44 protein-coding genes, 1 tRNA gene, 3 pseudogenes and 1 riboswitch (2 of these 49 cut by a window edge) are annotated in these 57671 nt (G+C 62.5%); of the genes and pseudogenes, 32 read left to right on the forward strand and 16 right to left on the reverse strand.

The genetic code is table 11. The features are described 5' to 3' along the window. From BMIN_RS02970 to BMIN_RS03000, 8 genes are all read left to right on the forward strand, one after another. Window positions 1-1148, forward strand: the 3' portion of a protein-coding gene (locus tag BMIN_RS02970; RefSeq protein WP_022861167.1) for an ABC transporter substrate-binding protein. It extends 22 nt beyond the left edge of the window; the window shows 1148 of its 1170 coding nt (coding positions 23-1170); its start codon lies off the left edge, out of view; it ends in the stop codon at window positions 1146-1148. A gap of 72 nt (window positions 1149-1220) precedes the next feature. Beyond that, window positions 1221-1937 (forward strand): branched-chain amino acid ABC transporter permease, encoded by a 717-nt coding sequence (locus BMIN_RS08890; protein ID WP_238565595.1) that lies wholly within the window; start codon window positions 1221-1223, stop codon window positions 1935-1937. Then, entirely contained in the window at window positions 1886-2710 is an 825-nt protein-coding gene (locus tag BMIN_RS08895; RefSeq protein ID WP_238565596.1) for a branched-chain amino acid ABC transporter permease, read from the forward strand. The genes BMIN_RS08890 and BMIN_RS08895 overlap by 52 nt, the downstream gene beginning before the upstream one ends. Before the next feature lie 125 nt (window positions 2711-2835). Further along, the gene (locus BMIN_RS02980; RefSeq protein ID WP_238565597.1) at window positions 2836-4533 is read left to right on the forward strand and encodes an ATP-binding cassette domain-containing protein; all 1698 of its coding nucleotides are present in this window, start codon (window positions 2836-2838) and stop codon (window positions 4531-4533) included. 45 nt (window positions 4534-4578) lie between these two features. After that, complete coding sequence (locus tag BMIN_RS02985) at window positions 4579-5319, forward strand: SDR family oxidoreductase (protein ID WP_022861165.1); 741 nt, start codon at window positions 4579-4581, stop codon at window positions 5317-5319. Between the two features lie 61 nt (window positions 5320-5380). Continuing rightward, entirely contained in the window at window positions 5381-6688 is a 1308-nt protein-coding gene (locus BMIN_RS02990) for an O-acetylhomoserine aminocarboxypropyltransferase/cysteine synthase family protein (RefSeq protein ID WP_022861164.1), read from the forward strand. A 3-nt stretch (window positions 6689-6691) separates the two neighbouring features. Next, a complete protein-coding gene (locus tag BMIN_RS02995; RefSeq protein WP_022861163.1) occupies window positions 6692-8095 on the forward strand; it encodes an amidohydrolase in 1404 nt (467 codons plus the stop codon). A gap of 94 nt (window positions 8096-8189) precedes the next feature. Beyond that, entirely contained in the window at window positions 8190-9092 is a 903-nt protein-coding gene (locus tag BMIN_RS03000) for an SPFH domain-containing protein (RefSeq protein ID WP_022861162.1), read from the forward strand. Window positions 9093-9306: 214 nt separating this feature from the next. Here BMIN_RS03000 and BMIN_RS03005 read toward each other — a convergent pair whose 3' ends face one another. After that, entirely contained in the window at window positions 9307-10152 is an 846-nt protein-coding gene (locus tag BMIN_RS03005; RefSeq protein WP_022861161.1) for a patatin-like phospholipase family protein, read from the reverse strand. A gap of 328 nt (window positions 10153-10480) precedes the next feature. Then, window positions 10481-11296 carry a glutamate racemase gene (gene murI, locus BMIN_RS03010; protein ID WP_022861159.1) on the reverse strand — a complete coding sequence of 272 codons (816 nt, stop codon included), beginning with the start codon at window positions 11294-11296 and terminating at the stop codon, window positions 10481-10483. Window positions 11297-11395: 99 nt separating this feature from the next. Here murI and dapF point away from each other — a divergent pair, with 99 nt between their 5' ends. Continuing rightward, window positions 11396-12316, forward strand: a complete 921-nt coding sequence (gene dapF, locus BMIN_RS03015; protein ID WP_022861158.1) for a diaminopimelate epimerase — start codon at window positions 11396-11398, stop codon at window positions 12314-12316. 165 nt (window positions 12317-12481) lie between these two features. On the opposite strand, the gene BMIN_RS03020 is transcribed toward dapF, so the two are convergent. Next, window positions 12482-13261, reverse strand: a complete 780-nt coding sequence (locus BMIN_RS03020) for a vitamin K epoxide reductase family protein (RefSeq protein WP_081648003.1) — start codon at window positions 13259-13261, stop codon at window positions 12482-12484. A gap of 215 nt (window positions 13262-13476) precedes the next feature. On the opposite strand from BMIN_RS03020, the gene BMIN_RS03025 reads away from it, so the two are divergent. Further along, window positions 13477-14418, forward strand: a complete 942-nt coding sequence (locus tag BMIN_RS03025) for a PHP domain-containing protein (RefSeq protein ID WP_022861156.1) — start codon at window positions 13477-13479, stop codon at window positions 14416-14418. Here BMIN_RS03025 and BMIN_RS03030 read toward each other — a convergent pair. Together BMIN_RS03030 and BMIN_RS03035 are read right to left on the reverse strand one after the other, a co-directional pair. Further along, the gene (locus tag BMIN_RS03030) at window positions 14372-14596 is read right to left on the reverse strand and encodes a DUF3107 domain-containing protein (protein ID WP_022861155.1); all 225 of its coding nucleotides are present in this window, start codon (window positions 14594-14596) and stop codon (window positions 14372-14374) included. The genes BMIN_RS03025 and BMIN_RS03030 overlap by 47 nt on opposite strands. Before the next feature lie 12 nt (window positions 14597-14608). Continuing rightward, a complete protein-coding gene (locus BMIN_RS03035; RefSeq protein WP_022861154.1) occupies window positions 14609-16177 on the reverse strand; it encodes a phosphotransferase in 1569 nt (522 codons plus the stop codon). 191 nt (window positions 16178-16368) lie between these two features. Here BMIN_RS03035 and BMIN_RS03040 point away from each other — a divergent pair, with 191 nt between their 5' ends. Next, window positions 16369-17859: an ATP-dependent helicase gene (locus BMIN_RS03040; RefSeq protein ID WP_152595173.1), complete on the forward strand. Its 1491-nt coding sequence runs from the start codon at window positions 16369-16371 to the stop codon at window positions 17857-17859. Window positions 17860-18038: 179 nt separating this feature from the next. Here BMIN_RS03040 and BMIN_RS03045 read toward each other — a convergent pair whose 3' ends face one another. Further along, complete coding sequence (locus tag BMIN_RS03045; RefSeq protein WP_033507848.1) at window positions 18039-19820, reverse strand: zinc-dependent metalloprotease; 1782 nt, start codon at window positions 19818-19820, stop codon at window positions 18039-18041. A gap of 121 nt (window positions 19821-19941) precedes the next feature. Here BMIN_RS03045 and BMIN_RS03050 point away from each other — a divergent pair, with 121 nt between their 5' ends. Further along, window positions 19942-20922 (forward strand): YlbL family protein, encoded by a 981-nt coding sequence (locus tag BMIN_RS03050; RefSeq protein ID WP_022861151.1) that lies wholly within the window; start codon window positions 19942-19944, stop codon window positions 20920-20922. 160 nt (window positions 20923-21082) lie between these two features. Further along, window positions 21083-21520: a DUF3052 domain-containing protein gene (locus BMIN_RS03055; RefSeq protein ID WP_026647461.1), complete on the forward strand. Its 438-nt coding sequence runs from the start codon at window positions 21083-21085 to the stop codon at window positions 21518-21520. A 170-nt stretch (window positions 21521-21690) separates the two neighbouring features. On the opposite strand, the gene glyA is transcribed toward BMIN_RS03055, so the two are convergent. Both glyA and BMIN_RS03065 read right to left on the reverse strand, forming a co-directional pair. Next, a complete protein-coding gene (glyA, locus tag BMIN_RS03060; RefSeq protein ID WP_420796711.1) occupies window positions 21691-23055 on the reverse strand; it encodes a serine hydroxymethyltransferase in 1365 nt (454 codons plus the stop codon). 168 nt (window positions 23056-23223) lie between these two features. Then, window positions 23224-24507 (reverse strand): OFA family MFS transporter, encoded by a 1284-nt coding sequence (locus tag BMIN_RS03065; RefSeq protein ID WP_022861148.1) that lies wholly within the window; start codon window positions 24505-24507, stop codon window positions 23224-23226. 247 nt (window positions 24508-24754) lie between these two features. Between BMIN_RS03065 and BMIN_RS03070 the strand changes: the two genes are divergently transcribed. Continuing rightward, the gene (locus BMIN_RS03070) at window positions 24755-24988 is read left to right on the forward strand and encodes a hypothetical protein (protein ID WP_152595174.1); all 234 of its coding nucleotides are present in this window, start codon (window positions 24755-24757) and stop codon (window positions 24986-24988) included. A gap of 395 nt (window positions 24989-25383) precedes the next feature. On the opposite strand, the pseudogene BMIN_RS09165 reads toward BMIN_RS03070, so the two are convergent. Then, window positions 25384-26303 (reverse strand): annotated as a pseudogene (locus tag BMIN_RS09165) (Abi family protein). A gap of 285 nt (window positions 26304-26588) precedes the next feature. Beyond that, window positions 26589-26662 (reverse strand) — tRNA-Val (locus BMIN_RS03075). A gap of 293 nt (window positions 26663-26955) precedes the next feature. Here BMIN_RS03075 and BMIN_RS08025 point away from each other — a divergent pair. The 12 genes and pseudogenes from BMIN_RS08025 (at window position 26956) to BMIN_RS03130 (ending at window position 43405) form a co-directional block, all read left to right on the forward strand. After that, window positions 26956-28635 carry a DivIVA domain-containing protein gene (locus BMIN_RS08025; protein WP_022861145.1) on the forward strand — a complete coding sequence of 560 codons (1680 nt, stop codon included), beginning with the start codon at window positions 26956-26958 and terminating at the stop codon, window positions 28633-28635. Window positions 28636-28658: 23 nt separating this feature from the next. Beyond that, window positions 28659-29864 (forward strand): 1-deoxy-D-xylulose-5-phosphate reductoisomerase, encoded by a 1206-nt coding sequence (gene dxr, locus BMIN_RS03085; protein ID WP_026647459.1) that lies wholly within the window; start codon window positions 28659-28661, stop codon window positions 29862-29864. A 29-nt stretch (window positions 29865-29893) separates the two neighbouring features. Next, window positions 29894-31111: pseudogene (gene ispG, locus BMIN_RS03090) on the forward strand (flavodoxin-dependent (E)-4-hydroxy-3-methylbut-2-enyl-diphosphate synthase); the annotation flags it as partial. A gap of 357 nt (window positions 31112-31468) precedes the next feature. Beyond that, window positions 31469-33082 (forward strand): alpha/beta hydrolase family protein, encoded by a 1614-nt coding sequence (locus BMIN_RS03095; RefSeq protein WP_238565608.1) that lies wholly within the window; start codon window positions 31469-31471, stop codon window positions 33080-33082. A gap of 23 nt (window positions 33083-33105) precedes the next feature. After that, window positions 33106-33849, forward strand: a complete 744-nt coding sequence (recO, locus tag BMIN_RS03100) for a DNA repair protein RecO (RefSeq protein WP_022861141.1) — start codon at window positions 33106-33108, stop codon at window positions 33847-33849. Between the two features lie 2 nt (window positions 33850-33851). After that, window positions 33852-34661, forward strand: a complete 810-nt coding sequence (locus BMIN_RS03105; protein WP_022861140.1) for an isoprenyl transferase — start codon at window positions 33852-33854, stop codon at window positions 34659-34661. Window positions 34662-35167: 506 nt separating this feature from the next. Then, entirely contained in the window at window positions 35168-35260 is a 93-nt protein-coding gene (locus BMIN_RS09170) for a potassium-transporting ATPase subunit F (RefSeq protein WP_022861139.1), read from the forward strand. A 31-nt stretch (window positions 35261-35291) separates the two neighbouring features. Then, the gene (gene kdpA / locus BMIN_RS03110; RefSeq protein WP_034886261.1) at window positions 35292-36968 is read left to right on the forward strand and encodes a potassium-transporting ATPase subunit KdpA; all 1677 of its coding nucleotides are present in this window, start codon (window positions 35292-35294) and stop codon (window positions 36966-36968) included. A gap of 1 nt (window position 36969) precedes the next feature. Beyond that, the gene (kdpB, locus tag BMIN_RS03115) at window positions 36970-39111 is read left to right on the forward strand and encodes a potassium-transporting ATPase subunit KdpB (protein WP_022861137.1); all 2142 of its coding nucleotides are present in this window, start codon (window positions 36970-36972) and stop codon (window positions 39109-39111) included. A gap of 14 nt (window positions 39112-39125) precedes the next feature. Beyond that, the gene (gene kdpC / locus BMIN_RS03120; protein WP_022861136.1) at window positions 39126-39755 is read left to right on the forward strand and encodes a K(+)-transporting ATPase subunit C; all 630 of its coding nucleotides are present in this window, start codon (window positions 39126-39128) and stop codon (window positions 39753-39755) included. Window positions 39756-39911: 156 nt separating this feature from the next. After that, window positions 39912-42701 (forward strand): ATP-binding protein, encoded by a 2790-nt coding sequence (locus BMIN_RS03125; protein WP_022861135.1) that lies wholly within the window; start codon window positions 39912-39914, stop codon window positions 42699-42701. After that, the gene (locus BMIN_RS03130) at window positions 42698-43405 is read left to right on the forward strand and encodes a response regulator (protein WP_022861134.1); all 708 of its coding nucleotides are present in this window, start codon (window positions 42698-42700) and stop codon (window positions 43403-43405) included. Before BMIN_RS03125 ends, BMIN_RS03130 begins: the two co-directional genes overlap by 4 nt. A 9-nt stretch (window positions 43406-43414) precedes the next feature. On the opposite strand, the gene BMIN_RS03135 is transcribed toward BMIN_RS03130, so the two are convergent. The 6 genes and pseudogenes from BMIN_RS03135 to BMIN_RS09260 all read right to left on the reverse strand — a co-directional run bounded on the left by BMIN_RS03135 (window position 43415) and on the right by BMIN_RS09260 (window position 52531). Continuing rightward, on the reverse strand, window positions 43415-43810 hold the full coding sequence (locus tag BMIN_RS03135) for a thiamine-binding protein (protein WP_022861133.1): 396 nt from the start codon (window positions 43808-43810) through the stop codon (window positions 43415-43417). Window positions 43811-43829: 19 nt separating this feature from the next. Next, window positions 43830-44717, reverse strand: coding sequence for a bifunctional hydroxymethylpyrimidine kinase/phosphomethylpyrimidine kinase (gene thiD, locus BMIN_RS03140; protein WP_022861132.1), 888 nt, complete (start codon window positions 44715-44717; stop codon window positions 43830-43832). Then, a complete protein-coding gene (gene thiC, locus BMIN_RS03145) occupies window positions 44714-47356 on the reverse strand; it encodes a phosphomethylpyrimidine synthase ThiC (protein WP_022861131.1) in 2643 nt (880 codons plus the stop codon). Before thiC ends, thiD begins: the two co-directional genes overlap by 4 nt. 224 nt (window positions 47357-47580) lie before the next feature. Continuing rightward, entirely contained in the window at window positions 47581-48561 is a 981-nt protein-coding gene (locus tag BMIN_RS03150; RefSeq protein WP_022861130.1) for a hydroxyethylthiazole kinase, read from the reverse strand. Then, a riboswitch (TPP riboswitch) is annotated at window positions 48553-48667 on the reverse strand. Its footprint overlaps the gene before it by 9 nt. A 108-nt stretch (window positions 48668-48775) precedes the next feature. Next, window positions 48776-50890 carry a type IV pilus twitching motility protein PilT gene (locus BMIN_RS09060; protein WP_022861129.1) on the reverse strand — a complete coding sequence of 705 codons (2115 nt, stop codon included), beginning with the start codon at window positions 50888-50890 and terminating at the stop codon, window positions 48776-48778. 124 nt (window positions 50891-51014) lie between these two features. Then, window positions 51015-52531, reverse strand: a pseudogene (locus tag BMIN_RS09260) (GspE/PulE family protein). Between BMIN_RS09260 and BMIN_RS03165 the strand changes: the two are divergent. The 6 genes from BMIN_RS03165 to BMIN_RS03185 form a co-directional block, all read left to right on the forward strand. After that, entirely contained in the window at window positions 52431-53240 is an 810-nt protein-coding gene (locus BMIN_RS03165) for a hypothetical protein (protein WP_162138751.1), read from the forward strand. The pseudogene BMIN_RS09260 and the gene BMIN_RS03165 overlap by 101 nt on opposite strands. Before the next feature lie 291 nt (window positions 53241-53531). Beyond that, window positions 53532-55313 (forward strand): hypothetical protein, encoded by a 1782-nt coding sequence (locus BMIN_RS03170; RefSeq protein ID WP_026647452.1) that lies wholly within the window; start codon window positions 53532-53534, stop codon window positions 55311-55313. A 76-nt stretch (window positions 55314-55389) separates the two neighbouring features. After that, entirely contained in the window at window positions 55390-56208 is an 819-nt protein-coding gene (locus BMIN_RS03175; RefSeq protein WP_022861126.1) for a prepilin peptidase, read from the forward strand. Window positions 56209-56336: 128 nt separating this feature from the next. Further along, window positions 56337-56642: a type IV pilus biogenesis protein PilM gene (locus BMIN_RS08910; RefSeq protein WP_238565601.1), complete on the forward strand. Its 306-nt coding sequence runs from the start codon at window positions 56337-56339 to the stop codon at window positions 56640-56642. Between the two features lie 12 nt (window positions 56643-56654). Then, the gene (gene pilM / locus BMIN_RS03180) at window positions 56655-57383 is read left to right on the forward strand and encodes a pilus assembly protein PilM (protein WP_338010522.1); all 729 of its coding nucleotides are present in this window, start codon (window positions 56655-56657) and stop codon (window positions 57381-57383) included. Further along, a protein-coding gene (locus BMIN_RS03185; RefSeq protein ID WP_022861125.1) for a hypothetical protein crosses the window boundary here: on the forward strand, window positions 57380-57671 show its 5' end (the start). 653 nt of this gene lie beyond the right edge of the window; 292 of the gene's 945 nt are visible here — the first part of the coding sequence; it begins with the start codon at window positions 57380-57382; its stop codon lies off the right edge, out of view. Before pilM ends, BMIN_RS03185 begins: the two co-directional genes overlap by 4 nt.

A 57671-nucleotide genomic window follows, 5' to 3' on the forward strand; every position in this document is an offset into this window, starting at 1 on the left:
GGGCGATTGCTGCGGTTGCAGCCGTCGGTATTCTTGCCGGAGCCTCAGCATGTGGACTTGGAGGTGACTCCACTGGTTCAGCGTCATACGCTGGCGGGACGGTGAACATTGGCGTCATCTATCCCAAGACCGGGCAGTACGCAGAATATGGGGCCATGTTCCAGAAAGGTTTTGAACTGGCCAAGGAGCAGGTGAATAAGGAGGGCGGCATCAACGGCAAGACCCTTGGCCTGAAATACTTCGACACTCAATCCGACGCCAAGCAGGACGCCGCGGTGGCGCCCAAGATCGTTGCCGACGATTCGATCATCGCCGTGGTGGGCGACTACTCTTCCCCGGCGTCGTCCGCTGCTTCGCCGACCTTCCAGCAGGCGGGTCTCGTGCACTACGGTTTCAACAACTCGGCACCGACGTTCACCGACACGGGAGACCATGTCTGGACGCCGCAGATCGGTCAGGACAAATACCAGAAGGCCAATGCGGACATCGTTTCCAAGAAGGCCAAGAAAATCGCGGTCGTCTACATCGAGAACGACTGGGGCAAACAGGCCTATGAATATTTCAAGGACGAAGCAGAGAAGAACGGGACTGAAATCACATATACGTCCTCATATCTGGCGGATTCCACGGATTTGTCTCCGATCCTTATCAAGGCTCGGGATACCAAGCCTGATGCCGTCGTCAACATCGGCTATGGGCCTGACAGCGCTCTTGTCGTAAACACGCTCCGAGACAAGCTCGGTTATACGGGACTGTTCTTCGGCGGACAGGAGACCAGCGAATTCCTGAGCAATGCCGGAGACAACGCAGAGGGTACGATCATCACCGGCAGCTTCTCAGCCACCGGAACGAAGGATTCAAAAGCGAAGAAGTTCGTCAAGGCCTTCAACAAGAAATACGGGTACAACCCCGGGAACTTCGAGGTCACGGCATATCAGGCGATCATTGATCTGGCCTATGGAGCAGGCAAGACCGAACCGACACGGGCGGGAATACAGAAGGCGCTGCAGACCGTCACTGACTTCCCTCTCTACCAAGGCAACGGTGGGACCTTCAAGTTCAACCAGAAGACACGTCGTGCCGATAACATCGAGCCGATTCTCCTCAAGGTCAAGGACGGAAAGTTCGTCCAGTATGACGTCGACTGACTTCTGATCATCGGGATGGAGAGCCATCCCGACCGGAGGAATCATCCGTAACGCATCGTAAAGGGGTATCCAGTGCTTGACACGTTGTTTGCTGGACTGATACATGGAAGCGCCTATGCATTAGTCGCCGTAGGCATGTCGCTGATCTTCGGCGTCACGAATGTCGCCAATTTCGCGCAAGGTTCCATCGTCGCGGTCGGGATGATGCTGGCATGGTGGACGGGAAGCGTCCTCGGATGGGGAATCATCCCCACCCTCGCGGTCGTCATCGTGGTCACGGCTCTGCTCGGCCTCGTGATGAACGTGCTTGTCATATCTCCTTTGGAGGGCAGAAAGCCGATTGCGGCTCTTCTGGCGACGATTGGCCTTGGGCAGATTCTTGACAATGCCCTGCAGATGATCTTCGGGCCGCAGACCCGGCAGTTCCCGAAGCTTCTTCCGACGTATAACCTTCAATACGCGGGAATCAGATATGGGACATCCGATCTGGTCATGATTGGTCTTGCGATCGTTTCGATGGTCGGACTCTGGATCTTTCTTAAGTACGGGAAGTCCGGTCAGGCCATTCGCGCCACATCGCAGGATTCCGAGGCGGCGCGTCAGATGGGGATACCGGTTAAGGCGATCAGAAACCTGTCCTTCGTCATCGGCTCGGTTCTTGCCGGCGTCTCGGGAATCTTCTGGCTGGCGTCGTGGTTCTCTCGACTCCGTTCTTCTTCAATGATTATCTTTCCGGAGTGGGAACGCAGGTGGCCATTTACGCGATTGCCGCTGTGGGCCTCACGTTGATTTCAGGATCGTGCGGCCAGACCATTCTGGGGATGGCGGGACCGTTCGCCGTGGGATCGTATGCCTCAGCCATTCTGACGCTGCAGCTTCACTGGCCTTTTCTCGCATCGCTGCTCGCGGCTGGTGTGATTGCCGCTGTTCTCGCGGGCATTCTCACCTTCCCCGTGTGGAAGCTGGCGGGACATTATGTGGCCATCGCGACAATCGGCGTCGGCTCCGTCATGGTCGCGATCATTCGTCTAGCCACACCATTGACCAAGGGGTCGCTGGGAATTCAGGGCATTCCCTTCCCCAAAGTCTTCGGATGGTCCCTCTACACGCAGCAGATGCAGTATCTTCTTGACGTCGTGGTTCTTGCCGTCGCGGTGGCGATCGTGCTGCGCATAAGATCCACCCATCTCGGCAGGGTTTTCGAGGCGGTGGGTTCCGATCAGGACGCTTCTGAGGCCATCGGAATCCGAACGGGTGCGTACAAGGCTCTTGCTTATGCCATCGCTTCCTTCTTCGCGGGTCTTGCGGGAGTGCTGCTGGCGCATCAGTACACGTACATTGATCCGACCATCTTCACATCCAATATGTCTCTGCTGATTCTCACGATCATCGTCATGGGCGGCATGAATTCACCGTTGGGTGCGGTACTTGGCTCCGTTGTGCTGATCGGGGGACCTGAGCTTCTCAGATTCGCGGCGGACACCAGAGTGCTTCTTTACGGTCTTCTTCTCGTGCTTGTCATTCTTTTCCGGCCGCAGGGCCTGTTCTCCAGGAAGGTGTGATCATTATGGCGATGTCAACATCAGATTCGAATACTGCTGACGGCAGCGAGACGATTCCGGTTGTGGCAGATGACCTTCATGGGGATTCGGACGTAATGAACTTGTCTGAGGATCATCGGCGAAGCGTGCTTGAACACCCGATCGTTCTGCGGGTTCGGGAACTCAGCAAATCCTTCGAAGGTCTCAAGGCGGTCGACGGAGTGTCCTTCGACCTTCATGAGGGCGAAGTCATCTCAATCATCGGCCCCAATGGTTCTGGTAAATCCACGACGATCAACCTCATCTCGGGATTTATCAAGCCTGATTCGGGGATTATCGACATCGATGGCGAATCCATCGCCGGGCTCGCCGTCCCCGATGTATCCGAGCGTGGAGTCTCCAGAACCTTCCAGAATGGTCGTGTCTTCGGCGGACTGACCGTGGATGAGAACATCTCCCTTGGCTTCCACCGCCGTCTGCGTGCGCAGAGACCGCTGTATGGTCTGCAGAAGTATCCCGTGGTCCGATGGCTGTCCCTTCTTGGTGAGGTGGCATGCTCTCTTGTGACCGGTCCTCATACGCGAGAAGAGAATCAGGAGCTCCATAAACGCGTCGATCGTGAGGTGGACAGGTTCCGTGAGCGTCTTGGTAGCAGACGCGCCGACTATGCCTACACCCTTTCTTACGCCAATCGCCGTCGTACCGAAATCGCCAGGGCTCACATCAGTGAGCCGCGCCTTCTTCTTCTCGACGAACCGACGGCGGGAATGAACCAGTCGGAAACCGCGGAGATCCTCCAGCAGCTGCAGCATCTTAAGGCACAAGGGCACACGATTCTACTGGTCGAGCACAAGATCGATCTGGTCACCGCTCTGTCTGATCATGTCATCGCCATGGACGGTGGACGTATCATCGCGTTCGGCGACCCGGATAATGTCCGGAGCAATCCTGAGGTCGTTGCGGCCTACCTTGGAAAGAGCAGAGGAACAAGGAAGCCCGCGTCTGCCGGACAGTCAGACGTTCTGGCCAAGCAGAACGCCATCGAGGACGGTGATAACGCATTAGTTACCGTCCGGAACGGCGACGATCGGAACGGCGACGACGCTGCCTCGTCTCCGCTGCTGTCGCTCCGTGACGTGAACGTCTTTTATGGTCAGGTTCACGCCTTGCAGAACGTGTCCATAGATGTCCCGGAAGGGGCTATCGTCTCGTTGCTCGGCGGAAACGCATCCGGGAAGTCCACGACGATGAAGACCATTCTGGGACTCAAACGGCCGAAGGATGGGAAGGTCTTTTACGGGGACGACGATATCACGGGGCATTCGACACGTGACCGTGTGAGATCAGGAATCGCGGCCGTGCCGGAGGCGCGTCGTATGTTTCCCGCGATGACGGTTGAGGAGAACCTGTTGTCGGGTGCCTACACGCGCTCGGACGCCCGCGCCGTCTCTGCGGATGTGCAGAGGATGTACGAACGCTTCCCCCGTCTCGGGGAACGTCGCCGTCAACAGGCTGGAACGATGTCCGGCGGGGAACAGCAGATGCTTGCGTTCGCGCGGGCTCTGATGAGTCATCCCCGGATCATCTGCATGGACGAGCCGACGATGGGGCTTTCCCCGCGTCTCGTCGAGGATGTCTTGGAGCAGATAGCCCGATTGCGCGATGAATTGGGAATCTCTGTCCTCATAGTCGAACAGCAGGCCGAGCTTGCATTGTCCATCGCCGATTACGGATACGTCCTGCAGAACGGAAGAATACGTCTCCATGGACATGCCGGCGACCTGCTGCACAATCCCGCGGTACAGGAGGCGTATCTGGGAGGCCAGAAGACTCAGAGCAAGTGACTCTCTATCAGAGTGATCGTGAAAAGCTATGGAAAAGGAGAAGAGATGGCAGAAAAGGACCATGATGGTGTGCGAAGGACGGCAGTGGTCACTGGAGCAGCGGGTGGCGTAGGCTCTCATCTGGTTCGCAGCCTTATCGATCAGGACTGGCAGGTCACGGCAATCGTGAGGCCTGGAACCGATTCCTCGAGGCTGCGGGGCCTTCAGGGCGCGCAGATCAGTGAGCTTGATCTGGGTGATTCTGAGGCTGTGGACTCATGGGGACGCGACTATGTCGACGCGAACCGGTCGTTAGGGCTTCTTGTGAACACCGCCGCGATCGCGGTGGTGGGCCCTGTCGCGGAATCGACTCCGCAGCAATGGCATGATGTTTTCTCCACGAACGTCATCGCCCCTGCCGCGCTCACCGATTCCTTGCTCCCTGGACTTCGCGAGGCGCATGGAACCGTGGTCTTCATCAATTCGGGGGCAGGTGAACGTGCGGTGCAGAATCATGCGATCTATGCTGCATCCAAGCATGCCCTGAGAGGATATGCCAACACCCTTCGCATTGAGGAGTCGGGCAACGGCATCCGTGTGGCGAGCGTGTATCCGGGGCAGATTAGCACGCCCATGCTCAAGGGCATCGACGACAGACTCGGAGTGGTGTATGAGCCCGGGCTGTACATCAATCCGCAGACGGTCGCGAATACCGTGATATGGATTGCCGATGCACCGGCGGACGTCCATATCAGTAATGTGGATTTGCGACCGCGTCAGGAGGTTTCCGCACGATTCAACGTCTGAACCGACTGCAATGTGGATGGATCGACATAGGACGGGCCGCGATGTCGGCAGGAAGCGAGTGATGGTGGTACAGAACGGATTCGAGACCAGACTGGTCCACGCGGGATACGACGGTAGGGAAGCCGCCGACGCCGCCACCCCGCCGATCTACGCTTCGGCGGCATTCGACATGGAGTCCGCGGAACGAGGCGACGCCGTGGCGGGGGGCAATGTCGTCGGCTTCTCCTACTCCCGTGTCGCCAATCCGACCGTCGCCGTCCTCGAGCAGCGACTCGCCTCGCTCGAGGGAGGAGTCGGCGCGGTCGCGGTGGCGTCCGGCATGGCGGCCGTCTCCTTCGCGCTGCTGTGCGCGGCCGAGGGGGGCGGGCGCATCATCTCACCGGGCAACCTCTATGGGGCGTCGGTCGACGCCATGTCGTCCTTCTTCCCGCATTTCGGGGTTCACACCGACTTCGTCCACGACATCAACGACCTCCATGCGGTGGAGTCGCTGATCGGTGACGACACCCGGGCGATCTTCGCCGAATCAGTTGCCAACCCCTCCACGGACGTGACCGACATCGAGCCTCTCGCCCGTCTGGCGCACTCCCATGGCATTCCGCTCATCATCGACAACACCGTGCCCACGCCGTATCTGCTCCGTCCCATCGAGTTCGGCGCCGACGTCGTCGTGCATTCCACCACCAAGGGCATCACGGGACATGGCAACGCCATTGGCGGGGTCATCATCGATGCGGGTCGGTTCGACTGGGCGAACGGCCGCTTCCCCCAGTTCACCGCAAGGGAGCAGGTCATCAGCGATGACCGCGGCAACGAATGGCACAGCTTCGCCGACCGGTTCGGCGCCGAGGCCTTCATCCGCCGGATCCGCATCAAGTACCTCAGGACCTTCGGCGCCGTGGAGAGCCCGTTCAACGCCTATCTCCATCTCGTCGGGTTGGAGACGCTCACCCAGAGGGTGCGGCAGGAGGTGGAGAGCGCGACCGTCATCGCCCGGCATCTGCGGACGCTTCCGCATGTCGTCCGGGTCAACTACTCCGGCCTGTCCGACGACGATCAGAAGAACCTCGTCGCGAAGTATCTTCCCGAGGGCGTCGGCACCATCCTCTCCTTCCTCGTGGACGGTGACTACGCCAACGTCCGTCGCATCATCGATGCGACGAGGCTGTTCACCTATATTCCCAACATCGGTGACGCTCGGTCGCTTATCGTCGATCCCGCCCGCATCACGCACCGCGAGGTGCCGGCCCGGTTCCGCAGGGATGCCGGCGTCTCCGACAACCTCATCCGTCTGTCCATCGGTCTGGAGGATCCGGTCGATCTGATCGCCGATCTCGATCAGGCGATCGCCGCGGGATACGAGGGCTGATTCATGGGTGCAGGGAGCGTTCCGGACGCACGGGAGACCGGTGAGGCGATGGAGGGGAAAACGCCTGCGGGGGAGACGACCGGACGGGATCCGCGTGCAGACACCACCGTGGATATCGCGACATCGGCGGCATCGGACGAGGCTGCCGATCTGCAGGATCTGTCGGACTATCTCGTTGGCAACTACCGCTGGTTCCACAGGCATCCCGAGCTCTCATACGAGGAGGTCGGAACCACCGCGCGAATACGGACGCTGCTGGAGGCCCACGGCATCGAGGTTCTCGATTCCGGCCTGCGCACGGGGCTCGTCGCCATCATTCGGACGGATGCCCCGGCTCCTGGGGGTCGCCGCGATAACCGCGATAACCGTAATAACCGTGATGGCCGTGACACGCATGTTGATCGTCCCGTAATCGCCATTCGCGGAGACATCGACGCGCTTCCATTGGATGAGCGAACGGGTTTGGCGTACTCATCCGAGAATCCCGGAGTCATGCACGCCTGCGGCCATGATGTGAACCTTATGGTCGCGCTGGGTGCCGCCGTTCTTCTTAGCTCACGCTCCGACGAACTGGCCGGGGACGTCAAGGTCGTGTTCCAGCCCGCCGAGGAGGTCAGGGCGGACGAGGAGCATCCCACTGGCGCCGTGGCGGTCCGTCGCACCGGCGTCCTTGACGATGTTCGCGTCTTTCTTGGAACTCATGACACCGACGAACTGGGCGTCGGCCAGATCGGCATCAGCTCGGGCGCGGTGTCGGGCGCCGTTGACAAGTTCCGCATCGACATTACCGGTCATGGAACGCATGCCGCCCATCCGGACAAAGGCGTGAATCCCGTGTCGGTGGCCGCCGCAATCGTGACCGCGTTGCAGAATCTCGCATCCCAGGAGGTCGATCCCGTCCACCCGCATGTTCTCACGGTCACTCATCTGGAGGCGGGCGACACGTGGAACGTCGTCCCCTCGACGGCCTTTCTCGAAGGAACCGTCCGGACTGCGGATGTGGATGACCGCGATCGGATTCGTCAGGGGATTCTGCGTGTGTCGGAACTCACCGCGCAGGCGTTCGGGGCCCATGCCGATGTTGCGTGGACGCCGAGCTCGCCCTCGGTGATCAACGATTCCGGACTGGCCGCAGCCGCCCGTGAAGTGGCCGAGACGTCGGGACTGCTGTCCGTGGCTTCTCCCGCGACGCTGGGAGGGGAGGACTTCTCGTACTACCTCCGTCATGATGACGAATGGACGGGGGCGGCCGGTCTGTTCGTCCATCTGGGTGCGGCCAGCGCGGAGTTCCCCCCGCATGTGATTCATTCGCCTTTTTTCGCGCCGGACCCCCGGGCCATACCATCGGGAGCGCGCTTTCTGGCCGATCTGTCCATAAGAGTTCTGCACGATCTCGTCGGAGAGTGATGACGGATGACCGCCGGCTGATAGAATTGACAACGGTCCGCGCGGTCATTCATTCGCGCGTCAAGGAACCACAGCACAGCCAAAGGAGACCGTCATGCCTGTTCTTATCGCCATTCTTGTTGTTCTCGTCGTGGTCGTTGCGGCCGGCATGTACATCGTGCCCCAGCAGCAGGCGTACATCATCGAGCGTTTCGGGAAGTTCCACAAGGTCCAGTACGCGGGCTTCCATGTGAAGATCCCGGTCGTCGACCGCATCGCGACGAAGACGAACATGCGGGTCAGCCAGCTCAACGTCCAGCTGGAGACCAAGACGCTCGACAACGTCTTCGTCACCGTCGTCGCCTCCACCCAGTTCCGCGTGAATCCGGAGAACGTCGCCACGGCCTTCTACGAGCTGCGTGATCCGGCCGGGCAGCTGCGCTCCTACATGGAGGACGCCCTCCGCTCCGCGATCCCGGGGCTGAATCTCGATGACGCCTTCGCCCGCAAGGACGACGTGGCCGCGGATGTGCAGCGGACCGTCGGCAACGAGATGTCGCGCTTCGGCTTCACCGTCGTCAAGACGCTGATCACCTCCATCGATCCCAGTCAGCAGGTCAAGAACGCCATGGACTCCATCAACGCCGCCCAGCGTGAGAAGGAGGCCACCCGTCAGCGTGCGGAGGCGCAGCGCATCCAGATCGAGACGCAGGCCGCGGCCGACGCCGAGAAGAACCGGCTGCAGGGCGAGGGGCAGGCCAATTACCGGCGTGAGATCGCCAACGGCATCGTCGATCAGATCAAGAGCCTTCAGGCCGTGGGGATGAGCATCTCCGACGTCAACAACGTCGTGCTGTTCAACCAGTATCTCGACGTGATCCGGTCCCTGAGCGAGTCGCCGAACGCGAAGACCGTGGTTCTTCCCTCCTCGACTCCCGGCGGATACCAGGACTTCTACAATCAGATCACGCAGGCCCTGCTCACCGGCAACGACGCGGCCAAGCACAGCCAGGACTGAGAACCCGGCAGGACCGAGAACCCGGCCAATACCGAAAACCGCCTCCACCCCCGACATCTCACGGGTGTGGGGGCGGTCGCGCTTCATGGGGCGGAGGACTCATAGCCGCTCATGGTCGCTCAGAGCCGTGCGGAGGATCGCATCCGACGGAAAACCGGCGTGCCCGGGACCCGGCATGCCCAGGAACCAGCGTGCCTAAAAACGTGCCTAAAAATCAGTGCGTCAGGAAATCCGCGATTCTCGAGGCGTCCGCATAGCCCTGGCGGTACATGCGTTCCAGACCCTCGTAGCTTTTGGTGAGCGTGGAAAGCCCATACAGGTCCTCGGGGGCGAGAATCAGGACGTTGCCCTCCTTCTCGTAGCGTTTGGCCAATGCGACCTCATCGTTGTACAGACGGTAGCGGTTGAGCAGTTTTTCGGCCGCGGCTGGCCATGTGCGGGCAAGGACCTTGGAGGGGCCGATGTCCTTGCGCTGCTCGCGCAGGACATCCTTCGGCCTGGTGAGGACGAGCACGATGCGATCGTATCCCTCGGCGGCTGCGCGGTGAACGGGAACCGGATCCGCAATTCCGCCGTCGAAGTAGGGCACGCCGCCGATGTAGTACGGCTCGCATGCCACAGGCACGGCGGATGAGGCCTTCATGATGTCGTAGTTGTCGTACCCGACGTCGCTTTTCGTGAAGTAGTGGGGTGCTCCATCGCGCGCATCGCAGGCGATTACCGTGAATTCGGCGGGATTCGCCTCGAACGCCTCATAGTCCAGCGGATATTCGCCATCGTGGTTTGACAGCGTTCCATACACGTAGTCGAGATCGACGAAATTATGGTCCTTGAAGAAATTGCTGGGGCTGGCGTATTCCTTCCGGAAGGAATACTCGGTGTAGAAGCGGTGTGAGCGTCCGTTCTGGCCGGCGATGAACGAGGTCATGTTGGCGCTCCCGGCGGATACGCCGTAGCAGTGGTCGAATGAGATCTTCTCGTCCAGACAGCGGTCCATGACGCCCGCGCCATAGATGGCCCGATATCCTCCGCCCACGTCGATCAGTGCGGTTCCTGTCATGTCAGTGCCTTTCCTGTCCCATCGGGATCCGACCCCGATGCGTTCCGTTTCGTCCCATACCGTCTTATCCGCTATGTCGTATTATGCGTTCGCGAGTCACGCCTTGCTGGTCCACGTCTCGCTTTCCGCGCGTCGCGCCCGCTCTCGACCCCCGTTGGGTTAAGTCCCGTTCCCGTTCAGTCCGTTCCCGTTCAGTCCGTTCCCGTCTCGTTCCGATCGCATTCAATCCCGATCCCGCTGCGTCCGGATCCGCGACGATGCGGACTCGCCATATTGAAACGGAATGGAGTCGCGCAGGGAGAACGGTAGGGGAAGCCATAGGCGTACGTCATTCCCGGGTGCCGGCGTGGCCGCTTTCGGATCGCCACGGACGGTTGAGGAGTTCCTGCGAGAGTTGCGCGATTTCCGGCGAGGGATCGGAATTATTGATCCGCACGCCGCCTTTCTGGGTCTCCGGCGCCAGAAGTCCCAGCGATTCGAGTACGACCGATAGATGATGGGCGGTTCCCGCGTTGCCGTCGATGATAGCCGTCGTGCGGGGAAGCATCTCGCGCAGGGACTCGCGGAAGAAGACGAAATGCGTGCATCCCAGAACCACCGAATCCACGGTGTCGAGATCATATGAGTCGAAATAGCGGTGCAGTGCGTCCATCACGATGGCGTGGTCGTCCAGCTGCCTGTCCTCCACTATCCTCACCAGATCGGGGCAGGGCTGTCGCAGGATCATGTTGGATTTGGCGAAGCGCTGCATCAGCGCGGCGAACTTGCGTTCCTTGAGCGTCAGCGGCGTGGCCGCGACGATGACCTTCTGCGACGAGCCGTGGCCGCGGTCGCATGCCACTTTCAGCGCCGGCTCCATGCCGATGATGGGGATGTCGAAAACGTCCCGGAGATTGGTGATGGCGACCGACGTTGCGGTGTTGCAGGCGACGACCAGAGCCTTGGCGCCCTGGTCGACGAGCCGACGTGCTATGGAGAGTGCCATCGCGCGGACCTCGCCGGGTGGACGCGTTCCATAGGGGGCGTTGGCCGAGTCGCCGTAGTACAGGATACGTTCGTGGGGAAGATCGTGACGGATCTGTCTGGCCACCGACAATCCGCCCAGACCGGAATCGAAAACGCCGATTGGTGCCGTCGATGACATAACGATCCCCTCTCCACGAGCCGTCCATCCAGACTACTCCTTGGGATGATATACGGGCAGTGCGCGGGCGTGATGGTGGTCGGGCGCTATTGTCGGAGTATGAGCATTCCCGGAACCGTGTACAAGGCCCATGCCACGGGCAACGACTTCGTCATATATGAGGACGATGAAGGACGGTACGCCCCCACCGTGGGCGAGGTGCGTCTCCTGTGCGACAGGCATCGGGGCATCGGGGCGGATGGCCTGCTGCGGCTGACGCATCCCGGCCATGTGGCCGACGTCTCGGATCGTGTGCGCGCCGACTGCGCGGCGGCGGGAGCCGAATGGTTCATGGACTACCGCAACGCGGATGGTTCCCTCGCCGAGATGTGCGGCAACGGGACGCGCGCGATCGCGTTGTTCGCCCGTCGCGGAGGTCTGATGGGATCATCGGTGGGTTCGTCGCTGGCTTTGGGGACGAGGGCCGGGGTCAAGACGCTGACGTATCTGGGCGACGTCAGCCCGTACGGCCATGACGTCTTCCGCGTGGACATGGGGCCGTGGCGCATGGGGGAGACTGAAGGGTATGCCGTCGGCATTCCCGGGGTTGATGGTTCCGCGCGGGGGACGTTCGTCGACATGGGCAATCCGCATGTTGTGGCCGTCGTGGAGGACGGGCATGCCGATCTTCCCGCTGTGGAGGATCTCGATCTCGTCCACAAGCCGATCGTCGAGCCGCGAATCGACTCCGATCAGAACGTCGAGTTCGTCCGCGTGGACGCGGTGCCGTCGTCGTCGCCGGATCATGGGGAACGATCAGGTCCGGGACGCGCGACCATGCGCGTCAACGAGAGGGGCTGCGGCGAGACGCTGTCGTGCGGAACCGGTCTGTGCGCGACCGGCGTCGTTCTTCGGTCGCGCACGGGCGTCGGCTCATGGGACATCACCGTCCGTGGTGGCACGTTGAGGGTGGATGTGCGTGATGATGCCGTTTCCCTGACTGGCTCGGCGACGATGGTGGCGAAGGTGGAGCTTCTCTGACTCTCTGACTCTCTGACTCTTTAGGTCTCTGAGCCGGTTTTCGCCACGCCCGCCGTTCCCGCGTCGCGGCGGGCATTCACGGCGTCGTGCGGTTGTCGGAATGCACGGCGCCACGGCGGGCACCGCCTCGCAAGAACCGTTCCACGTCGGGCGAACAGCATGACTTCAGGCGAACAGCATGGCTCCGTCCTTGACGATGATGAGGCTGATGAGCGCCACGATCCATATGATGTCCACCATCAGGTCATAGCGCAGTCGGTAGTATCCGCGCAGCCCGGGGCTGTCGGGGATCCCCTGCACCGCCACCGTGGCGTGCGAGAGAGACATGAACTGGATGGTCGTGGCGAACATGAGTCCCAGGCACCATGGGCATAGAGCGCCTATGACGAACATCGACTGGGTGAAAAGCCAATAGGAGTAGGCGAGAGCCGCGAATCCGCCGAACCATGTGCAGATGGCGAACCATCGGGGAACCGCGATTCGGGCGAGTCCCAGAACCGCAATCGTGATGAAGACGCTTTCCGCCGCGATGCCGAAGAAGGCGTTCGGATAGCTCAGACCGCCGAAGTGGATGAGCTCAGCCTGCCACGACTCGGCCACGGTGGAGCATGACAGGACCTTGTTGACGTCACAGCCGAGAAGCTTCTGCGGATGCCGGGCGAGCTGGAGCGTCTCGGCAGAGAGCACGAAGGAGACGACAAGGGCAGCGACCGATGCGAGGAGCACGACCAGGTAGGTCCACGTCGGTCCATGGCGCCATCCCGTCAATGGGCGGGGCGGGACATCGGCCGCTTCGATTCCGCTGGAGTCCGAATATGTCGTGCCATCCCCGCTGTCTCCTGGGTCGTCTTCGTCGCTGGCGTCCTCATCGACGGCGTCCTTGCCGCCGGGCTCGTTGTCGTCGATTGCGGTGATGCCATCGGGGGTGATGTCGGATGTCGTCATGATCATCGTGGTCCTTGCGTATCGCTGTTGAGACTGGTGTTGGGGGACCGTCGGTTCGCCGATGCGGCTGGCTCTCTCCGTCGCTGGTCTGGTGGGGCCGCTGGCCCCTGCCATATGGTGTTCGCCATATGACGCGGGTGCTGTCCCCCATAGCCCATTGTCGGTGATGGATACGCCGATGGACCCCTTCTTCCCGCTTAGCTTACGATGGTTCCATGACTCACAGGAGTGTTACGGCACCGTGGACCGTTGACCGGCCACCCATCCCACCGGACCATGGGTGGGATATCCACTGCCACACCGTTTTCTCGGACGGCACCCGGACCCCGGAGGAGCTGGCGCAGGCGTCGCTGGATCTGGGACTGCACGGGGTGTCGATAACCGATCATGACACCTGCGTGGGGTGGCCCGTCATGCTTCACGAGGCCCGAAGGGTCGGGCTTCCGGTTCTGCTGGGGACGGAGATCACCTCGGTGCTTGACGGGGCGTCGGTGCATATGCTCGCGTTCGGCTACGCTCCGCATGACCAGGCCATGGAGATGATGTTCGACGGGACCCGGCGCTCCCGTCTGGAGCGCGCGCGACGAATGGTCGATGCCCTGTCCAGGGATTTCCCCATCACATGGGATATGGTTCTCGATCAGGCCCATGAAGGGGATGACACCACCATCGGCCGTCCCCATATCGCCGACGCGCTGGTGGCGGCCGGCGTGTACGACAGCCGGTCCCAGGCGTTCGCGGGGGTTCTGTCCTCGTCGAGTCCGTACTACATCCCCACGCCGTCCCCATCGGCGTTTGATGTCGTGCAGGCGGTTCGAACGGCCGGCGGCGTCAGCGTCATAGCCCATGCCGGTGATCGTGGGCGTGGTTCCTCGTTGCTGTCCGATGAGGGACTTGAGTCGCTGGCCGATGCGGGTCTTGACGGCGTCGAGATCTGGCATCGGGGCAATCTTGTGGATCAGCGCGTCCGCCTCGCGAATTTCGCGTTCCGTCGGGGACTGCTGATGACGGGAGGTTCGGACTGGCATGGCGCCGGAAAGCCGAACCTCCTGGGAGAGAACCTCACCGATGACGACACGGTGGCCGCGATCAGGGAGCGGAGCGTCCCGATCAGAGAGCTCCGAATCCAACCGCGTGCTTTGTCTCCGAACCGATGAGGGCGTATCCCAGCGCCTCCGAGGGAACCAGGATCCGACGGCCCTTGCTGTCGGTCAGGTCGATGATGGAGTGCGAGGCGACGGCGTCGGATATCGTCGAGCTGACGACATCGGCGCTCTGATCGCTGGTGAAGTTCACCGGACGGCTGACGTTTCTGATTCCAAGTTCGATGTCCATGAGTTTGTCCTCCTATTTGTTGGTGTCTCGTTGATTGGCATCGCGGTCCGATGCGGTGGTTTGACGGGCCGTGGCGTCATTGGTGTCGTCCGGATCGTTGATGATGCGCGAATCGTCGATTCTGGCGGAATCGTTGGTATCGTCCGCGTCGTTGGTGTTATCGGGGTCGTTGGTGTCGTCCGGATCCTCCTGACGGTTGCAGTCGCCGTTGCCATGCTCGTCGTTCTCATGCTCGTTCGTGGAGCCATGATCGAGGCCAAGACCCTCCCGCATGTCGCGTTCGGCGTTCGCCTGGCCGTCGACCTCGGGTATCACCATCGTCGCCGACGCGGGATCCGTGAGCCGTTCGGTGTAGCTCGTCGCCATAATCGGCCCCTCCACGATAACCGTCCGTGAGGTGTCGTCGCGGATCGTCTCCTGGTCGGATACCGGTCTGCCGGTGCCGTTGGTGGTGTCGTCCGCGGCCACCTCTGCGGGACCGCCGTGGAACGATGATGAGGATTGAATGTCCCGCGACGCCGTGCTGTCGTCGCGCTCATCGGCGAGAAGGGATCCCACGGTGATCGTCGAGGGAGGTTTCACCGTCGAGCCGTTCGGCGCGGCATGTCTGGCTGTCGTCGACGAGGGACGTGCCCGCGTGGCTCCCAGCTGATGGGCGAGCCGTTCGACGCGCGCCTTGAATTCCATGATCTTCGTGTTGTCGGCATGGCTGAGGGCTTCGATGAATTCGCCCACCTGCTCCATCTGCAGCCACAGATTGGCGCGGAGCATGATGAGGCTGTCGAGGCGCGCCCCGCGCATCCGGCCGTAGGCCGACATCAGCGCGTTGCGATGCCCCTCGTCGAGGGCCGAGAACATCCATGCCAGATCGCGCGCCGGATCGTTGACCTGCATGTCCTGCCAGTTGGTGATCGCCGTAATGGTCGATCCCGTGAAGAGGACGTCGCCGTCGTGGAAGCCGCCGTGGACGAAGCATGTACGGAACGACCACAGTCCCTCCGTGTCGATGATGCGGGCCCAGCTGTCGGTTATCTCGTGGGGCACGTGCCCGGCATGGTTCAGCCGGTCGATCCATGCGACGAGCTGGGAGCGTATCTGCTCGGTGGTGATCGTCGGATAGTGGGAATCGCGCAGGACGGTGGTCGGCAGCCTGTGGATGGCTCCGATGGCCGTTCCCATGGCCGCGCAGTCGTCAAGAGTGAGAAGCTCCAGAGGGCGCGACTGTCCGGCGCGATGCTTGGCGATGACGACGGAATGGAAACCGGTGGGGCCGGTCCCCTCGGTGCCGTCGGCATAGGCGAGGACCTTGTCGACGGCGAAGCTCAGAGCGTTCGTCTCCCTTGCGTTCTCCAGACGCCGCGCGGCGTCGACGCGTCCGGCCAGACGCTTGCGGCCATCGTCGGTGTCCGTGGCGAGCACGTCGTAGCGTGTGCCGGCGGTGTCCTGCACGACCGCCTGGTCGATTCCCAGGCGCTGGTCTTCGCCGTTCGACTGCGCGCTGTCGCTGACGCCCGCCACGACGAGCTCGGGTCTGACGGCCGACGTCAGCGCCGCGAGGAGAAACTTGCTTCTTTGGGTCACTCTTCCACAGTAATACACGGCGTGTCTCAACACCGCAGGCCTCCGGGTTTTCCGCGGATACCGACCATGCGGACTCGCGCTGCCCGCCTGCCGTTTTCCCGCCTGACGGTCCTCAAAGCCGTCCGTGGAACATGCGTCCCCATACCGGCGTCGACGGGCCGGCCGCCGTGGACGCTGGCACAATGGATGTCATGCATGATGATGCCGAGTCGATTCTTGAGGGGCTTGATGACGACCAGCGGGTCGCCGCGACCTCGGTGGATGGTCCGGTTCGCATCGTGGCGGTCGCCGGTGCGGGGAAGACCCGGACGATCACGCGCCGCGTGGCCTATGCGTGTGCCACGGGACGGTGGGATCCCGACCGGGTGCTTGCCGTGACGTTCTCCGTGAAGGCGGCTGCCGAGATGCGCACGAGGCTGTCGTCCCTCGGTGTGGGCGAGGCGGTTTCGGCGGCGACTTTCCACTCGGCGGCGCTACGGCAGCTGCGCCGAGTGTGGCCGGATCTGTCGGGTGGGCCCTTCCCCCGTGTGCTGGAGGACCAGCATGACGTCGTCGCCCGCGCGCTGACCAGGACGCTGGTCGATGAGGACAGGTCGGATGCCGACGTGCGGGACGTTCAGGCGGAGATCAACTGGTGCAAGACGTCTCTTGTCGCTCCGCTGGATTATCCGCGCGTGTGCGCGGCGACGTCGAGGCGTCCGCCCGCGGCTCTCGATCCCGACCGCTTCGTCGATGTCTATACGGCCTACGAGCAGGAGAAGGGGTATCGCGGACGCATCGACTTCGATGACATACTGCTGCTGGTCTGTCATGTGCTCGATTCGTATCCGGATCTGGCGCGGCGTATCAGGCGGGACGTGGGATGGCTTACGGTCGATGAGTTCCAGGACGTGTCGCCGGTGCAGTATCGGCTGATGCGCCTATGGCTGGGGGACAACCGCAATGTGTGCGTGGTCGGTGATCCCGCCCAGACCATCTACTCCTTTGCCGGCGCGACCAGCCATTATCTGCTTGATTTCCCTCGTGATTTCGCTCCGGTCTCGCGCGACGTGGTGTTGTCGACCGACTATCGGTCCACTCCGCAGGTGGTGTCGTGGGCCAACAGGATCATCGGTGCGTCCCCGCGGCGGGAGGATTACATCCGGCTGTCGTCTATCAGAGACAAGGGGCGGCGCGTGACGAGAACCGTCTACGAGACCGATTTCCAGGAGGCGCAGGGCGTCGTCCAGGGCATCCTCCGTCTGCTCGACGCGGGGGGCAGCCCCGCGGACTGCGCGGTCCTGACGCGGGTGAACGCGCAGCAGCAGGTGGTGTGCGACGCGTTGCGTACGGTCGGTCTGCGGTATCGTCTCCGCAGGGACGCCCAGTGGTCCGATGGCGGCGGGGATGATGATGCGCGACGGGCGATGCTTGAGGCTCTGGGCGTGGATGAGGGTTCGTCGGCGGTCACGATATCCACGATCCACGCGTCCAAGGGATTGGAGTTCGCCCATGTGTTCATCATCGGATGCTCCGAGGGGCTTATTCCTTATGGTGGGCCCACCGACGGCGATGTGCTCGAGGAGGAGCGCCGACTGTTGTACGTGGGCGTGACGCGCGCGAAGGACACATTGCATCTGTCATATGCCAGTGGGGTCGATGGATTCGGTGGCGCATCCCGCGAGCCCAGCAGGTTCCTGTAATCGGATTAACCGGATTAACCTGATTGGCTTTCGTCGTTGGAGACGGCCAGGCTGCGTGCCGATCGTCCCCATGTGCCGGATCGTTTCCACGTATCGGATCGTCTCCAACGGGCCATTGGCAACGGGTCGTTGGCAATGGGTCGTTCCACGGGACCGTCTTACCGGCTCCGCCCGGAAGCCTATCGGCGTGTAGGGGAATCTCCGGCGTCCGAATCGGCCTCTCCGTCCGTAGCGGAGTCGTTGCCGCCTCCGTTCGTGCTCCCGTTCGTGCTCCCGTTCGTGTCGTCGTCCGCGCCACCGTCATTGCTGCTGCCGTCATTGCTGCTGCCGTCATTGCTGCTGCCGTCATTGCTGCTGCCGTCATTGCTGCTGCCGTCATTGCTGCTGCCATCATCGTCGCTGCCGGAGCCGTTTCCGCTCCCGCCTTCGGAGGCGAGAAGACGGTTGAGCTCGGCGTCCCAATCGATTCCGCTGCCGGTGGGGGACTGGGGGCCGGAACCCGCGTCGGGTCCCTTGCCTGACGCCGGCGTGCGGTTCTCCCGCGCGGTCGTGCCGTCGTCCGTGTCGTCGTCCGTGGTCGCGGCGCCGTCAGAGGTGGAGCCCCTTGTGGCGGAGTCCGTCGAGGACGTCCCCGGCTCGCCATCCTCACGGGGGAGCTCGGGAAGAAGGTCGGGATGCGACCACAGGCGGTCCCTCTCGGCGATTCCCCGTTCGACTCCGATGCGCTCCCAGATGGCGGCCGCGTCACGCATGCGCCGTGGCCTGAGATGGAGTCCCAGAAGGGATTCGAATGTCCGCTCGGCCGGTCCTCCGACCGCGCGTTCACGCCGTACCATCTCCCGCAGCTGTTCGATGTGCGGCACATGGGGCATGCAGGCGCGCCATACGACGGCGTCGACCCATCCCTCCACAAGCGCCAGAAGGATTTCGAGACTCGCCAGAGCCTCGCTCTGCTCGGGTGTGTCGGCGATTCCGACGTTGGTGAGGTTCATGGCTCCCGAGATGGATTCCGGATCCATGGACTGCGCGTCACGAAGCTGCTCCTCGACGGCGTCGAGGTCGATGTCCACCCCGCGCGCGTACTTGCCGATAAGGGCTTCGAATCGTGGCATGAGCCAGGGAACGGCATTGAACAGACGGGCATGGGCGGCCTCGCGCGCGGCGACGAACGAGAGCACTTCGTCGGGGTCGATCTCCAGCGAGGCCGCGTATTCGTCGATGTTCTGCACGATGAGTCCACCGGCGGGGTTGGGGGAGAGCGCCACTCCCTGATCGAAGCTTCCGCGTACCTCATGCGACAGCTCGCCGGCGGCGTGCCCCAGCTGCATGGCGAACGAGGTGTTGCCCAGCAGCTGCATGAGTTTGCGCGGATTCGACATCTCGTCGGGAAGGGGAATCGGCACCGGACCGGCGAAGAGTCCCGTGACATGGCCGTCAAAGGAGTCGCCGAAGCGGCTGGACAGCACTGACGACAGCGCGTCGCCCATGGATTTGGCCACCGGGGCGGTGAATCCGGCCCACGACTCGAGGGTGTCCCTGACCCATCCTGATCGGGTCAGAGCCTGGACCTCATCCGGCACGGGGTCGCAATGGCACGCCGTGTCCAGCCACAGATTCGCCTCGCTCGATGCGCTCTTCACACGCTGGGCGTCCTTCGCGCTGATGGTCGGCGCGGCCTCGCCCTCGGCGCTGCCGCGGAGGGCTATCGTCCGCGCGAGCTTGATGTTGATGGGGCCTTCTTCGACGGTCCTTTCCATTTCGGACGGGGTGTTAAGACCGCCCGCGGTGAAGGCCTGGATCATCGACTGCACGTCCTCCGGCTTGGGAAGCTGGGAGGGGTCCTGACTCATCAGCTGGTCGCGAACGCCGTCGGGCAGCTGCGAGAACTGTTTCCACGCCATCTCGCCCTGCATCGGCCCGAAGCAGTCGATAAGCCATTGGTGAATAGTGTTGTCGTCCATCCTGCCGTCCTTTGTGTGGTGTGCCCCCATTGTCTCTCAGGTTCGTGTCCGATGCCATCGCCGCCATCAAATGTTTGCAATCGGCCTGAGGAAGTGAGCGGTGCGTTCTAGACTGTGCGCTATGACGAAGACCATCGGCACCAGATTCGACGACGGCGTTGCAAGCGACGGTTCCGGGAGCAATGACGCCGGGAAGGACGGTTTCGGAGACGACGGTTCCGCGGATATCCCCGTCGTGGATGCTTCGGATGCCGTTCGTGTCGGACGGACCCGATGGCTGGCCGGGACGTTCTCGCGGTTTCGCAGACATGTCGCCCATCGTCCGGCGGGTTTCTTCGTCGGGGCGCTGTGCGTCGTCCTGTGCGCGGTGGTTCTGGTTCTGCCCGCTCCGTATGTGGTGGAGTCCCCCGGTCCCACGCGCGATGTGCTGGGCCAGTCCGATGGCAGTCCGGTGATATCCCTTACGGGAGCGTCCACGTACAAGGATTCGGGTCATCTGCTGATGGTCACGGTCAACGCCTCGGGCGTCCCGGGGTATTCCATGACCACGGCGGAGGCGATGGCGTCATGGTTCCTGTCCGATCGCGTGTTGACCCCCCGCGAGGTGGTCTTTCCGGTAGGGCAGAGCGCCGACGATTACAAAACACAGTCGGAGGGGCAGATGTCCCAGTCCCAGAATCATGCCGTGAAGGCCGCTCTCGCCTATGCGTCCAAGGATCTGGGTCTGGATGTGTCGGGCGTTTCGGCAACCGTGAAGATGGAGGATATCGGCGGCCCGTCGGCGGGGATGATGTATGCCCTGGGGATTCTGGACAAGCTCGGTGACCGTTCGCTCACCAACGGATTGACGATCGCCGGGACCGGGACGATGTCCGATTCGGGCAAGGTGGGCGCGATCGGCGGAATCCGGCTCAAGATGAAGGGCGCCCGACGCGACGGGGCCACGTGGTTTCTGGCGCCGGCATCGAATTGTGACGAGGTCGTCGGCCATGTCCCGGAGGGACTGCGTGACGTGAAAGTCTCCACATTGTCGGGCGCGTACAAGGCGCTTGTCGCGATTTCGACGGGGAAGGGCGATTCTCTTCCGCACTGCACCGCCTGAGGCGCCGCCCCATATGGGGTGTTGTGAGGTGTTGTGAGGCGTGGGACCGTTCGGGGGCGCTCTCTGTGCGATGCCGGCGTCCGTGGCGGAGAGGTTGTGGACGACTCATATCGGGGAACCGTCACATCATTGTTCGAGCTCTTTTGCTATATTGGCGGACGTGAATGAAACGGCATCGCAGAACGCTGAGGAATTCGGTTTTCACTCCGGGGATATCGTTCAGGAGTGGATGTGGGACGATGACGTCGATGACGGCATCCGCACGAAAATCGAGAAACTGACCGGAGGGGAACTGGTCGACGAGGATTATGACTCCGCGGTCGACGGCGTCATCATGTGGTGGCGCGACGGTGATGACGAGGACACTCTGGCTGACGACATCGTCGACGCCTACACCGTTCTCGGCACCGACGGCCCCTTCTGGATTCTCACGCCCAAGCCCGGACGCCCTGGAGCGGCCAACTCAAGCACGATCCAGTCCGCGGCGAAGACGGCCGGCATGAATGCCGCGGTCCCTCTGACGGTGAGCGCTGATTGGAACGGCGTTCGTCTTCGCGCCTTCGGCAAGGGAGCGGACAAGAACCGTCAGAATTCCTGAGGGACTTCGCCCCCGGGTTCTCGTTCCGCGGATTCGCGTCCCCTTCGGCCTTTTCGGACGTCCTCGCGTCGGGCGTCCTCATGCCGGACTTCCTCGCGTCGGGCGCCCTTACGTCGAGTCTCTGGATGCGCGACGCTTAAGGACGCTTAGAAACGGAGCGCCCCGATACGTTAATGCATCGGGGCGCTCCGTGATTTCATACGGTCTGCCGGAGTCCCGGATACAGCGGGAAGTCGGCGACCAGCCTGTCCACTCTGGCTTTGAGGCGTCGGTGTCCGCGCCAGTACCTGGGCCAGCGCCGTTCCGATGATGTCGGCGACCTCCTCGTATTCCGCGTCGCCGAATCCGCGCGTGGCGAGGGCCGATGTGCCGATTCGTAGTCCCGAGGCTATGGACGCGGGCCGTGGATCGAAGGGAACGGTGTTGCGGTTGATGGTGATGCCGCATCGCGCGAGGAGATCCTCGCCCTGCTGGCCGTCGAGTTCGCTGTTGCGCAGATCGACCATCACGAGATGCACGTCCGTGCCGCCGGTGAGAACGCTGATGCCGTTGTCCGCAACATCCTTGGCCTGAAGGCGCTGGGCGAGGATCTGGGCGCCGTCAAGGGTGCGTTGCATGCGGTTTCGGAAGTCCTCGGTTCCGGCGATTTTGAAGGACACGGCCTTGGCCGCCACGACATGCATCAGGGGCCCGCCCTGCTGACCGGGGAAGACGGCGGAATTGATCTTCCTGCCGAACTCCTCCCTGGCGAGGATGAATCCCGACCGGGGTCCGCCCAATGTCTTATGCGCGGTGGATGACACGACGTCCGCATGCGGGACGGGGCTGGGATGCAGCCCGGCCGCGACGAGCCCGGCGAAATGGGCCATATCCACCCAGAACCGGGCGCCGACCTCGTCGGCGATCTGCCTCATCGCCGCGAAATCCTCGATGCGTGGATAGGCGCTCCATCCGCCGATGATCAGTGCGGGATGCGTCTCCAGGGCGCGCTTCCTGATGATCTCGGGGTCGATGCGGAAGGTCTCCGGATTCACGCCGTAGGACTCGGCCTTGTAGAAGCGTCCGGAGAAGTTGATCCTCATGCCGTGTGAGAGGTGACCGCCGTGGTCGAGCGCCAGCCCAAGAATCGTGTCTCCGGGCTTGACGAGCGCCTGGTACACCGCGGCGTTGGCCTGCGCGCCGGAGTGAGGCTGCACGTTGGCGTATTCGGCGCCGAACAGGGCCTTGGCGCGTTCGCGGGCGAGGGTCTCGACCTTGTCGACGACCTCGCAGCCGCCGTAGTAGCGCTTTCCGGGATATCCCTCGGCGTACTTGTTAGTCAAAACCGACCCCTGTGCCTGAAGGACCGCGCGGGGAACGAAGTTCTCCGAAGCGATCATCTCGAGTCCTCCCTGCTGGCGATGAAGCTCGTCGTTGAGCAGTTCGGCGATTTCGGGGTCGGTGCGGGAGATGGGTGAGTTGAAGACGTCGTCCGGCCTCTGGGCCAGGGTGCCGGCTGTCATCTGCGCTTCGGTTGTGGTGTCGGTGTCTGTCATTGTGCTCCTTTGTCGTGTGCGGTGGTCTGTGTCGTGTGCTTCTACCGTGTCCGCCGGCCTATGGCACACCATACCGTCCGGTCCTCGCCGAGTTCTCAGTTGATGCCGAAGCGTGGACCGAAGCGTGGTGCGGAGTGCAGATCGTGCGGCGAGCGTGCGAACGACGGCCTACACCTCTGCCCTGTCGTCGGCGATGGCCGCCCGTGTGCGTCGGCGGGACACCCAGATGATGCTGACCAGCGCGATGGCGTAGAGCACGGCGAGAATCGGGATCAGCGTGGCGTACCGATGGGCCTGATCGTCCGCGTGATTGACGACGAACGAGGCGAGCTGGTTTCCGGAGAGTCCCGCCATCGCCCATGCGCTCAGCGCGAGCCCATGCGTCGTGGATACGGCCTTGATCCCGAAATGCTGGTCGAGCAGGACGGGAAGCGTGGAGAACCCTCCGCCGTATCCGGCGTTGACGAGGAACAGCATGGCCAGAACCACCCACAGGAGGGCGTTGTCGATGCCGCCGGTGGCGATCTCCACCACGCATACGGCGATCGACATGACGAAGATGATGACGTATGCGGTCTCACGTCGTGCGAAATGATCCGAAAGCGTGGAGAATCCGAGTCGTCCGACGGTGTTGAACACGGCGTCCACGGCGAGGACGACGCCCACCGTTCCGGCGATGGCGACGGCGAACGCCGAATCGTCGAGTCCCGAGTACGAGGGGAGTTGGCGCAGAACGTCGCGGAGTATGTCCTTCTCCTGCGAGATGAGCGCAAGACCGCAGGTGATGTTGATGTAGAAGGCCAGCCAGATCGCCCAGAAAACCGGACGCCGCATGATGGATCCGCGGCTCACTTGGGCGTCGGGTTCGTAGACGTAGCCCTGGGGCCGTTTGATGAGGAGGAATCCGACGAACATGAGGATCGCGTAGACGAGGGCGAGGATGTAGAACATCTTCACCAGTCCGACTCCTTCGATGAGCCATTCCATGACGGGACTGGCGATGGCCTTCGCGAGTCCGAACCCCGCCACCGCTATTCCCGTGGCGAGCCCCTTGTTGTCCTTGAACCACAGCATGAGGTTCTTCACCGGGGTGAGGTATCCGACGCCCAGACCGACGCCCATGATGGCGCCATAGAAGATGAAGACGCCGGGCAGGAAGTTCAGCTCGACGCTCATGCCGGTTCCCGCGAATCCGACGACGAAGCAGACCATCGAGATCAGGGCCGATTTCTTGATGTCGCGTTCCACCATGGGGCCGAGGAACGCGGCGGACATGCCCAGGAAGAATATGGCCAGTGAGAATCCCCATTCGATTGTGCCTGCGGGGACTTTCATGCGGTCGGCGATGAGCTGCTTGAAAACGCTCCAGCAATAGACCGTGCCGATGGATACGTGTATGAGGAGGGCGGGGGCGATCGCCCGGGTCCAACGATTGTCCGGCAGGATGCTCATATGATCCTCTCCGCAAAGGGAGTTCATGGCCCAGGTCGGATTGGTGGCGTGGGCCGGGCAGTCGCCGTCGCAATCATCCCTTTGCCTGAAAAACGTAACATGACCCATGTTCGTTTCCGGATGCATTCAGGGTGTGTTGGGCGTCATATGGACCGACTGTGAGGAATGTCATAGTAAAGCCAGGTGGCATCTTGGCGCCGAAACCGGAGCGTTTGCGGGTGGACCGTCTGGTATCATGGCGTTGGTTATGGCGGGTGCGAGTGAGGAGCGGGGCATGGGTAAATACACCATTGTTATCGGCGCGATCAGCTTGGCTTTCGGAGCCGTGAGTCTGGCCCTGTCCTTCTATGAGGCGATTCCTTCGGGAATATGCGGGTTGATCGCCGGTGTTCTGGGCTTCGCCGTGGGAATGATGGGGATGGCCCCGCATGCGGACTCCCCGGATCCCGCGATGCGCTCGCAGGATGATCCCAACTCCTGATCGAGGGCTTCTATAGTTAACACGGTGCCCCTGTTGCGATATCTCGTGGGGGAGACCGTTACGGCAAGACGGGCAACATCAGCGTGATTCGCTTCCCCTCATGGGCTGTGCTGGGAATAGTGAATTCTTCCCCCGGCGTCCGACCTTTTTGATTCTTCCTGAATTGATGTACCCATGATGTACCCATTCAGAAGAGCGCATATGCATGGGCCAAAGGTCTATGGGAGGATTGCCGTGCTCGGTTGCGGACGAATGGAGAACATGCGACGAATGAAGCCGGAGCGAAGGCCTACCGTTGAATGTTTCTCTGCACGAGGCGTAGCCCATTTTCGGGGATTCCGAGTAAATCACGTCGGACAACAACGGGATCAAAGCGGTCAAGTATGGACTGCAGATCACTCATGAACTGTTGCTTTAAACAGGTCTTCGTCTGGTACATGTATAGTCTGGTACATGTATAGAACAGTTAGATAGGCAAAAACCGAATCCGCTTCAATCGTTTCTTTCAATGCCGTGAATACCAGACGTGCTTTCTTCATATAACGGGTGTTGTAGATGCGGTTTCCATGGGCGCTTTCATTACGAAGTCTCACAATGCACTGTAAGGCGTTGTGAAGATTATCCGGAGAGGTTCGAAAGTGTTTCGCAATCCTTGTTCTATCTCCGTCGTACATGCAATTGTAGTATTTTGAGAGTCTCGAAAACGGCATTGTCTCGACCATAACCCAAAGAGGAGCGTTCCCGCCGTACTTCTTGAGATGGTGTTGGATAAAGAGGGGCTTTTCCAGATAGTGCTCTTCCTGAGAAAAGGCGTCGATAATTCTTTGTGCATCAGCTTTTCTGTAATAATTACCTGCATCAAGATGTTGGTCATGCGGTTTTTGTAAACAATGAGCATTGGAATATTCGTAAGCAATGACCGTGCGCAACTTAATTTCAACTGGTTCCGTGTACCGTAAATAAAATTTCGAAGGGCAGAATCGAAATCGTAGATGGCGATGATATCGCGCAAACGTGTTTGTGCTTCACATCTACCGTGAGACTGGTCGATGCGAAACTGAAGAGCATAGCCTGTCAATCTGTAGTAGTTCGTTCGAAGCAGTATCTGGTCGACTTCTTTTTTCGAGTAGCCATCGAATGTGATGCCGTGGGCAAGGAGCTTACTTCTTTGTTCGGCGACGGTCCGAGGTTGTTTCAGAGTGCAGGAGTCCATATATTTCATCCTTGAAATATGAAGGAAGGCTGACCAAAATTCACATTGGAACTCTAGCCAGCCTGGCACCCAACGGCTTGAGTCCAAGACTCTGATTCTCATAAGAGAATACCTTTGGGAAGCTCTTGTATCCACGAGGCTACATGAGGCATCAATCAATAGCAATCGATAACATCCCGTACATCTAGTGGCTGAATATGTCTCTTACCACTAGACATGCGCGGTCGCCGGTCCGTTCGGCTCCCAATGGTCGGTCGGAGTCACCGTGAGCATCTTGCCGGAGACGCTGAAAAATATGGGCAAAATGTGGGCAGAAAAAGCGACGACAAGGATTCAGGGCTTTCGGGAACGACGGAATGAAGACAAAAACATGGTGCATGACCCAAGTGGGCGATGAGGGGCTCGAACCCCCGACATCCACCGTGTAAAGGTGGCGCTCTAGCCGACTGAGCTAATCGCCCGCAGTGCAATACTGTATCGTAGGATGCCGTCGTGACGTGCAGCGCGGTCTCAGCACGGTCTCAGCACGGTGCCTGCCGCGCGTGCCCGCGTGTCTCGCAACCAGTGCGGTCTTGTGTTAATGACTCCCGGTATGCTCGGGGTTGTGCACGGTTGACCCTGCAGGGTGGGACGCGTCGCAAGGACGCGTCGCAAGTGTGTGCCATCAGTGTCGAGGATGCCTTGCGAACACGCGCGTCGGGTTAATCACGTAAAGTGTGGGGGATGGACACTATCCGTAGGAGGTCAGTTGCCAATGGCTGAGGAACCTGAAGCCGATCGTAATCCCTCGGGGATCGCGCGGGTCGGCAAGCGCAAGTGGGGGTATGACCCCTCTCAGGTCAATGAATTCCTTGATCGGGCACATGCCTTGTATGAGAGCGAGGGAGTCCAGCTGTCCCAGAAGGACATTCAGAACGTGTCCTTTGACCTCTGCAAGGGCGGATACGTCATCGCCCAGGTCGACGCCGCCCTGACCCGTCTTGAGCGCGCGGTGACGGACAAGACCACGGCGTGGGAGATATCCCAGCACGGGCGGGTCACATGGAAGGCGACGACCATGGGGCTTTTCCGCACGATAGCGGCCCATGCGGCCAGACCGGAGCGTGAGCGCTTCTCCGCCGGGCAAAGCAAGCAGCCTTCATACGATCGTCGTCAGGTCGACCGGCTCATCGATCAGATCATCGCGAAATCCAGCGCCGCGCTTGGGGTAGGTGACGCGCGGGATGACGCCCAGGAGGTGGCCCGCAAGCTGGTCGACCTCAATGCGTCCGTGGTGGCGAACGTCGTTTTCACCCAGCGCAGGGGAGCGCGCGGGTATGACGAGCGGCAGGTGGACTACTATCTGAACTCCTGCGTCGAGCTTTTGTCGCGCATCGAATCCTACGAGCGACTTTCCGACTATTCCGCGGATCCTTCGGCCGAACTGAGCGCCATGTCCGAGGAGGGAGCGCAGACCGAGGTGATCTCGCCGATCCCGCTCGACGCGTCGGCGGATTCGCAGTCGGCCGTCGGATCCCTGTTCGATCTGATGCAGAAGCCGGCGCCGATCCATACCCATCGTGATGCGGAGAGAACCACGGAGGACCAATCCTTTGACGCGCTGAACAACGCCGAGCGTGAGATATTCCAGAGTGAGTCCGTCTCGCCCACGGCTATGCCGGAACCGCAGTTCGTTTCACAGCGGCGGTCCGACTCGGATCCGGAAATTCCTCCCGTCCCGCTCCCGACGGATTCGCCAAGCGTGGACTCAACGCATTCGACGGCGTCATCGACTCTGGGGAATGACGCGTGGACAACGCGCCCCGCCCCGACCAGCGCATCCCGAACCGTTCCTCGATCCGAACCCGTGACGCCCGCGCATGTCGAGCCGTCCGCACGTACCGCCGCGCCCGCGCGCACCGCCACGCCCGCGCATTCAGGGGCAACGGGAGCCACAGCCGAACCCGCCCGCGCGACCTCCGCTCCGTCCCCGCGGCAGTCCGGCTCGCAGTCGACGGTCGGTGCCGGTTCATCCGGGGATTCCTCGCTGGCGGCATTGGCCCATCTTGCCGAGGAGACCCATTCCGAGGAGAAGCCCGACGATCTGTCCTTCGATGTGCAGATCCCCCAGCTGGCTATGCCTCATGTGACGTGGGCGTCCACGCCCGACTCGTCGTCCCCCTCGCATGGCGGAGTCAAAGCCCTTTCGGCGGCCACCTCGCCCGCATCTTCGACATCGGATGCCGGAAGCTTCGGAATCCCCGATCTGTCGTTCCCCGTCTTCGATGAAGGCAAGCGTTCCGAATCGGACCCGGATGCCGACTCGGGGCCGCGCGTCTTCGGACCGGTGCGTGACGATGCGGATCCGCGCGATGGCTCCGGCGTCGATAGCTCCGACAACGACGGTGAATATGACGGCGATGACTACGGAAAGGGACGGAAGGCGGATCGTTGATCGGCGATAGGACGGTCGGACATATGACGGTCGACCATACGACGGCCGACCATAGGACGGTCGTCGTTCTCGGATCAACGGGTTCGATCGGCACGCAGGGGCTCGACGTCATCTCGCGCCATCGGGGGATGTTCCGCGTCACGGGGCTCGCCTCGGGTGGATCCCATCTTGACCTTCTCGCACGGCAGGCCATCGATTTCGACGTGCGGCGCGTCGCGCTTGCGGACGGCGGCAAGGTCGCCGAAATGCGGCGGATCCTTGATTCCTCCGGAGCGCATGGCGTCACGGTCGAGGGTGGTATGGAGGCGGTCATCGCGTTGGCTGGTTCGGGAGCGGATGTGGTCCTCAACGGGATCACGGGATCCATCGGACTTGAGCCCTCCATCGCGGCGCTTTCCGCCGGCTCGCAGCTGGCGCTCGCGAACAAGGAGTCCGTCGTGGCCGGGGGACATCTCCTTTTCGACGCCCAGATTCGCAGGAACCAGATCAATCCCGTGGATTCCGAGCATTCCGCGATATGGCAGTCCCTGCGGTCCGGAACCCATGACGAGGTGTCGCGCCTCATCGTCACGGCGTCGGGAGGGCCCTTCCGCGGCATGCGGCGCGATCAGATGGCGTCCGTCACTCCCGAGCAGGCGTTGAACCATCCCACGTGGACCATGGGTCCCGTCGTGACGGTCAATTCGTCGACGCTGATGAACAAGGGGCTTGAGGTCATTGAGGCGAGTAGACTCTTCGACATCCCGCCGGATCGGATCGTCGTGACCGTCCATCCGCAGTCGATCGTGCACTCCATGGTCGAGTTCCGTGATGGCGCCACCATCTGCCAGGCGTCCCCGCCGGATATGCGACTGCCCATCGCTCTGGGACTGTCGGCTCCCGACAGGCTCGGCGACGTGGCGTCGGCATGCGATTGGGGCACGATGGCCACGTGGACGTTCGAACCACTGGATGACGTGGCTTTCCCCGCGGTTTCACTGGCGCGTCAGTGCCTTGCGGCCTCGCAGAAGCATACGGCCGTCCTCAACGCGGCCAATGAGCAGGCCGTCCACGCCTTCCTCGACCGTCGGCTGCCCTATCTGGGAATCGTGGACACGGTCAGATCCGTCATCGACGAGATGGATGCGGCCCTGCGCGCCACGCCGATGTTCGAATCCGTGGAGGAAATGGGCCAGATCGAGGCGGAGGCGCGTCGCCGGGCCGATGATCTGATAAACCGGCAAGCGTGAGTGAAATCCAGGAGAGTCCGACGAATCCGATGACATCGACGAATCAGAAAGACCCTGGCAGTGGTTTCCGTCGCACGGGAACGCCGACGGTCAGCGAATCACCACTGCACCCGCGGCGGGTGTCGCGGCGCATCATGGTCGGTCCGGTCCCCGTCGGTGGGGGAGCGCCCATCAGCGTGCAGTCCATGACGAACACTCCCACGACCGACATCAACGCCACGCTTCAGCAGATCGCGGAGCTTGCGGCCGCTGGATGCGACATCGTGCGGGTCGCCGTGCCCAGTCAGGACGACGCCGATGCGCTGCCGATCATCGTCAGGAAGTCGCCGATTCCGGTAATCGCCGATATCCACTTCCAAAGCCGTTACGTGTTTCAGGCCATCGACGCGGGCTGCGCCGCAGTGCGCGTCAACCCCGGCAATATCCGGAAATTCGACGAGGTCGGCCCCTCCATCTGCCGTGCCGCCGAGGATGCGGGGATCTCCCTGCGCATCGGAGTCAACGCGGGATCGCTCGATAAGGACCTGTACGCCAGATACGGTGGCCCGACGCCGGAGGCGCTTGTCGCGTCCGCGCTCAAAGAGGCCCACATGTTCGAGGACGTCGGCTTCCATGACTTCAAGATCTCGGTCAAGCACCATGATCCGGTCACCATGGTCGAGACGTACCGTCTTCTCGCGTCGAAAGGCGACTGGCCCCTGCATCTGGGCGTCACCGAGGCCGGGCCCGCCTGGCAGGGGACCATCAAGTCATGCCTGGCCTTCGGGGCTCTGCTCGCCGAGGGGATCGGCGACACGATCCGCGTCTCGCTTTCCGCGTCCCCCGTCGAGGAGGTCAAGGTCGGCTGCAAGATCCTTGAATATCTGGGATTGCGCCAGAGGCATTTCGACATCATCTCCTGCCCGAGCTGCGGCCGTGCGCAGGTGGATGTCATCCAGTTGGCCAACGAGGTCACCGAGGGACTCAAGGACATCACCGCCCCCATCCGCGTGGCGGTGATGGGCTGCATCGTCAATGGTCCCGGCGAGGCGCGTGAGGCCGATCTGGGCGTGGCCTCCGGCAACGGCAAGGGGCAGATCATCATCAAGGGCAAGGTCGTCAAAACCGTTCCCGAGGATCAGATCGTCCCCACGCTGCTGGAGACCGCACGTCAGATCGCCGGCGAGATGGAGGAATTGGACCAGGGTGCGCCATCGGCCTCAGGGAATCCCGGGACCGGCCCCATCGTCATCCCCGTGACCGAGCCCAGGAGCATGCCTAGCCGCAAGGCCTATCCGGTCGGGATGTATACCCGGTCGGGAGGCATGCCTAGCCGCAAGACACGGTACGGCCAGGAAGGCATGCCCGGCCAGTAGGCATGCCTTGGGGGCATCCTAGAAAGAGTCCGATCGGTGGGGTGTGCTTCCGACGGCCATTCATCAACCGAGGACGGGCTGGAACCGGACCGGAACCGGCCCGGAGCCGGCCCGGCCCCGATGGCTACAATGGTCTGCGTGTCCAATGAACAGGAAAACGATCCCGCCGCCGTGCCCGACGATTCATCCGCATCCGCGAAGGGCGGTCTGGACGCTCCATGGAGCAGGGCGCGTCGTCTTTCGGTCGCGATGCCGATAGCGGTGATCCTGGTCGCCATTCTGGTGTTCGTCTCGCATGCCACGGCGGTGACGTGGAACAACGAGCCCAGCGGACAGACGGTCGACACCCTCACGTCGGACACGGACGTGACGTTCGCCGGTGAGGACGCATCCACTCCCACCCGGGACACCTACAAGGTCGATAAGAAGGTCACGCGAATGACCGTCACCAGGTCGTCCACGGGGGAGACCGAGAGCGTGCGCGTCCTCATGCGCTCGCCGCGCGGGGCGTCCGGCAGGCGTCCGGCGATCGTGTTCATGCATGGTGCCGGATACGGGACGATCGACGATTCCTACGGTGATGTCGCGTCGATTCTTGCGTCGGCCGGTTTCGTCACCGCCGTGATGGACAAACCGGTATGGTCGACGGATGACATCACGCGGGACTATCCGGCCTCCGCCGCGGCCTATGACAAGGTCATCGAATATCTGCGCACACTTGACAACGTCAATCCCGACAACGTCGGCATCTACGCGAACTCCGAGAGCACATGGATCGCCTCCTACCTGTTGGGCATAGATCATCGTGTGGCCTTTCAGGTGCTGCTCAGCCCCATGGTGTCGACGCCACGCAGATCCATAGGATTCCTCGCCTCTCAGAACTTCACGCTGGCGGGTGCCAACCGCGGGTATCAATCCGTCGTCCGCCGCGTCCTGCGCGTAGACGGTGAATTGTTCGGCCTGACAAACTTCGATCTGAATACCATGAACACCCGTGCATACTCGATTCCCACGCTTGTGGTGTATGGGTCGAAGGACGTGATGACCGCGCAGGTCAGCGGAGTGCACAACATCCTCAGACTGTCGCACAAGGCGGGCAACTGGAACGTGACCATCCGCTCGTATCCGGTGGCGAGCCACGTTCTTCGCCTGGGTGACGAGTCGCAATCGAACACGCCGCTGGTGGACGGGTACCTCGATGATCTGACGGCGTGGTGCGTGGGCACGTCCCTGGGGCTGAGGCAGACGAGCGACCGGATCGCCGGCGCGACGATCTATCAGTCCATTCCGATTCCCTCTGAACTCAAGGCCGACCGTCCTTTGACGATCTATGGCACCATCCTCCACGTGATGATGATCCTCCTCCTGCTCGCATCACTGATGCTGGGTCTTGTCGCCTTGGGTAGGAAAATACGGTATATGATTCGTCGGCGTGGTCCGGCGCTCGGATTCCTTCATGGGTTCGGCGGATCACTTCTTGCGCTGATCATGATGACCGTGGCCGCTATGCTGCTGCTGGTGGCGGGTTTCGCAGAGGTCGTCATGAGGGTGGTCCGGTTGGCGTGGGGGGCTGCTCCGAATGATTCCGGAGGAATAGCGGATTGGAGCTGGCCGGTCATCCAGATCGCGTGCGTTCTGGTGGTGGTGGCCTGGTCGCGCCTGATCGCGCACCTCATCGAGGTCTCGCAGCGTCGTGGAATAATCCGGTGGCCTCCCCGCCAGGGGTCCATACGCGCGGTCGTCAGCGGGCATGAGCCGGTTCTGGCGTCGACGAGACTGGCACGGGTTCTGTTCTGGCTGAGCTCGGCGGCCATGTTCAGCGTGATGCTCGTGTTCGCGTTCTGGGGATTGTTCCTGTACTGACATGTCCGTGGAAGGTGGGTCCGATGCCGCTGTATCGCGATGAGGCCGTGGTCCTGCGCACCGTGAAGCTGGGTGAGGCCGATCGTATCGTCACCCTTCTGACGCGCGACCATGGCAAGGTGCGTGCGGTGGCGAAGGGCGTGCGTCGTACCAAGTCGCGTTTCGGCGGCCGCTTGGAGCCCTTCATGCGCTCCGATCTGCTCATCGCCACCGGGCGCTCGCTGGATGTGGTGTCGCAGGCGGCGTCCGTGGGATCGTACGCAGGCCCGATCGGAGCGGACTACGATGCCTTCGCGGCGGCGAACGTGATCGCTGAGACGGCCGATCGAGTGGTCGCCGCGGAGAAGGAGCCGGCCGGACGGCAGTACCGGCTTCTGGTCGGTGCGCTGGCGGCGCTGGCGCGGCACGCGCATCCGAGCGAAGCCATCGCGTTGTCGTATGTGATGCGGGCGCTGGCCATGGCCGGATGGTCGCCCCGGCTGGACTCCTGCGTCGTGTGCGGGCGGGGCATGGCCCGGGAGGGTGATCTGTGGCTGTCGATGGAGGCGGGCGGGCTGATGTGCGCGTCGGACCACACGCCGAACTCCCGGCGCGTCTCGCGGGCCGTCGTGGATCGGGTCTCCGCGCTTCTGCGTGGGGATTGGTCCGCCGTGGACGCCGGCGGCGGGGATGCCGCGATCGTGGCGGATGCGGCGCGTGTTGTCGAGGAATGGAGCGCATATTATCTCGAGCGGCCCATTCGTTCGCTGCGGTGGGTAGATTCGTAGGCATGGCTTTCGAAGATGTCGACTATACGTCATTAAGCGTTCCCGCCGCGCCATTCAGCAACCCGGCCATCGTTCCCGAGTTCCCCAAGGGCAGGGTCCCTCGGCATGTGGGCGTGATCATGGACGGCAACGGGCGTTGGGCCAAGCAGCGCGGACTCGTCCGGACGGAGGGGCACAAGGCCGCCGAGCCGGTGGTTTTCGATACGATCGCCGGGGCGATCGAGGCGGGGGTGCGGTATCTGAGCCTGTACACCTTCTCGACCGAGAACTGGAAGCGTTCCCCTCAGGAGGTGCGTTTCCTCATGGGTTTCTCCCGCGACATCATCCACCGTCGCGTCGCGCAGATGGACGAGTGGGGGGTGCGGGTGCGGTGGTCGGGGCGGCGACCGAGGCTCTGGCGTTCCGTCATCGACGAGCTTGAGAAGGCGATGGAGCGCACAAAGGACAACACCACCATCGATGTGGTGTTCTGCATCAACTATGGCGGTCGGGCGGAGATCGCGGACGCCGCGGCGGCCATCGCCCGGGACGTGCGTGACGGCCGGATCAGTGGGGATCGCGTCACCGAGCGGATGATCGCCGAGCATCTGTACAATCCGGACATTCCCGACGCCGATCTGGTGATTCGCACGTCCGGTGAGCAGCGCACGTCGAATTTCCTGCCGTGGGAGGCCGCCTACGCGGAACTGGACTTCGTTCCCGAACTGTTTCCCGATTACGGGCGTGCCGTGCTGTGGCGCTCGATCGACCACTATATACACCGCGACCGTCGCTTCGGCGGGGTCGTGCAGAACATCGTTCGCCACTCGTGATGGGGCCCGCCCCGCTGCTGCGCCCGGCGGGTGGCGGGGGAGAGGCCGTTCGGCGAACGGCCGCCATCGCCGGGCGCTGAGCGTGCCTTGGCCCCGTCCCGTACCTGGGGCGTTTCCGAACCTGTTCGCACGCCGGTCATAGCGGCATGCGCCCGTGCGCCGGGCGTCGGCGCATGTCTTCTGTTCCCCGTGCCCATTCCCACAAGCCGTCGTGTAAGGAATCCGTTAGTAAATATCGCGCGTACATATGGGTTCCGTAAAAAAGGGCGCCGACCCCGGATCGGCTCCATAGTGTATGTGTGATGTGTCTTGCCACATCCATGACGCGAACGCGTCAGTGGTGAAGACGCCGATAGTTCCAGCTGGAACCATGGCTGCCCTGCACAGGGCAGCCGTATTTACACGGTATTGAGGAATGGAGAAGTTGTGCTTGATGCCATTGTGATTGTGGGAAGCATTGTTCTGTTTATGCTTTTCGACGCGTTGTCCGGAAGGATGGAGCACCTGTGATTACCGTTTTTGATGCCATTGCCGCGGTGCTTGCAGTGGCAGGGGTGGTGTACATGACGTACTCGCTTATTCGCCCCGAGCGCTTTTAGGCCTGGGCTATTTTTACTGTAAGAGGTTGTAATGGTTTATTTTTACGCGATCGCAGCGGTGTTGCTGGTAGTTGCGATTTTGGCGGCGATGTACAAGCCCTTTGGCGGATACATGGCATGGGTGTTTACGTCGCCGAAGGATCTGGCGCCCGAGCGCTGGTTCTATAGAGTTGTTGGTGTGGACTCCAGCAAGAGTCAGCCGTGGAGGTCCTATCTGCGGGGAGTGCTTGCGTTCTCCCTGGTGGGCCTCATTATTCTCTACGCCCTGCAGCGCCTGCAGCAGTACCTGCCCTATTCGCTGGGGCTGGGTGCGGTTTCGCCGTTCCTGGCCTTCAACACGGCCGCGTCATTCGTGACGAACACGAACTGGCAGTCGTATTCGCCGGAGACCACCGTGGGCTACACCGTGCAGCTCGCCGGTCTGTGCGTGCAGAATTTCCTTTCCGCGGCTGTGGGCATCGCGGTCGCCATCGCGTTCGTCCGCGGATTCGCGCAGAAGAGGCAGGAGAACATCGGCAACTTCTGGGTCGATATGATGCGCGCGTGGTGGCGGATCCTGCTTCCCATCGCGTTCGTTGGGGCTCTGATCCTCATCGCCTTGGGAACCATCGAAAATTTCCACGGGTTCGTGAGCACGGCGACGGTGGCCTCGGGGACCCAGCAGATTCCGGGCGGCCCGGTCGCCTCGCAGGAGGTCATCAAGGTGCTGGGCACGAACGGCGGCGGCTTCTTCAACGCCAATTCCGCCCACCCGTTTGAAAATCCCTCGGTGTGGACGAACCTCATTCAGATCATCTGCATGCTGGCCATCCCCGTGTCGCTCACGCGCACCTTCGGCGTCATGGTCGGCGATGTGAGGCAGGGCTATGCCCTCGCCGCCGCGATGTTCATCCTCTGGACCGCGTCCTTCCTTATCCTGATCGGCTTCGAGTCCTCGCTGCACGACCCGGCCGCCCATCTTGCGGGAGGTGCGATGGAAGGCAAGGAGACCCGCTTCGGTGTCGTGTGGTCAAGTGTCTTCGGCACCACCGCCACCGGCACCTCGACAGGGGCAACCGATACCTCGTATGGATCGTTCACCGCGCTTGGAGGCATGATGCTGCTGCTGAACATGATGCTGGGCGACGGTCTCCCCCGGAGGGTGGGAACCGGCCTGTACGGCATCATCGTCATGGCGGTGGTCACCGTGTTCATCGCCGGTCTGCTGGTGGGACGCACCCCGGAATACCTCGGCAAGAAAATCGGACCCCATCAGATGAAGCTGGCTTCGCTCTACTTCCTTGTCATGCCGGTCATCGTGCTTGCTGGCGTGGGCCTTTCGTTCGCGATACCGGGAATATCGAAGGGATCCGCCTCCGTCCCGGGCTTCAACCCGGGGTCTCATGGCTTCTCCGAAGTGGTGTACGCCTTCACGTCCGCGACCAACAACAACGGCTCGGCGTTCGGCGGTCTGAGCGCGAATACGCCCTGGCTTGACGTCGCGCTCGGCGTCGCCATGCTTCTTGGTCGGTTCATTCCCATCGTACTGACACTGGCCCTGGCCGGATCGATGTCCAAGCAGGACAGGATCACGGCGACCAGCGGAACGCTCAGGACCGACACGGCGCTGTTCGTGTTCCTTCTGGTGTTCGTCATCATAATTATCGTGGCGCTGACGTTCTTCCCGGCACTGGCATTGGGACCGCTGGCGGAAGGGTTGGGTGCCTGAGATGTCTGACTCGCAGGCCGTTCTCGGCAATATGAAGAAAAATAGCAACGCGGGACTGGGACACGTGCTGTCGAAGGCGTTCCCGGAAGCGCTCAAGAAGTTCGATCCCCGTGTGCAATGGCACAATCCGGTGATGTTCGTCGTCTGGGTCGGGGCGTTGTTCCTCACCGTCCTCGGCATCTTTCAGCTCGTCTTCCCCCATGACGCCAGTCTGCGTGGAGGCAGCGGCATACCCGCGTATTTCACGTGGGTGATAGCCCTGTGGCTGTGGGCGACCGTTCTGTTCGCGAACCTTGCGGAGGCCGTTGCCGAGGGACGCGGAAAGGCCCAGGCCGATGCGCTGCGCAAGACGCGCACCGCGACACCTGCGCGAAGGGTCCACGGCTACGACGCCCAGGATGATCCGGATGTGAGCATCACGCCGGCCATCGAGGTGTCCTCCAGCGAACTTCGCCGTGGCGATGTGGTCATCGTCTCCGCGGGCGAGCTCGTGCCCGGCGACGGCGATGTCATATCCGGAATCGCTTCGGTGGACGAGTCGGCGATCACCGGCGAATCCGCCCCGGTGATCCGTGAGTCCGGTGGGGACAGGAGTGCCGTCACCGGCGGTACGCGCGTGCTTTCCGACCGCATCATCGTGCGCATCACCCAGAAGCCGGGAGAAAGCTTCGTCGACAAGATGATCCAGCTGGTGGAGGGGGCGAACAGACAGAAGACTCCCAACGAGATAGCGCTGAGCGTCCTGCTCAGCTCGCTCACCATCATTTTCCTGGTGGTGGTGCTGACCCTCAATCCCATGGCGGCGTATCAGAAGGCCTCGGTTTCGCTGACCATACTCATCTCGCTGCTTGTCTGCCTCATTCCCACGACGATCGGAGCCCTTCTGAGCGCCATCGGCATTGCGGGAATGGACCGCATGGTTCAGCGCAACGTCCTGGCCACGTCCGGCCGTGCCATCGAGGCAGCCGGCGACGTCACCACCCTGCTGCTGGACAAGACGGGAACGATCACCTACGGCAACCGCCAGGCATCCACCTTCCACGCCCTGCCCGGGGTGAGCCATGACGACATGGTCCGTGCGGCCGCCCTCAGCTCGCTGGCGGACAATACTCCCGAAGGTCAGTCCATCGTCGCTCTGGCGGCGAAGGAGGGATGCGTTCTCGAGCAGGTCGACGGAACCACATCGGTTCCCTTCACCGCGCAGACGCGCATGTCCGGCCTGGATCTGCCAGATGGCGCGCATATACGCAAGGGAGCGGCCTCCGCCGTCGAATCGTGGATAGCCGCCGAAGGGGGCACCCCCGATCAGGAGACCATGGATCAGCTGCATGACCGTGTCACCGTGGTGTCCCAGGCAGGGGGGACGCCGCTTGTCGTCGCCCGGCAGAACGAGGATGGAAGCATCCGCGTTCTGGGCGTGGTTGAGCTCAAGGACATCATCAAGAAGGGTCTGAAGGAGCGGTTCGCCGATATGCGCAAAATGGGGATCCGCACGGTGATGGTCACCGGGGACAACCCCCTGACGGCCAAGGCCATCGCGGCCGAAGCCGGAGTCGATGACTTCATCGCCGAGGCCAAGCCCGAGGACAAGCTGTCGTACATCAGGGCCGAGCAGGCCAAAGGCCAGCTTGTGGCCATGACGGGCGACGGCACGAACGATGCACCGGCGCTTGCCCAGGCCGATGTCGGCGTCGCCATGAACTCCGGAACCTCTGCGGCGAAGGAGGCGGGCAACATGGTGGATCTGGATTCGGATCCGACTAAGCTGATCGACATCGTCCGCATCGGAAAGCAGCTGCTCATCACCCGCGGCGCGCTGACGACGTTCTCCATAGCCAACGACGTGGCCAAGTATTTTGCCATCATACCGGCCATGTTCATGCAGACGTTCCCCGGCCTGTCCGTCCTGAACGTCATGGGTCTGCACTCGCCCTTCTCGGCCGTGCTGTCGGCCATCATCTTCAACGCCATCATCATCGTTCTGCTGATTCCTCTGGCATTGAAGGGTGTGAAGTATCGCGCCGAGGGAAGTGAGAAGATCCTGTCGCGCAACCTGAGAATCTACGGGTTGGGAGGCATCATCGCCCCATTCATCGGCATCTGGATCATCGATTTGTTTATTCGCTTGATCCCGGGCATGTAACGGGAGGTAAGGAAATGAGATTGTTTGAAACACTTCACGCACGCACTCTTGTCGCCGCGTTGAAGGCGATGGTCGTGCTGACGCTGTTCATCGCGCTGATATACACGCCTGCGGTCACGCTCGTCGGCCAGGGACTGTTCCACGATCAGGCCAACGGCTCGCTCATCACCGATTCTCAGGGAAAGGTGATCGGCTCGCGGTACATCGGGCAGTCGTTCCTCGACAAAAAGGGCAGGCCGCTGGTCAGGTATTTCCAGTCGAGGCCGTCGGTGACGACCGATGCGCAGGGCAAGGATCTGCCATACAACGCCGGATCATCCGGGGGGTCGAACCTCGGGACCTCGGACGCCACGCTGCTGCAGGCCATACGCCAGCGCAGGGCTGCCGTCGCGAAGCTGGAGAAGGTCAGTCCGGACAAGGTCCCCGCCGATGCGGTGACGGCTTCGGCGTCGGGTCTTGATTATCAGATCAGTCCCGCCTACGCGTCGCTTCAGGTCAATCGCGTCGCCAGGGCGCGGCACATGAGCCCGGCCTCCGTGGAGGCGCTGGTGCAGAGGTACACGTCGGGTCGGGGTCTTGGCTTCATCGGAGACCCGGGCGTCAACGTCGTGCTGCTCAACGCGGCCCTCGACCGGATGCGATAGCCCATGGCGGGGAGGGGAGCCGGGTGCGGCTCCCCTCCCCGCCATGGGCTCTGCGCATAAAGCGTGTGCTGTTGTGCGCGGGGCGCTATATGTGTACACATGGGTGCATGATATGCATGCTTGAGCTATTCGCCGTCGTGAACATGGGAAGTCGCAATGACTAAGGGATCGCTGAAAATACTGATTGGCGCCGCTCCAGGTGTCGGAAAGACGTATGCCATGCTGCGCGAGGGGCATAGACTCGTGCGCGACGGGAGCGACGTCGTGATCGCCTATCTGGAGACCCATGGGCGAAAGGCGACCGAGGAGGAGGCTCACGGGTTTGAATCCATACCGCCCAGGCTCATGACCTACCGGCATCTGCATGTGCAGGAGATGGATCTGGCCGCCACGCTGCGCAGACATCCCGAGGTGGCCCTTGTCGACGAGCTCGCTCATACGAATGTGTCGGACTGCGTGCACGACAAACGATGGCAGGACGTGCAGGACATCCTCGATGCGGGCATCGACGTCATCACCACCATCAACGTGCAGCACATCGAGTCGCTCAACGACGTCGTGAGGGCGATTACGGGAAGCCTTCAGAAGGAGACCGTTCCCGACACGTTCCTGCGGACGGCCGATCAGATAGAGGTGGTGGACATCCCCCCGCAGATACTTCGGGAACGTCTCTCCGCCGGCCTGGTCTACGCGCCCAATCGGGTGGACGCCGCCCTCTCCAACTATTTCAGACTGGGAAACCTCACTGCCCTGCGCGAGCTCGCCCTCCTGTGGCTGGCCGGCAACGTGGACGAATCCCTGCGCCAGTATCGCGAGCAGCAGGGCATCAACGACAAGTGGGAGACCCGTGAAAGGGTCGTCGTGGCCCTGTCCGGAGGGCCGGAGGGCGAGGCGCTGCTCAGGCGTGGCGCGCGCGTCGCGGCGCGGTCCGGAGGGGGCGAGCTGCTGGCTGTGCACGTCACCAGCTCCGACGGTCTGCGGTCGGGCCAGGTGCGTCTTCTGACCCAGCAGCGTGCTCTCGTCGAAAAGCTTGGCGGCACCTTCCACCAGGTGGTTGGCGAGGACATCGTCGATTCGATCGTTGAATTCGCCGAGGCGGTGAACGCCACGCAGATCGTGATAGGCGTCTCCAGCAGAAGCTCTCTGAGACGGTATTTCGGCTGCCCCTCGGTTTCGGAGAATCTCGTTCAGCATTGCGGCAGCATCGACGTGCATCTGGTCACCCATGACTTTGCGGCCCAGGGGTTCACCCTGCCCAAGATCCACGGCGTGCTTCCCCCGAAGCGCAAGCTTTTCGGACTGCTGTTCTGCGCGATCGCCATACCCCTTCTCACTGTCGCGTTGATGCCGGGACATGACGAGTACAGCCTTCCGCGCAACATTCTCTCCTATCAGCTCATCGTTGTGATAGCCGCCATGATCGGAGGGGCGATTCCGGCCGTCGCCGCCGCGCTGGTCTCCGGAGCCATCATCGACCTGTTCTTCATCGCCCCCATCGGCACGTTCCACATGTATGAGCAGTTCGGCGTCATCTCGCTCCTTCTCTATGTGGTTATCGCGCTGCTCGTCAGCTACGTGGTGGATCATGCGGAACGGCGAAGCCATGCGGCCCAGCGGGCCCGAGCCGAATCGGAGCTGCTGTCGTCGATTTCGGGAAGTGTGCTCAGAAGCCATGATCCGCTCCGGGCGCTGGTGGACCGCGCCCGGGAGGCGTTCGGATTCAGCCGGGTGACCTTGCGGCAGGAGGATGGGACCATCGTGCAAAGCGTGTCTGAGCCTGCCCCCGGCCAGCAGGAGGGACACGGCGATTCATCAGGGGGTCCGGCGGCGGAACAGAGTGCATGCGCGCATGCGGACGGTGGCGCGGAGCGCCGCGCAGTGGACGCCGGGGACGGCAATGGGCCGCATTATGACGTGGATGACGGCATCAAGGACGTGTCCGACGATGATGACGACCATCTTATGGTGTACGAACTCAACGGCGGCAAGGCGACCCTGACCGCCGAGGGGGCGGAGATCACCGCCAACGACCAGCGGCTCTTCAACACGGTTCTCACCCAGGTCCAGACTGTGCTCGAGCACAAGGATCTGGAACGCAAGGCCAGCAGAATAGAGCCTCTGACGGCGGCGGACAGGATTCGCAGCGCCCTTCTTGACGCCCTCAGCCACGATCTGCGCAGGCCTCTGGCCTCGGCCACCGCCGCGGTCAGCGGCCTGATGGGCAATTATGACCACCTTGATGAATCCGACCGCGACGATCTGCTGCAGGTGGCGTCGCGGAGCCTGGAGGAGCTGACGAAGCTTGTCACCGATCTTCTGGATGTCAGTCGGCTGCGTGAGGACGCCCTTCCGATTTCGTTGTGCGCGACCGACAGCGAATCGGTTATCGTCGGGGCGCTTGACGAACTGGATATGGGACCGGACAAGGTCAGTCTCGATATCCATGAGAGCCCGCTGGTATGCGCCGATCCGCCCCTTCTGAGACGTTCGATCTCAAATCTGCTTCTCAACGCCAGTCGGTTCAATCCGCCGAACAGAAAAATCGGGATATCCATCAGCGCATTCCGCGAGCGGGTGGAGATTCGCATCATCGACTACGGACCCGGGATCGCCCCGCAGCGCAAGGAGAAGATATTCGTGCCGTTCCAACGTTTGGGCGACACCGATAACACCACTGGCCTGGGTCTGGGCCTGGCCCTTTCCAAAGGATTCGTGGAGGGGATGGGCGGCAGGCTGATCGCCGAGGACACGCCTGGAGGCGGGCTGACCATGGTGATTTCGCTCAGGGCGCTCGGCCCCGACGCCGTCGTGGGAAGCCCCATCTCCCTTCCGCCCGGTCAGATCGATGACAGCGACGTCAACGTCGATCAGCTGATCGACACATCAACGGCTGCAGACCCGATGCAGGAAGAGGATTCGCAGTCTCGGGAAAAGGGGGAAGAATGAAGATTCTCATCGCCGACGATGATCCGCAGTTCCGCAAGGCGCTGCGCATCACGCTGCGATCGCAGGGATACGAGATCATCACGGCGCAGGATGGAGTGTCGTGCATCTCCTTGGCCGTGGACACCCATCCGGACATGTTCATCCTCGATCTGGGCATGCCCCATATGGACGGCATCAGCGTGATAGAGGGGGTGAGAGGATGGACGAACGCGCCCATCCTCGTGGTGTCGGGGCGGGTGAACGCCCGGGAGAAGGTGAGGGCGTTGGATGCCGGGGCGGATGATTACGTGACCAAGCCCGTGTCGATAGATGAGCTGCTCGCCCGGATACGGGCGTTGAGCCGACGAATGACACAGCCCTCGGAGGACCAGGAGCCCGTGGTCCATCTCGGTGCGGTCACCGTCGATCTGGCGTCGCACAGTGTGGACAAGGCCATTCGGGGTCGGCGGGTCAAGGTGAAGCTGACCCCGACCGAGTGGAAGATGCTGGAGCTCCTCATTCGCAACTGCGGCAAACTGGTCACCCGCCAGGATCTGCTGACGCACATCTGGGGCAGCGAGCACATCTCCGACAGCGGATACCTGCGCTTGTACATGTCCCAGCTTCGCAAGAAGATCGAGCCCGACCCCTCCCATCCACGGTACCTTCTCACGGAAACGGGAATGGGGTACCGGTTGGATCCGGGGCCGGGCCAGAAGCGGTGATCCGCGTCCTCAGCGCCTGCCGAGGATCTCGTCCACCAGCTGCGGCTTGCGTGTGATCTGCCCGGTGAACCCCGGCCGGATGTCGAGTTTGAGGGTGACGCCCGTTCTGCAGCCCTGGCTCACCAGCTTCATGGTGGCGTCGCGCACGACGGCCAAGACATCGTCGAGGTTGCCCTCGATGTTGGTGAACATGGCGTTCGTCTCCTGGGGGAGGCCCGAATCCCGGATGACGGCGATCGCCTGCGCCACATATTCGCTCAGCTCCTCGCCGACGCCGCTGGGGGCGATGGCCACAGCGGCGACCGTGTTGACGTAGGGCGCCGCCTGTGCGCGGTCCGGCTTCGTTTCCTGTGTGGTGCCCGTGCTTCGGGTGTCGTCGTGTTCCGTGTTGGTGTTGGTGCCCATATTCTCTTTCCTTTTCTCATTACGTGTTGTCATGCGCCGCCGCCCGCTGATGTGAGACGCCGGCTGCCTGTGGCCGCGTGATCGCGATTCGGCGTTCCTCTTCATTGTGCCACCGCCATGCGTGGTCCATGGGACCGTTTCCCTGCCCGAGGTCCAGCCCCGCCGCGATCGCCCCGGTGGTGTAGGCCTTCGCGCTGGCCACCGCCTCCGGCAGCGTCAGGCCCGTGGCCAGCCCCGCGGCAATGGCGCTGGACAGGGTGCATCCGGTGCCGTGCGTGTTCGGGTTGTCGATGCGCGGCGACGTGAACCACGTCGTTCGTCCGCGGTCCGCCAGAACGTCGTTCGCATTTCCGGCGCTGTGGCCGCCCTTGAGGAGAATCGCCGTCCCGTATCGGGAGGACAGAGCCAGCGCGGCATCCTCCATGGCCGCAGGGTCGCCCAGCGATCCCGGTTTGAGACCGAGCAGCGTCTGAGCCTCGGCGATGTTCGGGGTGATCAGCGTTGCCAGCGGCAGAAGCTTCGCGTCCACAGCGTCAATCGCGTTCCGGTCGATTAGAGCCGTGCCGCTTGAGGATATCATCACCGTGTCCACGACCACGTTGGTCGCCGCATATGAGTCAAGCCGTCGGGCGACGACATCGACCAGAGGGGCCGTCGGAATCATGCCGACTTTCACGGCGTCCGGTCTGATGTCGTCGAACACGGCCCTGATCTGGGCGTCCAGCATGCTGATGCTCGTGTTCTGCGTAGAGAACACCCCGGTCGTGTTCTGCGCCGTCAGCGAGGTGATCGCGCTCATGCCATAGACCCCGCAGGCGATCAGGGTTTTCAGGTCGGCCTGGATTCCCGCTCCCCCCAAAGAGTCGCTTCCCGCGATCGACAGCACCGAGGCGAGGGGGGACGTCATCGTGCGGTCCGGACTTTTTCGGCCATGCTTTGCGCCTGGGAGACGATTCTTTCCTGCTGATCGACGCCCCCGAAGCGTGCTCGAATGTTCTGCGATATGGCCATCGAGCAGAACTTCGGACCGCACATCGAGCAGAAATGCGCCATTTTGGCGGGTTCCGCAGGTAGGGTCTCGTCATGGAAGGCGATGGCCGTGTCGGGGTCGAAGGACAGATTGAACTGGTCGAGCCAGCGGAATTCGAACCGCGCCTTGGAGATCGCCAGATCGCGGTCCTGGGCGTGCGGATGGTGCTTGGCGATGTCTGCGGCGTGGCAGGCGATCTTGTAGGTGATGACGCCCTGCTTCACGTCGTCCTTGTTGGGCAGTCCCAGATGTTCCTTGGGCGTCACGTAGCACAGCATGGCCGTGCCGTACCGGGCGATCTCGGTGGCGCCGATGGCGGAGGTGATGTGGTCGTAGCCGGGCGCCGTGTCGGTCGTCAGGGGTCCCAGGGTGTAGAAGGGTGCGCCCTTGCAGATCGATTTCTCCATCTCGATGTTCATACGCACGGTGTCGAACGGGATGTGTCCCGGCCCCTCGATCATCACCTGCACGTCGTGGTCCCATGCCCGCTGGCACAGCTCGCCAAGCGTCATGAGCTCGGCGAACTGCGCGGCGTCGTTGGCATCCGCAAGACTGCCGGGCCGCAGCCCGTCCCCGAGCGAGAACGCCACGTCGTATCGGGCGAAGATGTCGCACAGCTCGTCGAAATGCGTGTACAGGAAGCTCTCCTGCTCGTGCTCGAGGCACCACTGGGCCATGATGGATCCTCCGCGCGAGACGATGCCGGTCACGCGGTTGGCGGTCAGCGGCACGTAGCGCATGAGAACGCCGGCGTGGATGGTCATGTAGTCGACGCCCTGCTCGCACTGCTCGACCACCGTGTCCCGGAACAGCTCCCAGGATAGCTTGGAAGCGTCGTCGTCGACCTTCTCCAGCGCCTGATACATCGGCACGGTGCCGATGGGGACGGGGGAGTTGCGCAGGATCCATTCGCGCGTGGTGTGGATGTCGTTGCCGGTGGACAGGTCCATCACGGTGTCCGCACCCCACTTCGTGGCCCACGTGAGCTTGTCGACCTCCTCGTCAATGGACGACGAAACCGCGGAATTGCCCATATTCGCGTTGAGTTTGGTGAGGAACTTCGATCCGATGATCATCGGCTCCGCCTCGGGATGGTTGATGTTGCAGGGCATCACCGCATGTCCGCTGGCGAGTTCGGATCGCACGAGCTCCACGTCGCAGCGTTCGCGTTCGGCGACGTACCGCATCTCCGGGGTGACGATGCCGTGCCTCGCGTACCACATCTGGGTCACGGGATGGCCGGAGGCCTTCATCGGCCTGTGCGTGCGGCCTCTCCACTCCTTGGTGGCCCTCCCGCGCTTGATCGCCCGGGCGCCGTCGTCAGCCAGATCGCGGTTCCGCCCCTCGTACTCCTCGATGTCGTTCCTGTCGCGGATCCAATTCAGACGCAGCGGGGCGAGCCCCTCCTTGGGATCGCATCCCGGCCCCTCGGTGTTGTAATCGCGGAAGGGCTCGTTCGTGCCGCCCCTGGGAGTGTCCTCCAGGGCGATTTCGGTGTAGGGAACCTCAAGATCGTAGCTGCCATGCCGGTTCGTGAAATGAATGGGCGTGGTTTTGCGGATATGGGTCCGATCCCGCTGCGCCGATCCGCGCGCGGCGATGTCGACCTGCTGCTGGCGGGCAAGTCGGGCGGCCTCCTTGGCCTCCTTCGCATTGGTGAAGACACCGAATGGTCTGACGTTCGGGGTCGCGGCGTCCCCAACCTTCGCCACGACCCTCGTTTCGACGGTGCTTTCGGGGCGGGCCGCATAGCCATGCTTCCGTTCCCCTCGAACCCCGCGCCATCGTTCCACCAGCTCGCGCGTGGCCCGCCGGGGATCGTCGGCTCCGGCTATGGCGGAGACGACGAACCATCCTGCGGCATGCGTGGCGGCGAGACCCTCCATGTCATCGGCGGTGACGCCTCCGCCGACCACGACCGGATAGGCGCTGGCCGTGGCGATGGTGTCGATCAGGTCGAGGGTCAGCAGATGGCGGCTTCCATCGGTTTCAACGGCGGCCGCCTCCGGTTTCGTGGTGGAGGAGTGCAGTGGCCCCGCGCCGATGTAGTCGATGCATCCGGCGGGAAGCTCGTTGATGAGTTTGACCAGGCTTTCCGTTTCGGCGGAAAGTCCCACGATCGCGTCGTCACCCAGTAGTGCCCGTGCCTCGCGCGGCTCCATGTCGGTCTGCCCGATGTGCACGCCATCGACCTTGATTCCTTTGCGGCGGCATTGCCAGACGACGTCGACCCGGTCGTCGATCACGAAGGCCACGGCGTCGGATTTGCCGTTGTCCTCGATGATCTGCGCGATGTCCTGGGCCATGATGGTGATGTCCTTGGCGTCGGTGTCCTTGGCACGCAGCTGGATGAACGTGGCCCCTCCCAGAAGGGCGTCCTCGACGATGCCTCCGATGTCGCGGCCCTTCGTGTCCTGCGGCCCCACGACGAAGTAGGCCGACAGGTCGAAGGCTGACCGCATGGAGGCGTAGGGGTAGCGGTCGGATGACAGTGACGCCGCGGATTGCGGCGTCATGGACTGTGCCATTGCGGATCGTGACGTGGATGACGTCGGTGTTGATTGAGACGCCATCGATGGTGTGGTGCTGTTGGTGCTGCTGCTGGTCATGGGTCGCTCTCCTGTTCTCCGCTCCGTGGCGGAAAATGTGGCATGGAATTGGTGGTTCACCGGAAAAATCGGCAAGAAAATACAGGGTGTTAAAAAAAGGTATGAAAAATTAGGGTGTAAAAGTGAGGGGTCTACAGAACCGTTTCCACGACGGGATGGGTCTGCTGCGCGGATGCCGCGGTCATGTTCCCCATGGCGACGTCCCGCGCGTCCGCGTTCCACAGCGCATCGAGGAAGGCGGTCTGGAACGATCCCGGCCCGGACGAGCTCGTGGCCGCGGCCTCGGATGCCCGGTTGAACAGAAGTCCCGCCGACAGCGCCGCGACCAGGGGGTCGCAGACGGCCAGATAGGTGGCAGTGACGCCACCCAACGCGCATCCCGCTCCGGTGATCTTCGTCATCATGGCGTCCCCGCCGAAAAGCCGGAACACCTGATCGCCGTCCGTGATCAGATCGACCGGTCCCGAGACCGCGACGGCCGCGCGATGGTTCGGGGCCGTCGCACGAAGGAAGCGGGCGATGGCGATGGCGGCGGCCTGTGATGAGTCGACGTCGTCCACTGCCTCGACTCCGGCGGGCTTGGTCGGTGCCGCAGGGGCGTCGTCCGCAGTGTCGGCCTCGGAGTCGTCCGTGGAGGCATCGTCCGCCGCTGGCGTCGTCGATGGAACGTCCAGTCCCCATATGGAGGCGAGGGCGATGACCTCGGACGCGTTCGCCCGCACGACCGTGGGAGGGTTCTCCCTGAACGACGACAGAATGCGCGTGCGCGTCGAGCCGATTCCGGCGGCCACCGGGTCGAGGACCCAGGGATGCGATGCCGTGTGGAAATACGCGGTGATCTGGTCGAGAGCGTCCGCATAGAACGGCAGCAGCGTGCCGACGTTGATGTAGCTGGCCCTGGCGACCTGGGCGGTATCGATGATGTCGTCGGGCAGGTAGCTCATGGCCGCCGTTCCGCCCGCCGCCAGCTGCGCGTTGGCGACCAGGTTGATGGTCACGAAATTGGTGAAGGACTGTGCCAGCGGCGTTGATTCCCTAACCGTCGAGACGGCGTTCATGACGCGTTGCCTGATTCGCGCGTCATCGGGCACGGTATGGATTCTCTCGTCCATGACGTTGCTCCCTACGATGGTGTTAACCAACAGGTTCTAAGGGTCAGGCGTCCGCCTATCTCAACCCGTCGCCATCGTGTGGTTCGGGGTTCCCCTGCATTACGAAAGAAAACCATAGGGACGACGCCGGACATCCGGTGTCGTCCCTATCGGGGGCGTCTTATTCGCTGTCGACACTCTGTTGCTGTCGACACTCTTTTGCGGTTGTGCGAAGTCAGTATGCGCGCCGGGCGTTGACGAGCTTCTCGAACTCGTCGCGGTACTGCGCCCGGGACTGGGCGTCCTCGAAGGTCACCTCCCCGCTGTTGACCAGGCGGGCGAGGTCCTGGTCGAGGGTGTGCATGCCGAGTTCGCCTCCGGCCTGCAGCTGGGTGCGGATCTGGTGCGTTTTGGATCCGCGGATCAGCGCCGCCACGGCCGGAGTCGAATACATGATCTCCGTCGCGGGAACCCGTCCATGCTCGGTCGCCCGCGGCAGCAGCGTCTGGATGATGACTGCGCGAAGCGTCGACGCCACCTGGACGCGTATCTGCTGCTGCTGGTTCTCGGGATAGACGTCGATGAGTCGGTCCACGGTCGATCCGGCGTCCTGCGTGTGCAGCGTGGCGAGCACGAGATGCCCGGTCTCCGCCGCGGTCAGGGCCGTGGAGATGGTTTCCAGATCCCGAAGTTCTCCCACCTCGATGATGTCGGGATCCTCGCGGAGCGCATGCTTCAGCGCCTCCGCGAAGCTGTGCGTGTCCGTCCCCACCTCACGCTGGCTGACGATGCAGCTTTTGTGGTGGTGGACGAACTCGATGGGATCCTCGATGGTGATGATGTGATCCGTGCGTTTCTGGTTCGCGTGGTCGAGTATCGCGGCGAGGGTCGTCGACTTTCCTGATCCGGTCGGGCCGCATACGAGGACCAGTCCGCGCGGAAGCATCCCCAGATCGGCGAGCTTGCCGTCAAGTCCGAGCTGCTCGCACGTTTTGATCTCCAGAGGGATGTTCCTCATCGCAACGCCCCACCCGGATCGGTCCTGATAGACGTTGACGCGGAACCGCAGAAGAGAGCCGATGGAGAAGGACACGTCCAGTTCGAGATCGCGCTCGAAGCGCTCCCGCTCCACTTCGGTGGTCATCACCTCGGTGATCGCGACGGTGTCCTCCTTGGTGAGTGCGGACTCGCCGTTGACGGGCCTCAGCCTTCCATCGACGCGCAGCATGGGTGGATCGCCGACGACGAGGTGGACGTCGGAGGCCTGATGCATGACAAGGCTTGTCATCGCGTGGACGAAGGCGTCGGGGGCTTCGGGATGCTCGCTTCTCAGCGTGGCCGCCACTTTCATGGCCCGACCGCGGAGTCTCTCGCGGACGGCTTTCTCGGCGTCGTCGACTATCTCCCCGGTCTGGAAGCTGGCGTCGACGAATTCCTCGACGCGGGTGAGGACGTCGGGTGTGGGCTCCGATGATGTTCTTGTTGGCTCCGTGGCCATCCGGGTGCGTGTGGTGGTGGCGAGGTTGGCCAGGTTGCCGCGTGGATCGTCGGTTCGTGCGGGCGGTTGCGTTGTTCGTGCGGGCGGTTCCGTTTCCGTCGCCGATCCCGCGCGGTCGCCGTTCGTCATGCTGTCTGTTGCCGAAGGATCGGCAGGCGCCGGCGGGTTCGGTGTTCTCGGAGGAGCGACCGCCGGTGACGGGAGCCGATGCGTTTCGGTCCCGGATTCGGGCTCCGTCTTTTCCGCAGGCGTGGGTGCCGGTTCAGGTGTCGACAGTGCAACCGCGGCCGGGAAGGACATCGATGCCGTCACGGTCTCGGGTGCTGGCGCGCTGTCGGATACCAGTACCGTCTCGGGTGTGGGTGTGGTCGTGGGTGTGGGTGTGGGTGTGGGCGTGGATGCAGGCGCGGGGACCCCCGAGGACACGGGTGTGGGCGTGGGCGCAGGCGCAGGCGCGGATTCCGCCACTGGCAGGGGTGCCGGTTCCGGCCCCGGCACCGGCGCAGGATCCTCCCTCGTCCGAGCGGTCGTGTCGTCGTCCTTCGTGTTCTCGTCGGAGACGTCCTTGGGCTCGGTGGGCCATGGCAGACTTTTAACCTCGTCCGCGTCGAGGGCTTTGAGAAGCGGCTGCAGATCCGGATCATCGGCGCTGATGGTGTTCTCCGACGACGAGTGCTTGCCGCGGCGCGGATTATGGTCGATGGGCGGCGTCGTGTTGGGGATCGTCACGCCCTTGAGATTCGCGAGATAGTCGATTCCGGGGCCGTCGAACCAGTTGCCGCTCCATGTTCCGGTGTCCTCGGTCGTGCTCTCCTCGGTCGTGTTGCCTCTGGTGGTGTTGTCCTGTGCCATGTGTCCTCCCTGCTGCGTTGCCGGTGGTGTTGACGTTGACGTTTTGTTAGTGGCGGCCTGTGCCGTGCCTGCCTTGCGTGCCGTGCGGTTCGCGTGGCGCGGTGCCTTTGGCGCACCGGTCTCATCACGCCGTCACACGGAGCACTTCCTCGGCCGACGTGATCCCGGCCAGAACCTTGTGCCAGCCGTCGTCGCGAAGAGACGTCATGCCGTTCTCGGTGGCCGCTGCGGTCAGTTCGAGCGAGTTCGCTCCTTTGGCGATCAGGGACTCGATGGCGTCGTTGACTCCCATGACCTGCTGTATGGCCACGCGCCCGCGGTATCCGGTGTTTGAGCACTCGTTGCATCCGACCGGCCTGTACACGGTGGGGGCGGTCTGGCCTTCCGGCAGATCCATGCCGAAGAGCTTCATCTCGGCGGGTGTCGCCACATCGGCACGGCGGCATTTGGGACAGAGCCGTCGTGCAAGCCGCTGTGCCATCACGGCCGCCAGCTATGAGCTGACGAGGAAAGGCTCGACTCCCATCTCGGTCAGACGCGTGACGGCGCTGGGGGCGTCGTTGGTGTGGAGCGTGGAGAGGACGAGGTGGCGCGTCAGTGACGCCTCGATGGCGATCGTCGCGGTCTCCGCGTCTCGGATCTCGCCGATGAGCACCACATCGGGATCAGCGCGGAGGATGGATCTCAGCGCGGCGGCGAACGTCAGTCCGGCCTTGGCGTTCACCTGCACCTGGTTGATCCCCTTCATGCGGAACTCGACCGGGTCCTCGACGGTGATGATGTTGATGTCGGGCTTCGCCACGTCGCCGAGGGTGGCGTACAGCGTGGTCGATTTTCCCGAGCCGGTCGGTCCGGTGACGAGCACCATTCCGTAGGGCCGCTGGTAGGCCTTCTGGTAGATGGCGAGGTTCTCGGGGCTGAAGTTGAGGTCCTTCACTCTCAGGTTTCCCGCGGGCGTGCTGAGGATTCGCATGACGACGGTCTCGCCCCACACGGTGGGCAGCGTAGCCACGCGAAGGTCGATGTTCTTGCCGCCATGGCGCACGGTTATACGTCCGTCCTGGGGACGACGCCTTTCTCCGATGTCGAGGTCGGCCATCACCTTGATGCGGCTGATGACGCCCTGCGTCATGGACTTGGGGGCCTTCTGGAACACGTGCAGGACGCCGTCGATGCGGTATCGGACCTCAAGGCCGTCCTCCTGGGGTTCGATGTGGATGTCGGAGCAGCGGTCGTCGATGGCCTGGCTGATGAGGAGGTTCACGAATCTGGCGACGGGTGATGCGGCCTCGTCCTCGTCGTCCTCGATGTCCACGGCCCTTTTGACCTTGGCGTCCAGATCGTGCGAGATCTCGCTGAGTTCGGCGTTGGCGCGCAGATACCGGTTGATGGTCGCCTCGACCTGGGACGGCATGGCGACCATCGGCAGTATCGACATTCCCGTCGTGGCGGATACGTCGTCCATGGCGGCGAAGTTGCTGGGGTCGGCCATGGCGACTGCGAGCCGTCCGTTGATGACGGAGATGGGAGGAGCTGGTTCTTGCGGCACAGATCCTCGGGGACCATCGACACCACGTCGGTGTCGATGTCGTACTCGTTGAGGTTGACGAACGGCAGGCTCATGTTCTTGGCCAGTATCATGGCCCGGCTCTGCTCGTTCTGCGAGTCGGATGAGATGCTCAGGATCGAGGCGGTGTCGGGCTCGAACACGCCGCCGATGGAGTGGCGGGGGACCCCGTCCGGTCTGAAGACCTCGCGCCTGTCCGTCTGGGACGTCCGCTTCGCGGGGTCTTTCGGATCCGTAGGGGCTGGGTCGGCGCGGTCGTCGTCGGTTTCCGTTTTCTTCCGGAAGAAGAATCCCCGTTATGCTGTGGGGTCACCCATGCTGCTCCTCTCGGGGGAGTCTGGACTGTCCAGGATGGTGGTGATCGTCCTCGTCATCGTAGCCGTAGTGGCGGTCGCCGCGGGTGTGCCGATGTTCCTGTACGAACAGAAAACCTCTCTCAAGTTGTCCGTGACGACGGATGTCCGGGAGACGACGAATGCGGTCGAGACCGCGCTGCGGAAGGTGGATCAGGACGAGTCCAAGATCACGTTCGCGGGCGGCTACGACTGCGTGAAGGAGGGGGACACGCGGTATTGCACGTTCTCCAAGGATCAGCCCGGCACGGTGGGCGGCGTTGCCGTTTCGGTGTCGAAGGGGAACACCGTCAAGGTCACCTTCTATCTGAAGCTTGGCATCTATGAGGTGGCGGGCTCCAACAAGTCCCTCAAATCCGGTGGCCAGTCTGCCGTGTGGACGTTCTACAGCCAGACGGGCAGCAGCAAGTGGGTTCCGTCCGAGCCGTGACGTCGGGTGGCGGTCGTGACGCCGTGCTGCTGCGCTGCTGTGCCGGTGGTTTGGCGGTGCGTCGGAGCGTCACTGCGCAGGTGCGTCGGTGGCGCGTCCGTGGCGTCCTGATTCCATGAGCGGGCGACGGCGGTCCTTTTGCCCGCGCTATGGTGATGGGCGTCTATAATGATTCGGGAATTGGGATTGTTGTCTTTATAAGTGGACATAAATCGGGCGTGGTCGTCCAGGATCCTGAACGTCCGGGATCCTGTGTGGTTCATGGAGTTCGAAGGTTCTAAGGGGAGTCGCGTGAAAAGGTTGTCGGGGTCTGGTGGATCGCCGTCGCATGGCCAGCGCGGCTTCACCCTTGTGGAGGTCATCGTCGCCACCAAATCGCTCAGCGGCATCTACCAGTTCGGATGGTCGAAGACGACCAGCAGCGGGAGCAGCGGGGGGACGTCCGGCAGCACGACGTTCTACGGCAAGGCGCTCACCATCAATGGCGACAAAGGCGCCTGGATATATGCAGAGTCCTACGATGCGGCCACCGGCGTTCTCATCGCGAACAATAACACTCTTTCGGATTGGTGGAAGGTGCAGAACAATCCAAGCGGGGCCACGGGGCTGATCGTTCAGGATCCGCGGTATCAGACCTGCATGGTAGCCGCCACCGACACCACGACGGGGGACGTGGATCCCACGAAGGACGCCACGGAGGACTCGCCTGTCCGTCTTTTCCGTGTGGCCACGTCGACCGACAACAATGGGACTATCACGATCACCTACTCGGATCAATGCAAGTCCACCGGTGCATACAAGCATCTGAACACCTGGGTCTACAGCGCGGACGACAGCATCCGACTGGCCGGGACGGATCTGTGCGTGACCGGCGAAGGCGACACCGTCAACATGCCCGCGAAGCTCGAGAAGTGCGGAACGGGATATTCGCCCAGGGTCAACGGGGCCGCGGCATATGAAGCGACGTATGCGACGAAGGAGGCCAACGACCCCGACAGCCTCCTCAACAAGAATCAGAAATGGGCGTTCTACTACGGGTTCATGAACGCGAGAGACGACGTGAAAGACTCGAACTCGAAGACGCTCTATCAGACTCTGTTCGGATACAGGGGATTATATGAGAACTTCAGCACGGGAGGCGGCTCGGGAGAGTATCCCGGCACCTGTGACACGGGTGCGGGAGAGCAGTTCTCCGATGGCAGCAAAGCCTGCTATCTCATCTCCAGCAAATGGCAGAACCCCCGCATCATGAACGACTGGACGACAAACCAGAACGTGTTCTACACCGGATCTCTGGGCATGGCCGGAGAGTCCGGCTACGAGACCAAGCAGATCGTCAGTTCCACGGGATACTGCATCGATGGGCGACAGAGCAGAAATACCGGTAAACTCACCACCCTCCCCTGCAACGTGGACGCGGAGCCCCTCGAGCCGAGCTGCGACTACAACAACTGCAGTACGGACTGGCACTGGATCTCCCAACACATCGACTACATCGAGGCCGCATCGGCTACAGACTTCACTGCTGATAAGACCCCGGTGCTGACCACTTTGACGTCTCAGTCGTACTGGAATGATCAGGCGAACGAGAACTTCTGCTTCGAGATACAGACGTCGTCCGAATCCAAGGCGCAGAAGGTTCTTAATCTCTATGGTGCCTACTCCGCATGCCCAACGGCGTCGTCGACCGATTCGACGCATTCCTTCTACAGGTTCGGATATGTGGGAGCCGATTCGAAGTTCAACTACAAGTTCGTCCTAGCCTCGACGGTGAACCCCACGAATCCTGACTCCTCCAGTGACCCACAGTGTCTGACGCAGATGAGTCCCGACGATCCGGACTTCGACTTCCACGACTACTGGTACGACCCCACGATGTCGTACATCGCCCTTGAAAGCTGCTCGGCATCAAGCACGAACATCTATGGGCAGACGACGTATCCGCAGGAGTGGAACACGGCGTCCGGATACTCCCATTCCTCAGGTTCGGGCAGTGGGGGAAGCTCGGGATCATCCGGCACGTCCATGACGGCGGGGACGGGATCCTTCATCGTCACCAAGCAGCTTTCCTAGGACGCGCTTTCATGGGACCTGGCTTTGATGGGACTTGGGACGACGGACACTTCGGTCTGACTATGGGGAACCAACAATGAGCATCGACATCGCGGACTTCGTGCTGGCCGTCGCAGCCGCCTTCGTCGTCGGCTGCCTCATCGCCTCATTCCTCAACGTGGTGATCTGGCGGGTGCCGAACGGCATCAGCCTCGTCGACCCGCCGCGGAGCTTCTGCCCGACGTGCAAGGAGCGGATCGCGTGGTACGACAACATCCCGCTCGTCTCCTACGCGGTCCTTGGCGGGCGCTGCCGTCACTGCCACGAACCCATATCGGCGCGGTATCCGCTCGTGGAGGCACTCGGAGGAGCGTCGGCGGCCATGGTCGTCGCGGGGGCGATGGGCGGGCTCTATCCCGGCTGGCTGCTGCCCGACCTGCTGTATCTGACCGCCGTGTCCATCGTCGTGGCGTTCATCGACCTCGACCATCAGCTCATCCTCAACGTCGTGGTCTACCCGTCATACCTCGTCAGCCTTGTGCTTCTTTCCCTCGCGTCCGGCATGGCCGGGTCATGGTGGTCGCTGGGCAGGGCCGCGGCGGGGGGCCTCGCCCTCGGCGTCTTCTACCTTCTGCTCGCGCTCATCTGGCCCGGCGGGATGGGGATGGGCGACGTGAAGCTCGCCGCGCTGCTCGGGATGTCCTTGGCGTGGATGGGCTGGGGGCCGCTGCTCGTCGGCGGATTCGCGGCCTTCCTCGTGGGCGGCGTCGTGGGCGTCGTCCAGATGGCGTGCCACAAGGTCGACATCCACGGGGGCATCCCCTTCGGGCCCTCCATGGTTGTCGGAGCGTGGATAGGCATCATGGCCGGAGCGCCACTCGCCCGCCTATATCTGGGCCTATTGGGATTAGGATAGGGGGAGGGATGCGCTAATTGACGTTGATGTCGAAACATGTCTGCATAAGTAGGGCCATGTCTGCGTGAAACGCTGCATGACATGAAGGGGTCGCCGTGGGGGAACGCGGCGTATGGACAGGAGAAACCATGAAGACAATGGTGGCATTGGGATTGTCAAGCGACGCCATCAGGGTGGCGGTGATAGGCAATCCCTACACGCCGCGCCCTCTGATCAAACAGTGGCATACGTTCACGCTGCCCGCGGGGGCGGTCGTCGACGGGGAGGTCGTCGACCAGCCGACGGTCACGGGGATGATGAAGCAGATCGTCAAACGCCATCGCATCCCAACCTCGAACGTGGCCATGGTGTACTCCAGCAGGCGCGTGCTGTTCCGCGAGGCCACCTTCCCCGAGATGGGTCTCGACGAGCTACACGCCACGCTGCCGTTCTAGGCGAAGAACCTCATCCCGCTGCCTATTCCCGACTCCGTTCTCGACTTCGTGCCTCTTCGCCGCGAGAAGACGAACCAGGGATACCAGCTGCATGGGCTGCTCGTGGCGTCGCTCCGGTCCGGCATCGAGAAGACCGCGAACGCCGTGGAGCAGGCCGGGCTTATCGTCTCGTCCGTCGACGCCAGCCCCTTCTGCATGGCCCGCCTATATAAAGAGGAGTCCAAGGACGGCAACGTCGTCCTCGTCAACGTCGGATCGAATAGCACCGATGTGATCGTCGTCAACGACGGCATGCCCGTCTATCTGCGAACCGTGCCGTCCGGTGCCGACGACGTCACCCAGGCCGTCGCGATGGCGCTCGGCATCGACTTCGAGGACGCCAACGAGGTCAAGCGCCGTATCGGACTGCAGAACGTCGTCGGCGACAAGCGCCTCGAAAAGGCCGAGGAGGTCATTCGGGAGTCCACCGCCCAGCTCATCGTCAGCATCCGCAACACCCTCGGAATGTTCGCGGCGTCCCATCCCGATGACACCTTGCAGGGCATACTCCTGACCGGCGTGGGGGCGACGCTGGAGGGATTCCCCAACGTGCTGGCCACGTCCACGAACATGCTGGTCACCATGGGCGACCCCTTCTCCAAATTCGACCAGTCCAAGGAATCCATCGAGCGGGAGAGGATCACGCACGCGTCCGGCTACTCGATCGTTCTCGGACTCGCCCTAGGAAAGAAGCCACGATGAGAAGACACGATACCCACACCGACAAGCCGAAGGGACCCGAAGGCGAGAGCCGCGCTCCACGGGACGGCGGTCAGGCGACGGAACGGCGCGGCATGGCCCACGGCGGGAAGAAAAGCCGTATGTCCATGAGCATGGGAGAGCTTCTCAACACCGGCGGGAAGGGCGGGAAGAAGAGCAAGGCGCCGCGCGACACCACGGCGGATTGGAGACTGCGCTCCAATCTGCTTCCCAAGTCCATCGCCGTCATCAACCGAGACCGCATGGTGCAGCGCATCATGACGCTTGCCG

This window comes from Bifidobacterium minimum (assembly GCF_000741645.1).
GTDB classification, from domain to species: domain Bacteria; phylum Actinomycetota; class Actinomycetes; order Actinomycetales; family Bifidobacteriaceae; genus Bifidobacterium; species Bifidobacterium minimum.

Coding starts and splice junctions, on each gene's coding strand:
- BMIN_RS08910 (WP_238565601.1), top strand. CDS start 56,337: ATGAAGACAATGGTGGCATTGGGATTGTCAAGCGACGCCATCAGGGTG.
- BMIN_RS08025 (WP_022861145.1), top strand. CDS start 26,956: ATGGCTGAGGAACCTGAAGCCGATCGTAATCCCTCGGGGATCGCGCGG.
- BMIN_RS03040 (WP_152595173.1), top strand. CDS start 16,369: ATGCATGATGATGCCGAGTCGATTCTTGAGGGGCTTGATGACGACCAG.
- BMIN_RS03025 (WP_022861156.1), top strand. CDS start 13,477: ATGACTCACAGGAGTGTTACGGCACCGTGGACCGTTGACCGGCCACCC.
- BMIN_RS09060 (WP_022861129.1), bottom strand. CDS start 50,890: ATGGCACAGGACAACACCACCAGAGGCAACACGACCGAGGAGAGCACG.
- dapF (WP_022861158.1), top strand. CDS start 11,396: ATGAGCATTCCCGGAACCGTGTACAAGGCCCATGCCACGGGCAACGAC.
- BMIN_RS03050 (WP_022861151.1), top strand. CDS start 19,942: ATGACGAAGACCATCGGCACCAGATTCGACGACGGCGTTGCAAGCGAC.
- BMIN_RS02985 (WP_022861165.1), top strand. CDS start 4,579: ATGGCAGAAAAGGACCATGATGGTGTGCGAAGGACGGCAGTGGTCACT.
- BMIN_RS03105 (WP_022861140.1), top strand. CDS start 33,852: ATGGCTTTCGAAGATGTCGACTATACGTCATTAAGCGTTCCCGCCGCG.
- BMIN_RS03070 (WP_152595174.1), top strand. CDS start 24,755: ATGGCGGGTGCGAGTGAGGAGCGGGGCATGGGTAAATACACCATTGTT.
- BMIN_RS03045 (WP_033507848.1), bottom strand. CDS start 19,820: ATGGACGACAACACTATTCACCAATGGCTTATCGACTGCTTCGGGCCG.
- BMIN_RS03065 (WP_022861148.1), bottom strand. CDS start 24,507: ATGAGCATCCTGCCGGACAATCGTTGGACCCGGGCGATCGCCCCCGCC.
- BMIN_RS03000 (WP_022861162.1), top strand. CDS start 8,190: ATGCCTGTTCTTATCGCCATTCTTGTTGTTCTCGTCGTGGTCGTTGCG.
- BMIN_RS03130 (WP_022861134.1), top strand. CDS start 42,698: ATGAAGATTCTCATCGCCGACGATGATCCGCAGTTCCGCAAGGCGCTG.
- kdpC (WP_022861136.1), top strand. CDS start 39,126: ATGAGATTGTTTGAAACACTTCACGCACGCACTCTTGTCGCCGCGTTG.
- BMIN_RS03150 (WP_022861130.1), bottom strand. CDS start 48,561: ATGGACGAGAGAATCCATACCGTGCCCGATGACGCGCGAATCAGGCAA.
- kdpB (WP_022861137.1), top strand. CDS start 36,970: ATGTCTGACTCGCAGGCCGTTCTCGGCAATATGAAGAAAAATAGCAAC.
- BMIN_RS03095 (WP_238565608.1), top strand. CDS start 31,469: ATGCCGATAGCGGTGATCCTGGTCGCCATTCTGGTGTTCGTCTCGCAT.
- BMIN_RS03135 (WP_022861133.1), bottom strand. CDS start 43,810: ATGGGCACCAACACCAACACGGAACACGACGACACCCGAAGCACGGGC.
- BMIN_RS03125 (WP_022861135.1), top strand. CDS start 39,912: ATGACTAAGGGATCGCTGAAAATACTGATTGGCGCCGCTCCAGGTGTC.
- BMIN_RS03005 (WP_022861161.1), bottom strand. CDS start 10,152: ATGACAGGAACCGCACTGATCGACGTGGGCGGAGGATATCGGGCCATC.
- recO (WP_022861141.1), top strand. CDS start 33,106: ATGCCGCTGTATCGCGATGAGGCCGTGGTCCTGCGCACCGTGAAGCTG.
- dxr (WP_026647459.1), top strand. CDS start 28,659: ATGACGGTCGACCATACGACGGCCGACCATAGGACGGTCGTCGTTCTC.
- BMIN_RS02990 (WP_022861164.1), top strand. CDS start 5,381: ATGGTGGTACAGAACGGATTCGAGACCAGACTGGTCCACGCGGGATAC.
- BMIN_RS02995 (WP_022861163.1), top strand. CDS start 6,692: ATGGGTGCAGGGAGCGTTCCGGACGCACGGGAGACCGGTGAGGCGATG.
- BMIN_RS03030 (WP_022861155.1), bottom strand. CDS start 14,596: ATGGACATCGAACTTGGAATCAGAAACGTCAGCCGTCCGGTGAACTTC.
- BMIN_RS03020 (WP_081648003.1), bottom strand. CDS start 13,261: ATGACGACATCCGACATCACCCCCGATGGCATCACCGCAATCGACGAC.
- thiD (WP_022861132.1), bottom strand. CDS start 44,717: ATGACGTCCCCCCTCGCCTCGGTGCTGTCGATCGCGGGAAGCGACTCT.
- BMIN_RS03175 (WP_022861126.1), top strand. CDS start 55,390: ATGAGCATCGACATCGCGGACTTCGTGCTGGCCGTCGCAGCCGCCTTC.
- glyA (WP_420796711.1), bottom strand. CDS start 23,055: ATGACAGACACCGACACCACAACCGAAGCGCAGATGACAGCCGGCACC.
- kdpA (WP_034886261.1), top strand. CDS start 35,292: ATGGTTTATTTTTACGCGATCGCAGCGGTGTTGCTGGTAGTTGCGATT.
- thiC (WP_022861131.1), bottom strand. CDS start 47,356: ATGACGCCGCAATCCGCGGCGTCACTGTCATCCGACCGCTACCCCTAC.
- murI (WP_022861159.1), bottom strand. CDS start 11,296: ATGTCATCGACGGCACCAATCGGCGTTTTCGATTCCGGTCTGGGCGGA.